We start from the raw sequence: 54523 nt of genomic DNA on the forward strand, positions 1-54523 counted from the left end.
CATCTCGGAGCGGCCCAGTTTCATCACTTCGCCCAGCCCGATCTCGGCGGCGACCTCCGCGCAGGCTTCCTTGCGCACCAGCGCGTTGAAGCGCGGCGCAAGCTGACCCTCGCGCGCCTCGGCGTCATGGGCCAGCAATGCCTCGGCCATGACCAGCCCCAGCACCCGATCGCCGAGGAATTCCAGCCGCTGGTTGTCGTTGCGCGCCGGCGACGACATCGACGGATGGGTCAGCGCGCTCAACAGCAACTCGGCCCGCGCGAAACGGTGCCCGATGCGGGCCTCGAAGGCCCTGATCTCTGCTGACAGCTTCACTCGATCCTCTCGAAAAAGCGGTCGCCGCGCCAGGTCCAGAAGGCCAGCATCGAGCGACCCGCGGACGAGAACATCACCCGGTCGGCGCGGCCGATAAGGTTTTCGTAGGGTACCATCCCGACGCCGCCGGCGGCTTGCGGCACGCGGCTGTCGGTGGAATTGTCGCGGTTGTCGCCCATGAAGAAATAGTGCCCCCGCGGCACCGTGTAGAGCGGCGTGTTATCCGACCCCTGCCGCCCGATGTTCAGGATCGAGTGTTCGATGCCGTTCGGCAACGTCTCGATCTGGCGTGACTTGAGACAGGTGCCGCCCTGGCCCACGGGGCCGTTTTCGCAGCGCGGGCGCAATCCCTGCGGCCCCTGCGGGCGTGCCACTTCGCGGAAAACCCCTGCATCGCGCACCGCGACCGCGTCGCCGTTGATGTGCAGCACGGCCTCGCGAACCTGCACGGTGTCGCCCGGCAGCCCGATCAGCCGCTTGATGTAGTCCTGGCCGTTGACGGGGTGGCGGAATACCACCACGTCGCCGCGTTCGGGCTGCCCGCCCAGGATGCGGCTGTTGTCGCCGTCGAGAAAGCCGCAGATGTCGCGCGCGTCGATGTCGATGCCGATGCTGCCCAGCCGGATCGACGGGCACGAGGCGTAGGAATAGCCGTAGGTCATCTTGTTGACGAACAGGAAATCGCCGATCAGCAGCGTATCCTTCATCGACCCGGATGGAATCCAGAACGGCTGAAAGAACAGGGTGCGGAAGATACCGGCGATCAGCAGCGCATAGACGATCGTCTTGATCGTCTCGACGATGGCATTGCCCTTTTTCTTTCCGGTGTCCGAGGCCATGTCCGAATTCTCCTGTGGGGGCGCTGCGCGCTTCATGGGCGCCGCGCCGCTGGGTGTCAAGGCAACGGCCGCGCCTCGATCACGACAAAGGCCTGTGCCCAGGGGTGGTCGTCGGTCAGGGTAACGTGCACGAGGGCCTCATGGCCCGCCGGCGTCATCTCGGCCAGCCGGTCGGCGGCCCAGCCCGTAAGGTGCATGCGCGGCTGGCCGGTGCCGAGGTTGGACACGCCCATGTCGCGCCACGCGATGCCCATGCGCAACCCCGTGCCCAGCGCCTTGGAACACGCCTCTTTCGCGGCCCACCGCTTGGCATAGGTGCCGGGCGTGTCGGCGCGCCGTTCGGCCTTGGCCTGCTCGATATCGGTGAACACGCGGGCGCGGAACCGGTCGCCGAAACGATCGAGCGTGCGCGCGATGCGCTCGATATTGGCCAGGTCGGTGCCGACGCCGAGGATCATCGGGCGGCTTTCGGCGCGGGATCACAGGTGAGAATACTGCACCCGAGTCCGGTCACTGTGCTCACGACCATTGCGTAGCTTTCCGAAAAGTCCGGCATTTCGGGAAGATGCTTCGTTGCTGCCGCCCACGCGGTCCCAGGACTATCGCGGATGGTGCGCCATACCGCAGCGCGGTCGGGCACTTCGATTCCGCAAACCTTGCCGGTGTCGATAGTAGTGTCGGTGTTGAAGGAACGATCAAGTTGATCGAGATCCTGCATGGTCTGGCAGGCTTCATTTATTTCCCAGGCGGTTCCGGCCACGATCACCCCGACTCCGACAACTGGCAGTGCCTCGCCGGCGATCGACGCCACGTTTCGGGCGGAGGTGACAGAAACTCTTTTCGCAATACGTTGGCTTGTGCGTGTGACCTGTTTACGGACAATTTTGCGCCGTGCCTTGGTGCGCGCGCGGACTGTCCCTTTCCAGCCAGCCGCTTCGACAGCCGATGACATGACATTGAAAACACCCGAGACCGTCACCGTAGCAATGTTCAGCGCGATCAAGGCGACCATAAACAGCAACAATATGCCGCGGGACAGGGACATCGCCCAGCGCACCGGCATGGAAATGTATTTGAATAAGCGTCCTATGGTCGTCCCCGTTGGTTTATCTGATCCTGTGGGCGGCTCCAGTTGTCATCTCCGCGCCTCATCCATAAGGCGGCGCATTTCGGCAATCGCGGGGCCCAGCCCGCGAAAGATCGCCTCGCCGATCAGGAAGTGGCCGATGTTGAGTTCCATGACCTGTGCCATGGCGGCGATGGGCGCGACCGTGTCATAGGTCAGGCCGTGGCCGGCGTGCACCTCAAGCCCCAGGTCGGCGGCCAGCGCGGCCATGTCTCGCAGGCGCTCAAGCTCGGCATCGCGCGCCTCAAAGCGCCCGTCGGCGTGGGCATCGCAATAGGCGCCGGTGTGCAGTTCGATCACCTGTGCGCCGATGCGGTGCGCCGCCTCGACCTGGGCGCGCTCAGCGGCGATGAAGATCGACACGCGGCAGCCCGCCTTGCGCAGGGGCGCGATGAAATGCGCCAGCCGGTTTTCCTCGCGCGCGACTTCCAGCCCGCCCTCGGTGGTGCGTTCCTCGCGCTTTTCGGGCACCAGGCACACGGCGTGGGGGCGATGGCGCAGGGCGATGGCCTGCATCTCGGCGGTGACGGCCATTTCCAGGTTGAGAGGTACCGAAAGCCCCTGCATCAGCCCGTCGATATCGGCGTCCGAGATATGGCGACGATCCTCGCGCAGGTGCGCGGTGATGCCGTCGGCGCCGGCCTCCTCGGCCAGCCTGGCGGCGCGCACCGGGTCGGGGTAGGCGCTGCCGCGCGCATTGCGCACGGTCGCCACGTGGTCGATGTTCACGCCAAGGCGCAGTTTTCCGTCGGGCTGCATCGTCGCCTCCTGTCACTCACCGCGCGCTGCCGGCCCGTTGCCCGGCCCTGTGTCCGGGACGCGGCGGGCGGTTTTCCTGCGCGCCTCGATCTTTGCCATGATCTTTTTCGCGCGCCGTTTCTGATAGGCGCGGATGATCGGCACCGCAACGTAGTACGATGCCACCGCGGCGGCTAGTCCGGGGATGATGCCGCCCACGAGGTAGGGAAAGAACACCTCGTTGTAGAACACCGACAGCCCGTGCCAATCGGCCGGTCGGCCCAGATAAAGCGCGCGGATATTGCCCACGAGGCTGGTGCCGGCGTCGACGAACTTGCCACCGAGAGAGCGATGCACGTCTTCTTCGACGCCACCGGTGCCGAACCCGAGCAGGAAATATCCGCTTTTCATCGCCACCGCGCCAATCGGCACATAGGTCAGGGGATTGCCTGCGAAAGTGCCCAACAGCGCCGCAAGGATGTTGCCCTGCATCAGCCGCGCCAGAAGCGCCGCGATGATGAAATGCAGCCCGTAGAACGGCGTGAAAGCGGTGAAAACGCCCGCGGCCATACCGCGCGCGATGCGTTCGGGCGAGCCGGGCAAACGGTTCAGCCGGTGCTTGACGTAATGAAAGGCGCGTGTCCAGCCGCCCTTGGGATAGACGAAATCCAGCGCGATCTTCCAGATAGGCCGCCTGTCTCGCCGCTTGAACACCAAGGGCCGCCCCCTTTCCCGCTATTGCCCGCCCGGGGCGCCGGCCCGGTTCGGGTCGCGATGGCGCCGTACGGCAGCGACATCGCTTTCTGCCTCGATCGCCGAGGTCACCGTGTGCAGGTGCTCGGCATCACGCAGGTCGACATCGACCAGCACGCGATAGAAATCGGGTTTGCGGTCGAGAAACTCAAGGTCTGAAATGTTGGCTCTCTGCTCGCCGATCAGTGTGCAGATACGGCCCAGCACCCCGGCGTCGTTGCGGATGGTGACATCCAGCGTCGCGGTGTGGATGGGTGGGTGCTTGCCCGACTGCCAGTGCAAATCCAGCCAGCGTTCGGGCTGATCCTCGAAGCGGGCCAGCGCCTCGCAGTCGATGGCGTGAACGACCACACCCTTGCCGCGATAAGTGATGCCGACGATCCGCTCACCCGGCAGCGGCCGGCAGCACCGGGCACGGTTGTAGGTCTGGTCGGGCGCCAGCCCGATCACCGCGCGGCGGGTATCGACGGTATCGCTGTCGTCGTCGCTGAGGTCCGGATAGACCGCGCGGACCACCTCGTTGGCCGTAAGCTCGGCACTGCCCAGCCGCGCCAGCACCTCGTCGCGACCCTCCAGCCGCAGGTGTCGGGCCGCTGTTTCCAGCACCTTGTCGGTGGCTTTCTTGCCGACATGCTCGAAGGCCGAGCGGGCCAGTTCCCGGCCCAGGCGGATGAAGCGGCCGCGGTCGACCTCGCGCAGGGCGCGGCGGATCGCCGACTTGGCCTTGCCGGTGGTGGCGATGTCCAGCCAGGTCGCCTGCGGCTGCTGGCCCTCGGCGGTGATGATCTCGACCGACTGGCCGTTCTTGAGCCGCGTCCACAGCGGCACGCGCATGCCGTCGACCTTGGCGCCGACGCAGGCATGGCCGATGCGCGTGTGGATGGCATAGCCGAAGTCGATCGGCGTCGCCCCGCGCGGCAGCTTCACCACGTCGCCCTTGGGGGTGAAGCAGAACACCTTGTCGGAATACATCTCCAGCTTGACCGCTTCGAGAAAATCCTCGTGATCCTCCTCGGCGCCCATCTGTTCGGTCAGCGACGACAGCCAGCGCGCCGGGTCAACGGCAAAGGGGTTCTCGCTGCGCACGCCATCCTTGTAGGACCAGTGCGCGGCGACCCCGGTTTCGGCCACGTCGTGCATCTTCTGGGTGCGGATCTGCACCTCGACGCGCTTGCCATCGCGCCCCGACACGGTGGTGTGGATGGAGCGATAGCCGTTCGACTTGGGCTGGCTGATGTAATCCTTGAAGCGCCCCGGCACCGCGCGCCAGCGCTGGTGGATCGCGCCCAGCGCGCGGTAGCAGTCGTTCTCGGTCTCGGTGATGACGCGAAAGCCGTAGATGTCCGACAGGCGGGAGAACCCCATCTCCTTTTCCTGCATCTTGCGCCAGATCGAATAGGGCTTCTTGGCACGGCCGAATACCTGCGCCTCGATTCCGGCCTTTTCCAGCTCGGCGCGCATGTCGCCGGTGATCCGGTGGATGACGTCGCCGGCCTCTTTCTGAAGCGTGATGAAGCGACGGATGATGCTGGCGCGGCCCTCGGGGTTGAGCACCTTGAAGGCCAGGTCCTCAAGTTCGTCACGCATCCACTGCATGCCCATGCGCCCGGCCAGCGGCGCGAAGATATCCATCGTTTCGCGCGCCTTCTGGACCTGCTTCTCGGGTCGCATCGAGCGGATCGTGCGCATGTTGTGCAGCCGGTCGGCGAGCTTCACCAGGATCACCCGCAGATCGCGCGACATGGCCATGAACAGCTTGCGGAAGTTCTCGGCCTGCTTGGTCTCGGAACTGGACAGTTGCAGGTTGGTCAGCTTGGTGACGCCGTCGACCAGGTCGGCGATCTCGGTGCCGAAACGCTCGGCCACCACCGGGTAGGATGCCTTGGTATCCTCGATCGTGTCGTGCAGCAGCGCGGTGATGATGGTGGCGTCGTCGAGCCGCTGCTCGGTCAGGATCGCCGCCACCGCCACCGGGTGGCTGAAATAGGGTTCGCCCGAATGGCGCGTCTGCCCCTCGTGCATGTGCGCACCGTAATCATAGGCAGCGCGAATCAGCGCCTCGTCGGTCTTGGGATTATACAGGCGCACCAGCGCGACCAGATCGTCGACCGCGATCATCCCACCTGCATCCTGCGCCGGCCGGTCAAGGGCTTCAGCCCTGCCCTTGCGCTTCCATCAGCGCGCGCAGCAGCTTTTCCTCCGACATGTCGTCCTCGGCCGGCTTGTCGGGTTCGCCGCCGCCCATCAGCAGCGACATCGAGTCGTCTTCGGGCTCGTCAACCTCGATCTGCTGCTGGTTTTCCTCGATCAGGCGCTCGCGCAGATCATCGGCCGATTGCGTCTCTTCGGCGATCTCACGCAGTGCCACGACCGGGTTCTTGTCGTTGTCGCGCTCCACCGTCAGCGGCGCACCGGCTGAAATCTCGCGCGCGCGATGGGCGGCCAGCAGTACCAGTTCGAACCGGTTCGGCACTTTGTCGACGCAATCTTCAACGGTAACGCGGGCCATCGGGCACTCCAATCAATCGGTCGTGGCGAATTCTCAGGGAAGCGGTGTCTTATAAGGGATCGCGGCGTGATTCAAGCGCCTATTCAAGCGCTACGACCGCGGCCAGATCGGCCATCGGCAATGCATCGCGCATCTGTGCGACGCTTTTGCCCAGAACCGGGTGAATCCAGCCTCCGGCCACCTCGGCCAGCGGCACCAGCACGAAGGCGCGGTCCTGCAGGCGCGGGTGCGGCAATATCAGCGCCTCGGGCGCGGTGCGGCGCTGCGCGTCGGCGTCCAGAGCGCGCCAGCGCTCATATGTGGCCAGGTCGGGCAACACCTGGTCATCCACCGCGATCAGGTCCAGGTCGAGGGTGCGCATGCCCCAGCGGTGCTGTCGCGCGCGCCCGAACGCGGCCTCGATTGCGTGCAGCCGCTCAAGCATCGCCCGCGGCCCCGGCCCGCCAGCCACGGCGATGGCGGCGTTCACGTAATCCGGCCCGGCGCCGGGCGGAAAGCATGGCGTGCGGTAGAAGCGGCTTGTCGCGCGGATATCGAGCCCACCGGCGCGCATTGCCTCCAGCGCCGCGCGCAGCGTTTGTTCGGGCGCGCCGGCGTCGGATGGCATGTTGCTGCCCAGCGCGATCAGCGAAAGTTGATCCATTTTGTATCCGCCCTATCCTTTTTACCGTATAGTGGTGGTTGAAGGTCTCGGCCGCGCGTCTTAATTTGCGCAGCAGGCCTCGCTCCGCCCCAACTTCCATACACTCACGGACCCCGGGGGCGAAGGTACAAACCGGAAAGGTATTTCATGTTTTACAAGGACGAACGGCTTGCGCTGTTCATTGATGGATCGAACATCTATGCCGCCGCGCGCGCGCTGGGGTTCGATATCGACTACAAGTTGCTGCGACAGGAATTCATGCGTCGCGGCAAACTCCTGCGGGCGTTCTATTACACCGCGCTGCTGGAGAACGATGAATACTCGCCGATCCGGCCGCTGGTGGACTGGCTGCACTACAACGGCTTTTCCATGGTCACCAAGCCGGCCAAGGAATACACCGACAGCCAGGGCCGCCGCAAGGTCAAGGGCAACATGGACATCGAGCTGACGATCGACGCCATGGAACTGGCGCCGCATGTCGAGCACATCGTGCTGTTCTCGGGCGACGGTGATTTCCGGCCGCTGGTCGAAAGCCTGCAGCGGCAGGGGGTGCGCGTGTCGGTCGTTTCGACCATCCGCAGCCAGCCACCGATGATCGCCGACGAGTTGCGCCGCCAGGCCGACAACTTCATCGAACTCGACGAGCTGCGCGAAGTAATTGGCCGTCCGCCGCGCGAGGCACCCGCCACGCGTCAGCGCGAAGAAGATGTCGCCGACTGATCGCGCCACGCTGCGCCACCATGACCGGGCAGGGCCGGGGCGTGCTGCCCCGGCCTTTGTCTTGCGCGCCGCTGCTTCGCGCAGCAACCGGTGACCGCCATGCTGGGCGACGTGGCGCAACTGGGCATGCTGTTCGCCGCAGCCTTCGGCGCCGCCACGGTCTTGCCGTTCCAATCCGAGGTGGTGTTCGTTGCCTTGCAGGTGGCGGGGAAGCTGTCGCCGGGGCTGCTGATCGCGGTGGCCAGCGTCGGCAACGTGCTGGGGGCGCTGGTCAACTACCTGATGGGGCTGTGGATCGAGCATTTCCGCTATCGCCGCTGGTTTCCCGTGAACGCCGCGCAACTGGCCCGCGCGCAACGTTGGTATGCCCGTTGGGGGGTGTGGACGCTGCTGCTGAGCTGGGCGCCGCTGGGCGACGGTTTCACCGTCATCGCGGGGGTGATGCGCACCCACTGGCTGGTGTTCCTGGTGCTGGTCACGATCGCCAAGACCGGCCGCTATGCGGTGCTGGCCTGGCTGACGGCACGCGCCGCCGGGGCCGGCTGAAACGACCAGGGCGGCGGGATTGATCCGCCCGTGGCAAGGCGCTAAAGCGGCGCGCATGACTCAGGACAAGCACCCCACAGGCGCGCCGTGGCGCAACTTCTACGGCCGGTTCAAGGGCAAGCCGCTCAAGCCCGCGCAGGCGGCGTGGTTGCGCGAGGATCTCGATGCGCTCTCCCCCGGCCCGGTGGGCTGGGATGTGAACCCCGACCGCACGCCGCTGGACCTGCCGGCGCTGTTCGCAGAGCGCGACGTATGGCTTGAAATCGGCTTCGGCGGCGGCGAGCACCTCGTGCACCAGGCGCAGGCCAACCCGCAGGCGGGGCTCATTGGCTGCGAGCCGTTCATCAATGGCGTGGCGATGCTGCTGGGCAAGATCCGCAAGTCGGGGGTGGACAACATCCGCGTGCACCCCGGCGACGTGCGCGACCTGTTCGACGTGTTGCCCGATGCCAGCATAGCGCGTGCCTTCGTGCTTTACCCCGATCCGTGGCCGAAGGCGCGCCATAACAGGCGCCGCTTCGTCACGCCGGAACACCTGGAGCCGCTGGCACGCGTGCTCAGGCCCGGCGCCGAGGTCCGGCTGGCCACTGACATCCCCGATTACGTGCGCCAGACGCTTGTCGAGATGCCGCGCCACGGGTTCGAGTGGCTGGCCGAGCGCCCCGAAGACTGGCGCCAGCCCTGGGGCGACTGGATATCCACCCGCTACGAGCAAAAGGCCCTGCGCGAGGGCCGCGTACCGCACTACCTGACCTTCCGGCGACATGGCTGAGCCGGTACGGCGGGCCCGCCGCGACCCCGGTACTGGCCTGTTCGCCGGGAATCGAGCGTTACAACGCCGAGGTGGATGCCTTCCGCGCGGCCGGTGTGGTGTTTCCGAAGATCGGGATATCCTTCCGCGCCTATGGTTTTGGCACGATCGAGGCGCAGGTGCTGTCTGCCATTCTTCGGCTGATGATTCCGCTCTGACCTGCGCGACGCGCGCTATCGGGTCGACAATCGGAAAAGCGGGCGCCCTGATATGGGCTGCCCGGTGTCAAGTTGCCACGGCTGCCCGTGATCAGTGCACCGCCACCGGCGCCAGGTCGTTCTGGCGTGCCAGAACGAAGGCCATGCGCCGGTCGCCAACCAGGGCCAGTTGCTTGCCCTGCGCGTCGTGCACGGCGTAAAGCGTTTCGATCCCGCCTTCCACCTGTTCGCGGACCTCTTCGGGCAGGTCCGCCACCTGTACTGACCGGACGTAAACGATGCGATCGTCCTCGGCCGTGCCGCAATCATATTGCGTATTCATCTGGGTCACCCTTTGCTGATCTGGATCGTTTGAACAACCGTGTCGGAACGCGCGCGTTCAAGATCGACATGCAACAGGCCGTTTTCCAGCCGCGCCTGCCCGACCTCGACGCCGTCGGCCAACACGAAAGACCGCTGAAACTGCCGCCCCGCGATACCGCGGTGCAGGAATACACGATCCTCGCCATCCTCGCCTTGCCGGCCGCGAATGACCAGTTGCCGGTCCTCGACGGTGATCGACAGATCCTCCCGCGCGAAGCCGGCCACCGCCAGTGTGATGCGGTAGGAATGGTCTGATGTCTGTTCGATGTTGAAGGGCGGATAGCCCTCGTTACCCGACTTGGCGCTGCGTTCCAGCATTCGCTCAAGCTGCTCGAAACCCAACAGGTAGGGGTGCGACCCCAGGGAAAGCTTGCTCATCGACACGTCCTTTTCCAAGCGACAGTCCATATGGCGAGCCCCGTTGCGGCGACCCGCGTCTGTATTGAATATGGGTCCGCGCCCCCAGTCGCGCAAGAGCTTTGCCAATCGGCGGCTTTGCAGTATCCTTGGGGCCCCGCACGAGAAATGGAATCATCCGTCATGAATGCCCAGACAGACATTTCCATGAAATCCGACGAGGTTCTGCGCGTCGAACTGGAAGTGTTCCGTCGCGAGCACCGCGACCTTGACGAGGCGATCCGTGCGCTGACGGAAAAGGCCACCGGCGACCAGCTGACGATCCAGCGCCTCAAGAAGAAGAAGCTGCAACTCAAGGACCTGATCGCGCGCATCGAGGACCGTTTGCTGCCCGACATCATTGCGTAGCCCCCCCGCTGGGGTATAGTGCGCGCGCAAAGGAAAAGGGGCGCGGGCACGGCATGGAACAGCAACAGCAGACAGCCCTGGTCGGCATCGTCATGGGCAGCCAGTCCGACTGGGCCACGATGAAAGAGGCCGCGGCGATCCTGGACACCCTGGGCGTGGTGCACGAGGCGCGCATCGTCTCGGCCCACCGCACGCCCGACCGGCTGTGGGAATATGGCCGCACGGCCCTGGATCGTGGCCTGCGCGTGATCATCGCGGGCGCCGGGGGCGCTGCGCACCTGCCGGGCATGATGGCATCGAAAACGCGACTTCCGGTGATCGGCGTGCCGGTGCAGAGCCGTGCGCTTTCAGGCGTCGACAGCCTCTATTCCATCGTCCAGATGCCGCGTGGTTTTCCCGTGGCCACGATGGCGATCGGCGCTGCCGGCGCGGCCAATGCCGGGCTGATGGCAGCGCAGATATTGGCGCTGGACGACGCCGGTCTCGCCGCGCGGCTGGAGGCATGGCGCGCCGAACTGTCGGCCTCGATCCCGCAGGAGCCGCAAGATGACTGATCCCCTGGCCCCCGGTGCAACCATCGGCATTCTGGGCGGCGGGCAACTGGGCCGCATGCTGTCTGTTGCCGCCGCACGCCTTGGCTTCAGAACCTGCGTGTTCGACCCCGGCGACGACTGCCCAGCCAGCCATGTCGCCCACACGCATTTCCGTGCCGGCTATGACGATTCCGATGCGCTGCGCCGCTTCGGCGAGGCCGTTGATGTCATCACCTACGAGTTCGAGAACATCCCCACCGCGGCGCTCGACCTGCTGGAGGGGCTGCGCCCCATCAGCCCGAGCCGCCGCGCGCTGGCGGTGAGCCAGGACCGGCTAACCGAGAAGGCGTTCCTGGGCGAACAGGGGGTGCAAACCGCCCCCTTCGCCGCCGTCGACGACGAAGAAGACCTTGCCGAGGCGCTGATGGAAATCGGCACGCCCGCGATCCTGAAAACCCGCCGCTTCGGCTATGACGGCAAGGGCCAGTCGCGGATCATGGAACTGACAGAGGCCGACCAGGCGCTGGCCGACATGGCCGGTGCGCCGGCGATCCTGGAGGGGCTGGTGGAGTTCAGCGCCGAGGTATCGGTGATCGCGGCTCGGGGCCTGGATGGAGCGGTCGCCTGTTTCGACCCCGGCGAGAACGTGCACGAGGACGGCATCCTGCGAAGCACCACCGTTCCCGCGCGCCTGAGCGCCGCACAGCGCAGCGACGCGGTGCTGCTGGCCGCCAACGTCATGAACGCGCTGAACTACGTGGGCGTGATGGGGGTGGAGCTGTTCGTCACGTCCGGCGGCCTGCTGGTCAACGAGATCGCGCCGCGGGTGCATAACTCCGGCCACTGGACGCAGCAGGGCTGCGCCGTGGACCAGTTCGAACAGCATATCCGCGCCATCGCGGGCTGGTCGCTGGGCGACGGCGAGCGCTATGCCGACGTGGTGATGGAAAACCTGATCGGTGACGACATCGCGCGCGTGCCGCAGATCGCGCGCGAGCCGGGCGCCGCGCTGCACCTTTACGGCAAGGCCGAGGCCCGGCCGGGCCGCAAGATGGGCCATGTCAACCGCGTGACCGCCGCCGGTTCCGGCGCGTCGCTCCCGCGCCGCGGTTGATGCGGGGGCGCGCGCCATGATCGTCAGCCCGTCGCTTGGTTTGCTCTACATCAAACCCCGCAAGGTGGCGGGGTCATCGGTGGAACTGGCACTGTCGCCGCTGTTGGCGCCGGGCGACATGGCCACGCCGGTGAACGGCCAGGAGGAAGCGGCGCGCGACGTCGCGCCGGGGGTGCGGATCGGGCGCATCTCGGGGCGCGGGCCGCTGAAGCTGCGCGATCATTCGCCGCTGCGCCGCGCGGTGGTGGTGCTGGGGTCTGGGATACTCGATTTCCACATCGTCACGACCGAGCGCAACCCCTGGGACAGGGCGGTATCGCAGTTCTTCTGGTCGACGCGCGGCACTGACATGAAAAACCGCCCGTTCGCGGCGCAGAAACGCGCGTTCGCCGACTACGTGCGCCGCTGGGGGCCGGTGACATGGCTGGACCGCGTCTATGGCCGCAAGCGCCAGCGCAGCCTCAGCAGCATCGACATGTACACGTTGCGCGGCAAGGTGATGGCCGACCGGGTGCTGTTCTACGAGACATTGTCGGACGACCTTGCCGCCCTGGGCCGGCACCTGGGGCGCCAGGCATCGTTGCCCGATCTGCGCGCCAAGTCGGGTATCCGGCCGGCAGGCGGCCCGGCCTGGCCCGAATTCTACACCCCCGAGCTGCGCGATTTCGTGGGCGAAATCTGCGCCCGCGAGATCGCAACCTTCGGCTATGCCTTCGATCCCGACACGCGCCCGCACTTCACGCCGCAACGGTGAATGCGCGCCAGGGCCGCTGCCGGGATTTCAAGTGCCGCCCCCCTGCGCCGCCTTGACGAAGGCGCGCATCAGATCGGCGTCTTTCTGCCCCGGTGCGGTCTCGACGCCCGAAGACACATCCACCTGCCGCGCGCCGGTACGCGCGATCGCCTCGGCCACGTTGCCCGGCGTCAGCCCCCCGGCCAGCATCCATGGCACCGGCCAGCGCCGCCCGGCGATCAGCCGCCAGTCGAAGGACAGCCCGTTGCCGCCCGGCAGCGCCGCCCCCGGCGCCGGCTTGGCGTCCACCAGCAGTTGGTCGGCAACCCTGGCGTAGGTGTCGAGCGCCGGCAGATCGTCGGCGCCGGCGACGCCCACGGCCTTCATCACCGGCAGGCCATGGCGGGCGCGGATCGCGGCGACGCGCGCGGGCGATTCGGCCCCGTGCAGTTGCAACATGTCCAGCGGCACCCGGGCGGTGATCTCGTCCAACTCGTCATCCGTGGCGTCAACGCACAGCGCAACCTTGGCCAGCCCCGGCGGGGTATCGAGCGCCAGCGCGCGCGCCGCTTCGGGCGTCAGGTGCCGTGGCGAGCGCGCATAGAACACGAAACCGCAGTATGCAGCCCCCGCGGCAACCGCGGCCGCAACGTGTTCGGGCCGCGTCAGCCCGCAGAACTTGACCGCAATCGGGGATGTCATTGCGAACCGTCCGTCATGCCTGGCGCTGGCCCCGGCGCCAGATCAGCCAACGTCGTCGAGCAGCGCGAGAACCTCGTCCTTGTTCTTGTCGCGCTGACCCTTCACATGCTTGAGTTCGCGCTGCATCGCGGTCACCTCGCGCGCTTTGCGCGCGGCCTCGGCGCGATGCTTGTGCTCGCGCAGCCATTCCCAGACGAAGCCGATCAGCAGCCCTGCCACGATGCCCGCGAAGATCACCACGTAAAGCGGCACGTCGATGGCCAGCGGCAGCCCCGCGAAACCGGCCAGCGTATCGGGCAGCAGCCTGAGCGTGACCACCCCGCGATTGGCCAGCGCCACGGTGATCAGCACCACCGCCAGCGCGGCGACAAGGGCATAACGGACATAACGCATCAAGCAGGCCTCACTTTTCGTTCAAACGCTCGCGCAGCAGCTTGCCGGTCTTGAAGAACGGCACATGCTTTTCCTCGACCTGCACCGCTTCGCCGGTGCGCGGGTTGCGGCCGATGCGCGCGTCCCGGTGTTTGACGGAAAAGGCGCCGAAACCGCGCAGTTCCACGCGATCGCCCCGCGCCATGGCGGCGGTTATTTCCTCAAAGATCGTGTTCACGATCCTTTCAACGTCCCGCTGGTACAGGTGCGGGTTTTCATCCGCGATTCGCTGGATCAGTTCCGATCTGATCATCGACCATCCCCCCGGGGTTGTTTTTGGCCGCGTTCATGGCCTTTTCGGTTCGGCGACAGGCGCGACAATAACCGCGATCGCGCATCAGGGCGAGGCCCCATATTGACGCTTGATCCATTTCTTGCCGATTCAGAGAGGCATTTCAAGGCGCGGCGCCGCACGCACGCCGGATGCCGCGCGTCTCGCCCGGGGTCCGCCGGGGCCGATTCGCCCCGGACGCAAGCGGCCCCGCCCCTTTCGGAGACGGGGCCGCAAGGCCATTCCATGAAGGGCAGGCCGGGTTTACTTGTCGTCCTCGCCCTTGAGCGCGGCACCCAGGATATCGCCCAGCGAGGCACCGGAATCGGAGTTTCCGTATTGTTGGACGGCTTCCTTTTCCTCGGCGATCTCGCGTGCCTTGATGCTCAGCCCGAGGCGGCGCGACTTGGCGTCGACGTTGGTGACGCGCACATCGACCTTGTCACCCACCGAGAACCGCTCGGGGCGCTGCTCGGCGCGGTCGCGGCTGAGGTCGGAGCGGCGAATGAAGCTTTTCATGCCCTCGTATTCCACCTCGACGCCGCCATCTTCGATTGCGGTGACCACAACGGTGATGACCGAGCCGCGCTTGACGCCGCCGATCGCCTCGGAGAACTTGTCGCCGCCCAGTGCCTTGATCGACAACGAGATGCGCTCCTTCTCGGTATCGGTGTCCAGCACCACGGCCTGCACCACGTCGCCCTTGTGGTAGTTCTGGATCGCCTCTTCGCCACGTTCGTCCCAGCTGATGTCGCTGAGGTGAACCATGCCGTCGATATCGCCTTCCAGGCCGATGAACAGGCCGAACTCGGTGATGTTCTTGACCTCGCCCTCGACCTCGGTGCCAGGCGGGTGCGACTCGGCAAAGACTTCCCACGGGTTGCGCTGCGTCTGCTTGAGCCCGAGGCTCACGCGGCGCTTGGCCGGGTCGATATCGAGCACCATGACCTCGACCTCCTGGCTGGTCGAGACGATCTTGCCGGGATGCACGTTCTTCTTGGTCCACGACATCTCGCTGACATGGACCAGCCCCTCGATCCCCGGTTCCAGCTCCACGAAGGCGCCGTAATCGGTGATGTTGGTGACGCGACCGGTATGCACGGTGCCCAGCGGGTACTTGATCGCGACCATGTCCCAGGGGTCTTCCTGGAGCTGCTTCATGCCAAGGCTGATGCGGTGCGTTTCCTTGTTGATCTTGATGACCTGCACGTTGATCGTCTCGCCGATCGAGACGATCTCCGAGGGGTGGTTGACCCGGCGCCAGGCCATGTCGGTGACGTGCAGCAGCCCGTCAACACCGCCCAGATCGACGAAGGCGCCGTAGTCGGTGATGTTCTTGACCACGCCTTCCACGGTTTGCCCTTCGGTCAGGTTGGCGATCACCTCGGCGCGCTGTTCGGCGCGGCTTTCTTCCAGGATGGCGCGGCGCGAGACCACGATGTTGCCGCGGCGGCGGTCCATTTTCAGGATCTGGAAGGGCTGCTTGAGACCCATCAACGGGCCGGCGTCGCGGACCGGGCGCACATCGACCTGGCTGCCGGGCAGGAAGGCCACGGCGCCGCCCAGATCGACGGTGAAGCCACCCTTCACGCGTCCGAAGATGGCGCCCTCGACGCGCTCCTCGTCGGCGTAGGCTTTCTCCAGACGGTCCCACGCGGCCTCGCGCCGGGCCATTTCGTGGCTGATGACGGCCTCGCCGCGCGCGTTCTCTGCGGCGCGCAGGTAAACCTCGACCTCGTCACCGACCGAAATGTCGGGCTCTTCGCCGGGGTTCGCGAATTCCTTGAGATCGACGCGGCCTTCCATCTTGTAGCCGACGTCGATGATGGCCTGGCCCGCCTCGACGGCGATGACCTTGCCCTTGACGACCGTGCCCTCCTGGGGCGTGTCCATTTCGAGGCTTTCGTTAAGGAGGGCCTCGAAGTCCTCCATGGATGCGTTCTGAGCCATGTGGTGTTACGGTTTCCTATTCATTACGTCTGTTTCCGGCCGCGCGGTTGTCTCCGCCGGTCTTGGGGTTTGGTCATTCGGCCGCCGCAAAACGAAAGAGGGCCGGTTGCGTCCGACCCTGCCTGTGCCCTTTGGTCTTGCGGCTTCTTGCGCCCGTCTCGACGCGGGGGCTTATACTGGGCGCACGCGCATCAATCAAGCCCAAGCTTTGCGGGCTCTTGCGCGCGGGCGTGGCGCAAGGCACCGGCGCTCAGCCAGCCCCCGGCGCGCCGGCCTTCTCGACCGCCGCGACGGCGTGTGCCACCGCCTCGTCGATGCTCAGATCCGAGGTGTCCAGCACCAGCGCATCGGCGGCAGGTTTCAGGGGTGCGTCGCTGCGCTCCGTGTCGCGGGCGTCGCGCTCGCGCACGTCGGCGAGCACCGCGTCGTAGCTGGCCGTGCTGCCCGCCTCGCGCAGCTCCAGCCAGCGGCGGTGTGCGCGCACCTCGGCGCTGGCGGTGACGAACAGCTTGGCCTCGGCATCGGGGCAGATCACCGTGCCGATGTCGCGCCCGTCCAGCACCGCGCCACCGGCGCGGCGGGCAAAGGCGCGCTGGAAATCGACCAGCGCCGCGCGCACCTCGGGGATGGCGGCGACGCGGCTGGCGGCCTGCCCTGCTTCGGCGGTGCGCAGCCCGTCGGCTTCGAGGTCCGCGGCGACGAGGCCCTGCGCCGCCGCCACCGGGTCGGCGCCGTCCAGAACCTTGCGCCCGACCGCGCGGTAAAGCAGCCCTGTATCCAGGTGCGCCAACCCGAACCGTGCCGCCACCGCGCGGCCGATGGTGCCCTTGCCGGCTGCCGCCGGCCCGTCGATCGCGATCGCGAAGCTCATTTCGTTCCTCCGTTCCAGCGCCGCCACAGCGCCACGGCGACCGCGCCCAGCACAAGCGTTATCGCCACCGCGTCGGCGGCCGATTTGGCGACCGTCCAGACCCCGGCGCGCGTCACCATCTCGGGGGTGATACCCTGGGCGCCGGCGCGCAACAGCGCCGCGACGGCCGCGTTTTCGAGGTAGTCGAACACCGCGCCGGCCACCGCCACCAGGCTGCCCGCCCGCGCCAGCAGCAGCCACCGCGGCGCCAGCAACAGGTGCAACGCCAGGATCAGTGACAGCGCCAGCAGCGCCGGAAACGTCGTGTCCAGCCAGTGCTGCACGATCAGGTAGGTCTCGCGCCCCTCGGCGTTGAGCACCGCAAGGTAGGCGCGTGCCTCGTGAAACCCATACCCGAACGGCCGCAGATCGAAAAGCGGCAGCCCGTCCGCGGCGGCCATCAGGCGCGGGGTCGTCCACAGCGCCATCGCCAGGTAATTGGCCAGCATCAGCGCCAGCACCGCAAGGAAAACCCGCCGCATGGCTTCAGCCCTCCGCGCGGCGGATGCAGGCGCCCAGCCCGGTCATCAGCGGTTCGAAAACCGGGAACGAGGTGGCGATCGGCGCGCCGTCGTCGACGCGCATCGGCGCCCGGCTGGCCAGCCCCAGCACCAGCAGCGACATGGCGATGCGGTGATCAAGGCGGCTGGCCGCCTGCGCGCCGCCCGGCACGCCGCCGGCGCCGCGCCCGTGCACCACCCACCAGTCGGGGCCGTCCTCGACCTCGACGCCGGCGGCGCGCAGCCCATCGGCCATGGCCGCGATGCGGTCGCTTTCCTTGACGCGCAATTCGCCGACCCCGCGCATGGCCGTCGGCCCTTCGGCAAAGGCCGCCACGACCGACAGGACAGGGTATTCGTCGATCATGCTGGCGGCGCGTTCGGGCGGCACCTCGACGCCTTTCAGGTCCGGCGAAAAGCGCGCGCGCAGGTCGGCGACCGGCTCGCCACCTTCGTCGCGCATGGTTTCAAAGGTCAAATCGGCGCCCATCTCGCGCAGCGTGTCGAACAGCCCCGCCCGCGTCGCGTTGAGCCCGATACCGGGCACCAGCACATCCGATCCGGGCACGATCAGCGCCGCGCAAACGGGAAAGGCCGCCGAGGAGGGGTCGCGCGGTACCGCGATGGTCTGCGGGCGCAGCTCGGGCCGGCCGGTCAGGGCGATCTCGTGCCCCTCGTCGGTGGGACGGGTGACGATCTCGGCGCCGAACCCCGCCAGCATGCGTTCGGTATGGTCGCGCGTCGCCTCGGCCTCGATCACCACGGTTTCGCCCGGCGCGTTCAGCCCCGCCAGCAGGATCGCCGATTTCACCTGCGCCGAGGGCACCGGCACCGCGTAGCGCACCGGCACCGGGTCGGCCGCGCCGATGATGGTCATCGGCAGGCGCCCCCCGGCGCGGCCCACCGCGCGCGCCCCGAACAGGGCCAGCGGGTCGGTCACCCGCGCCATCGGGCGGCTGTTGAGGCTGGCATCGCCGGTGAACGTGGCAGTGATGGGCGAAGTGGCCATCGCCCCCATGATCAGCCGCACGCCGGTGCCGGAATTGCCACAGTCGACAACCTGCGCCGGTTCGGCGAAGCCGCCAACGCCGACGCCGTGCACATGCCAGGTGCCGTCATCGTCGCGTACGACTTCGGCGCCGAAGGCGCGCATCGCCCGGCCGGTATCAAGCACGTCCTCGCCCTCCAGCAGGCCGGTGATGCGGGTGTGCCCCACCGCCAGCGCGCCCAGGATAAGCGCCCGGTGCGAGATCGACTTGTCGCCGGGCACATGTGCCGTGCCCCGTAGCGGCCCCCGCGCGGTCGAGATCATCGGGATGGGGGCGGAATGGCCGGACATGGGCGCACCTTTCGGGAATATCGTTGCGCCGCCTGATAGCAAGGCCGCGCGCCGGCGTCCATCGTCAGCGGCGCCGCCCGAAGGCCCGCGCCATCGGGAGGATCATCCGGGATCAGCCCGCCGGCAAAGGCCCGAGGGGCGGCGTTCTCCTACCGTTTGAGCGCCTCCACCTCGCGGCGCAGGGCACGCAACTCGGCAATGATCTCGTCGTGGTGGCCCTGGCTTTCCGCGATGACGTGCTCGGCCTCTTCGGTGTCCTCGGCCTCGTGCTGGCGCTGGATGGCATCCACCACGATACCGATGAACAGGTTGAGAACCGTGAACGAGGTCACCAGGATGAAGGGCACAAAATACGCCCAGGCAAGCGGGTAAACCTCCATCACCGGGCGCACGATGCCCATCGACCAGCTTTCCAGAGTCATGATCTGGAACAGGCTGTAGAGCGACGCGCCGATGGTGCCGAACCATTCGGGAAAGGCGGCGCCGAACATCTTGGTCGCGATCACCGCGAAGATGTAGAACACCAGCAGCAACAGCCCCAGAATCGACCCGATGCCGGGGATCGAGGTGACAAGCGCACCCACCACCCGGCGCATGGCCGGCACCGCCGAGATCAGCCGCAGCACCCGCAGGATGCGCAGCGCCCTGAGCGCCGACAGGCTGCCGGTGGCCGGGACCAGCGCGATGCCGACCACGACCGCGTCGAAGATGTTCCACGGGTCGCGGTGAAACCGGCCGCGGTAGACCACCAGCTTGGCCAGGATTTCCAGCGTGAACACGGTCAGGAACGCGGTATCCAGCGCCATCAGCAGCGGCCCGGCCACCGACATGACCGTGGGGCTGGTCTCCAGCCCCAGCGTGACCGCGTTGAGCGCGATCAGGACGATGATCGCGTTCTGGAAGTGCGCCGATTCCAGCACCGCCTGCACACGGCCCAGCAGGCCACCCTGTCGCGGCGGGATGCGGCGCAGGCCGGGTGTGTCGTCTTTGCTGTCGCGGGGGCGGGTCTGGCGGTCTTGTGGCATTGCGTCATTATCCGGTCACTTGGGGCGCGGCACGTAGATGGGGCGAAACGCGCCCCTGTGGAAGGGGCGCGACCGGCTTTTCCGGTCTCCCGCGGCTGAAATGCGCAAACGCCCCGCCGGTCGGGGCGGGGCGTTGGTACGCAACTGCCCTACGGATTGTACGCTCAGTAGGCGATGAGGCCCAGCTGTTCGAGCTTGAGCACGACCTGGTGGGCGCAGTTGTCGACCTCCAACCCTTCGGTGTCGACGACCAGCTCGGCGTTGTTGGGTTCTTCGTAAGGGTCTGAAATACCCGTGAATTCCTTGATCTTTCCCTCGCGCGCCAGCTTGTAGAGCCCCTTGCGGTCGCGGCGTTCGCATTCTTCCAGCGAGGTGGCGACATGCACCTCGACGAAGGCGCCGTATTGTTCAACCATCTCGCGCACCGCCCGCCGCGTCGCGGTATAGGGCGCGATCGGCGCGCAGATGGCGATGCCGCCGTTCTTGGTGATCTCGCTGGCGACATAGCCAATGCGCTTGATGTTAAGGTCGCGGTGTTCCTTGGAAAAGCCCAGCTCGGAACTGAGGTGCTTGCGTACCACGTCGCCGTCCAGCAGCGTGACGGGGCGACCACCCATTTCCATCAGCTTGACCATCAGCGCGTTGGCGATGGTCGATTTTCCCGACCCCGAAAGCCCGGTAAAGAACACGGTAAAGCCCTGTTTCGCCCGCGGCGGCGAGGTGCGGCGCAACTCCGTGACCACCTCGGGGAACGAGAACCATTCGGGAATTTCCAGCCCCTCGCGCAGGCGGCGCCGCAGCTCGGTGCCCGAGATGTTGAGGACGGTCACGCCGTCCTCGATCTCGTCGGCGGGCTCGTACTGGGCGCGTTCCTGCACATAGACCATGTGCTTGAAATCCACCATCTCGACGCCGATCTCGTCCTGGTATTTGCGAAACATTTCCTGTGCGTCGTAGGGGCCGTAGAAATCGTCGCCGGCCGAGTTCTTGCCCGGCCCGGCATGGTCGCGCCCGACGATGAAATGTGTGCAGCCATGGTTGGCGCGGATCAGGCCATGCCACACTGCCTCGCGCGGGCCGGCCATGCGCATGGCCAGGTTCAGCAGGCTCATTGACGTGGTCGAGCCGGGGTATTTGTCGATCACCGCCTCGTAGCAGCGCACGCGGGTGAAATGGTCGACGTCGCCGGGCTTGGTCATGCCCACGACCGGGTGGATCAGCAGGTTGGCCTGCGCTTCCTTGGCGGCGCGGAAGGTCAGTTCCTGGTGCGCGCGGTGCAGCGGGTTGCGCGTCTGGAAAGCGACGACGCGGCGCCAGCCCAGCTTGCGGAACATGGCGCGCAATTCGTTGGGCGTGTCGCGGCGGGCCTTGAAATCGTAATGCACGGGCTGCTGGATGCCGGTGACGGGGCCGCCCAGGTAGACCTTGCCGGCCTGGTGATGCAGATAGTTTACCGCCGGGTGCGCGACATCGTCGGCGCCGAATACCTGCGCCGCCTCGCGCGCCTTGTCGGGCGTCCAGCGGTCCGTCACTGTCATGGTGGCGAGGATCACGCCTTCCTGGTCGCGCAAGGCGATGTCCTGGCCCGGCTCGATGCTGGCGGCGAAATCCTCGGACACGTCCAGATTGATCGGCATCGGCCACAGCGTACCATCGGCCAGGCGCATGGTGTCGACGACGCTGTCGTAGTCGGCCTCGCCCAGGAACCCCTTGAGCGGGTTGAACCCGCCGTTCATCAGCAGTTCCAGATCGCAGGTCTGGCGCGGCGTCAGATCCCAACTGACCAGGTTGCCGGCCTCATGCTTGAGTTTCTGTGCGGAATCGTAGGAGACGTAGAGTTCGGTGATCGGTGTCAAATTGGACATGGGCATCTGCATATTCTCGTCTTGTTTCAATGCGGGACAGGGCCGTGGTGCGCGCCCGGAGTCGGGCGCGACCTAGACCGCTGCCAGTGCGAAATTCAAGCGGAGTTTCCTGTCGCGGTGCATTTCGGGCGGATGTGACGCCGTTTTGCCGCCAGGGCCAAAGCTTTCCCGCATGGGCGTCGCGATCGCGAACACCGGTCTTCGACACTGTCGCGCGCCGCCCGGCAGGCAGGGGTCAGTCGTCTTGCGTGGCCAGGAACCGCTCGGCATCCAGTGCCGCCATGCAGCCCATCCCGGCCGAGGTTACGGCCTGCCGGTACTTGTCGTCGGTCAGATCGCCAGCCGCGAAGACGCCGGGCACCGAGGTTTCGGTGCTGCCGGGGCGGACCTTGACATAGCCGCCTTCTTTCATTTCCAGCCGGTCCTTGACCAGTTCGTTGGCGGGCGCGTGGCCGATGGCGATGAACACGCCCTTGCAGGGAATCTCGTGTGTCTCGCCCGTCTCGACATGGCGCACGCGCACACCGGTCACGCCCTTGGGGTTGTCGTCGCCCAGCACCTCGTCAAGCTGGTGGAACCACAGCGGCTCGATCTTGGGGTTCTTTTTCAGCCGGTCCTGCAGGATCATCTCGGCGCGCAACTCGTCCCGGCGGTGGATCAGCGTCACCTTGCTTGCGAAATTCGTCAGGAACAGCGCCTCTTCCACGGCGGTGTTGCCGCCACCCACGACGACGATTTCCTCGCCGCGGTAGAAGAAGCCGTCGCAGGTGGCGCAGGCCGACACGCCGAAGCCCTTGAACGCCTCTTCCGACGGCAGGCCCAGCCATCTGGCCCGCGCGCCGGTGGCCAGGATCACCGCGTCGGCGGTGTAGGTGGTGCCGCTGTCGCTCTGGGCGGTGAAGGGGCGGTTGTCGATGTCGAGATCGGTGATGATGTCGGTGGCCACGTCGCACCCCATGGCCTTGGCGTGGGCCTCCATTCGCAGCATCAGGTCGGGGCCCTGCACCTCGACGTCGCCGGGCCAGTTCTCGACCTCGGTGGTGGTGGTAAGCTGGCCGCCCGGTTCAATCCCCTGCACCAGCACCGGTTCCAGCATGGCGCGGCTGGCATAGATGGCGGCGGTATACCCCGCCGGCCCCGAGCCGATGATCAGAGCCCTGGTGTGTCGTGTTTCGGTCATGGCGCGCCCTCCGGGAATGTGTGGCCGATCTGCGGCAAACGGGTTGCACCCGCCTGTGTCGCGGCGGATATAACCGCGGCGGCGGCACTCTGGAACCCCCAGCGGGCGCAGGGTGCGAATAAGCCGCGTCGTGATGGAATCGTGAAATGATCTTGCGTAGTTGCGAAAGAATATTGCGCGCGGCGGGCGCGGTGTTATAAGAATCACATTCCACCACAGGAGTCCCCGCGATGACCGTGTCCCGGCTCGACGAGATTGACCGCAAGATCCTGGCCGAGTTGCAGGCCGACGGGCGCATGACCAATGTCGAACTGGCGCGCCGGGTGGGGATCTCGGCGCCGCCGTGCCTGCGGCGGGTGCGGACGCTGGAAGAACAGGGCTATATCCGTGGATATCACGCGCAGGTCGATCCGCGTGCACTGGGCTTCGAGGTGCAGGTATTCGCCATGGTCGGCCTGCAAAGCCAGGCCGAGGCAGACCTGTCCGCGTTCGAGGCACGCTGCCGCGACTGGCCGCTTGTACGCGAGTGCCACATGCTCAACGGCGAGGTGGATTTCATCCTTAAATGCGTGGCGCCCGACCTGAGCACCTTCCAGAGTTTCCTGACCGAGGAACTGACCGCCGCCGATAACGTGGCCAGCGTCAAGACCTCGCTGGTCATCCGTGGCGCCAAGGACGAGCCCGGCGTACCGTTCGAGGTGCTGGAGGCGCGGTTGGGCCAGATGGCCTGAGCCCACCGGCCGGCGCCCCGAGAGATGCAGAAAAAAGGAAACCGCCCCGGCGCGGTTGCGCGCGGGGCGGTTTCCCGACGATTACCAAAGGTGGCACTGGTAATCTCTTGGCCGGGGCGGCAGCTTGCCCCGGCCCGGGGCGCTCAATGTGCTTCAGGCGCAGCGTGCGGCGGCTTGCGGCGCGCGGCGGCGCCCGATCATTTCGGCGCGGTGGCTGCCGCGTTGCCACGGCAGGGCGGCGGTTTCGGATTTCGCGACGGCGATCGCCGATTTCATCCAGCGGGGCTGTTTGCGCATTGGCTGCTCTCCTGCCTTGGTGCCCCTCGCAGAGGGGCGGTTTGCATAATCCCTGTTGTCCATACTGTCGCCGGGCAATGCGGCAACTTCGGGGCAGGATCAGGGTGATTTTGCACAGCGCCCTGCGCCGCGGTGGTCACAGCCGGATGGTCGAGATCAACCGCCCGTAATCGGCCTGCTTCTGGTGCGTGGCACGGCGGTAGGAATAAAACCGCTCGGCATCCGAGTAGGTGCAATGCCGCGTCCATTCGGCATGGCCGATTCCGGCATCGCGCAGGCGGTGCAGGCCGAAGGCGGGCAGATCGAACAGCAGCCGGTCGCCCGGCCCTTGCGCGAAAAAGCGGCTGTTGGCGGGGTCGTCGGCCATGAATTCGTCCATGAACTCCGGGCCCACCTCGTAGGCGCGCTGGCTGATGGTGGGGCCGATCACGGCGCTGGTTCGGGCGCGGTCGGCGCCGAGTGTCTCCATCGCCTCAAGCGTGGCTTCGAGCACCCCGTCGAGCGCCCCGCGCCAGCCCGCATGTGCCGCCCCGATCACGCCCGCTTCCTGGTCGGCCAGCAGTACCGGCTGGCAATCGGCGGTCAGCACCGCCAGCGCCAGCCCCGGCGTGGCGGTCGCCATGGCGTCGGCGCGTGGCGGCATGCCGTCCGGCGGCCCATCAACCGGCACGGCGGTGGCCGAATGCACCTGGTGCACACCGACAAGGTGCGTCTCGGGCACCTCCATGGCGCGGGCCACGCGGGCGCGGTTGATCGCCACGATCTCGGACTGGTCCGACGAGCCGACGCCGCAGTTGAGCCCGGCGAACACCCCCGACGAGGCACCGCCGCGCCGGGTGAAGAACCCGTGGCGCACCGGAGCGAGGGCATCGGCGGTCAGAATCTCAAGCGTCATCGGCTCAACCCCGGGGGTAGGGGGCTATGTTCGGGATGCAAGGCCATTACCTTGAAGACCGTCCCCATTTCATCGGGATGCGTCAAGCGGCGATGTGCGGCGACATGCGCGTCGAGCGCCGGGCCTTCCAGCTTGGCCGCCAGCGCCTGCGCGCGCGCGGTGATGCCCAGCCGTTCGAGGAACACGCCCTGCGGCACAAGCCGCGAGTGCGCGGCGGGCATGGCGGCTTGGGCCACTGATTCGAAATCCACATGCGCGGTAAGGTCGGCCTGGCCCGGCGCTGCCAGGGGGTCGGCCGGCGCGTGGCCGCGCAGCGCCTGGAACGTGTCGCCAAGGCTGCGCCAGTCGCCGTAATCCACGATCAGCGCCGCGCCGCCGCGTGCCGCGATGTGCGCGCCCAGAGTGGCGGCAACGGCCTGCCCCGGCGCGCAGATTTCGACAACATCGCCGTCGCGGGTGTCTGCAAGGCGGTGCGCCAGCACCGCCTGTGGCGTGGCTTCGGTGAGCCCGAAGACAAGCTGCCCGTCGCGCGCGCCGACGCGGCGTTCGCTCCAGCCGTCGCCGTCGCGGACGAACTGGCGAATCGGCAGCGCATCGAAGAATTCGTTTGCCAACAGGAACAGTGGCATGTCGGGGAGCGCAGCCGTGTCGTCGCACCACTGCGGTGCGTAGCCCTCCAGCGCGCGCGCCTGCGCGGCGCGCAGCGGCGGCGACGCTTCGACCAGGTGCAGGCGCATGGCATCGTGAAAGCCCGGCACCGCGCGGGTGGCGCGCAGCAGGTCGGCCATCAGCGTGCCGCGCCCCGGCCCCAGCTCGGCCAGCGCGAACGGTGTCGGGGCGCCCTGATCCATCCATGCCAGCGCCAGCGCCAGGCCCAGCAGTTCGCCGAACATCTGGCTGATCTCGGGCGCGGTGGTGAAATCGCCCGCCGCGCCCAGCGGGTCGCGGGTGGCGTAATAGCCCCATTCCGGGTGCAGCAGGCATTCGGCCATGTAGTCGGCGACGGAAAGCGGCCCGTCGGCTGCGATTCGGGCCAGCAGGTGTGCCTTGAGCCCGCTCAAGCCCGTGACCACCGGTTCGCCAACACGACCAGTGCCAGCCCCGCCAGCAGCATCGGCAGCGACAGAAGCTGCCCCATGCTCAGCCCCCAGTCGCCGAGGCGCAGCACATGACCCAGCGGGTTGTCTTGGGTGATGAACTGCGCATCGGCCTGCCGGAAATGCTCGATCACGAGGCGCGCGGCGCCGTAGCCGGCCAGGAACACCCCGGTGATGCGGCCCGGCACCCGCAGCGCACCGCGGCGAAAGCCCAGCCACAACAGCACCGCCAGAAGCACCGCGCCCTCAAGCGCCGCCTCGTAAAGCTGTGAAGGATGGCGCGCGCAGATTTCGCCCAAAGGTTGGCCGCAGGCCTGCGCGGCAGCGCCGGGAAAGGCCACGCCCCAGGGCAGGTCGGTCGGCCGGCCCCAAAGCTCGGCGTTGATGAAATTGGCGATCCGGCCCAGCACAAGCCCGGCCGGCACGCCCAGGACAATCGCGTCGGATGCCGAAAGCCGCGGCACGCGGTGGCGTGCCGTCCAGGCCAGTCCCGCGACCACCACGCCCAGGAAGCCGCCGTGAAACGACATGCCCCCCTGCCAGATGCGCAGGATTTCGACAGGGTTCTGCAGGTAATAGCCCGGTTGGTAGAACAGGACGAATCCCAACCGTCCGCCAAGGATGATGCCCACCACCACCCATGTCAGCAGGTCCTCGACCTGTGCGGGCGTCATCGGCGGGGTTTGCCCGGGCCAGAGTGCCGGGCGCCGCAGTGCCGCGACCGAGGTGCGCCAGGCGATGATAATGCCCACGATATAAGCCAGCGCGTACCAGCGCAGCGCCAGTTCGAGCCCGAAGAGGGGAATCGTGAATATCTCGGGCGAGATGTCGGGAAAGGGGATCATGGCCAGCATGTGGGGTCACCTGCCTTGCGTGTGGGACGATGTCGCGCTTGTGGCCGGGGCGGCCGCGCTCCATATAGGGGGTAAAGCCAAAGCCGGAGACCCGCAATGCAGACGCGCAACAAGTTTCTCGATGACATGTCGCAACTGATGACCAATGCCATGGGCGTGGCGCAGGGCGCGCGTACCGAGGCCGAAACGGCGATGAAATCCATGATCGACCGCTGGCTGGCCGAGCGCGATTTCGTCACCCGCGAGGAGTTCGACGCCGTTCGCGCCATGGCGCAGAAGGCGCGCGAGGAGAATGAGGCGCTCAAGGCGCGTCTTGATGCGCTGGAGACTGCGCAGGCCGAAAAGGGCGCCAGCAGCAAGAAACGCGCCGGCGGCACTGGCGCGAAGCGCTGACAGCCGCCGGGGTGAACCGGGGCGGCCGGCGACTCAGCGGCGTTTCGGATCGGCCGGGTAGACGCCCAGAACCTCGATATAAGAGGTGAAATAGGCCAGTTCGTCCATCGCCAGGCGCACGTTCTCGTCGTCGGGGTGGCCTTCGATATCGGCATAGAACTGTGTCGCGGTGAACGAGCCGTCGATCATGTAGCTTTCCAGCTTGGTCATGTTGACGCCATTGGTGGCGAACCCGCCCATGGCCTTGTAGAGCGCGGCGGGAATGTTGCGCACTTCGAAAACGAAACTGGTCATCATCCCCGCCTCGCCGCGGCGTGACCGGTCGGGCTCGCGCGCCATCAACAGGAACCGCGTGGTGTTGTTGTGATTGTCCTCGATATGGCGTGCCAGCAGATCCAGCCCGTAGATATCGCCGGCCAGGTCGCCGGCCAGTGCCGCCAGCGATGGGTCGCCCTTTTCGGCCACCAGCTTGGCCGACCCGGCGGTGTCGGCCCCGATAACGCGGTGGATGCCGTGGCGGCGCAGGAAGTCCTTGCACTGGCCCAGCAGCATGGTGTGGCTCATGGCATGGGTGATCTGGTCGAGCCGCGCGCCGGGCACCGCCAGCAGGTTGATATGCACGCGCACGAAGGCTTCGTCGATGATGTGCAGCCCTGATTGCGGCAACAGCGAATGGATGTCGGCCACGCGCCCGTAGGTCGAGTTTTCCACCGGCAGCATCGCCAGGTCGGCGCGGCCCTCGCGCACCGCTTCGATTGCATCTTCGAAGGTACGGCAGGGCAGTGCCTCCATGTCTGGGCGGGCGATGTGGCAGGCCTGGTGGGAATAGGCGCCCGGCTCGCCCTGGAACGCGATTCGGTTGGTCATTTAAGGTAATTTCCTTCGATCTGGCGAGGGCGCGGTCGTTTGGTCGCGCAAACTACACCTTGCGCAAGACAAGGTGAAGCGGATAGATAGCGCCGCAGACAGCTTCTAACGGACGGGCGAGACATGCTTGACACGATGACCCTTACCAAGACCGTCGGCGCATTCTGCGGGGCGCTTCTGGTATTCCTGCTCGGCAATTGGGCCGCTGAACTGATCTACCAGACGGAGGGCGGCCACGGCGGTGAGCATGCCCAAGGCTATGTGATCGAAACCGCCGACGCCGAAGCGCCCGCCGAGCCAGAGCAGGAGGCGCCCGACTTCGGCGAAGTTTTCGCATCCGCCGATCCCGGCAAGGGCGAGCGCGTGTTCAACAAGTGCCGCGCCTGTCACACGATCGAGGACGGCGCCAACGGCACCGGCCCGCACCTTTTCGGCGTGGTCGGCCGCGATGTGAGCAGCGTGGAAGGCTTCAGCTACTCGGGCGCCCTGAGCGAGGCGGCCGATGTGTGGACACCCGAGAACCTGAGCGCCTTCCTGGAAAACCCGTCCGGTTTCGCCCCGGGCACCAAGATGGGGTTTGCCGGGCTGGGCGATATCGAGGACCGCGCCAACGTGATTTCCTACCTTCAGAGCATTTCCGAATAACCCGCGATCCCCGCACCATGCCGGGGACGGAGCGATACCAGGGCCGCCATCCCGACCGGGGACGGCGGCCTTTCGCTTGTCCGGGGAATGACGCCGGCATTATCAAGACGATGTGAGGTGAAGCCGCTTGAACACATGGCGCCGGCACCGTTAGCGTGACCGTCGATGCCTCCGGCCCGCCGGAGGCCCGACCGACGAGAGGGAAGAGGACACATGCGCCAGACACGCAACAGCCCGACCTCGGTGCGCTGCGCGCGGTTTTCGGCCGCCGGGCTGTTGGGCTTGCTTGCGCTGCTTGTCGCGGGGTTTGGTGACGCGGCCTACGCGGCCGAGGAGCAGAAGATCATCAAGGCGCACGGTGTTTCGACCTTTGGCGAGCTGAAATACGAGCGCGGGTTCGAGCACTTCGATTATGTCAACCCCGACGCGCCCAAGGGCGGCACCTTCTCGACCTGGGCGTTCGGCACCTTCGACAGCCTGTCGCCCTATATCCTCAAGGGCAACGCGGCGGCGTTGTCGACGGTGTTCTTCGACACGCTGATGACCGGCGGGCTGGACGAGCCCGACGCGATGTACGGGCTGGTCGCGCACACGATCGAATACCCCGAAAGCCGCGAATGGGCGATCTTCCACATGCGTCCAGAGGCGCGGTTTTCCGATGGCAGCCAGGTCACCGCCGAGGACGTGGTGTTTTCCTACGAGGCGCTGCGCGACAAGGGGCAGCCCTCGTACCGGGTACTGTTTCGGGATTTCAAAACGGTCGAGGCGCTCGGCCCCCACAAGGTGAAGTTCACCTTCAACCCCAACGGTGCGCTGCGCGAACTGCTGCTGTCGGCGGCGGGCCTGCCGATCTTTTCCAAGGACTACTACGCTGACCGTGACTTCGGTGAATCGACGCTCGATCCGCCGCTGGGGTCGGGACCCTACATGCTGGAGGAGGTCGATGCCGGCAATTCCGTCACCTACAAGCGGCGTGACGACTACTGGGCCAAGGATCTGAACGTGAACGTGGGCCAGAACAATTTCGCGCGCCTCAAGGTGGAATACTTCGCCGATTACACCACCGCCTTCGAGGCGTTCAAGGGCGGTGCCTATGCCTATCGCGAGGAGTTCCAGTCGCTCATCTGGGCGACTGCCTACAACTTTCCGGCCGTGCAGGAGGGCCATGTCAAGGTCGAGACCCTGCCCGACGGGCGCCCGGCGGGCACGCAGGGCTGGTGGTTCAACCTGCGCCGCGACAAGTTCAGCGACGTGCGCGTGCGCAAGGCGATCTCCATGGCGTTCAATTTCGAGTGGTCCAACGAAAGCCTGTTTTACGGGTTGTACGAGCGCACCGACAGTCTCTGGGAGAACTCGAACCTGCAAGCTACCGGCATGCCCAGCGAGGCCGAACTGGCCCTGCTGGAGCCGTTGCGCGACCACCTGCCCGAAGCGGTGTTCACCGAACCGGCCTTCACTCCCATCGAATCCAAGCCCGGCGACGTCGCCGACCGCCGCGTGCTGCGCCGTGCCAGCCGTCTTCTGGACAAGGCGGGCTGGACGGTGGGCGAGCGCGGCATCCGCACCAACGACCGAGGCGAGCGCCTGAGCGTCGAGATCCTCAACGATAGTGCCTCGTTCGAGCGCATCATCAACCCCTATGTGCAGAACCTCGAGCGCCTCGGGGTCGATGTGCGCTATGTGCGCGTCGACAGCGCCCAGTTGCAGGAGCGCGAGAAGAAGTTCGACTTCGACATCACTACCCGGCGCTACGCGATGTCGATGACACCGGGGATAGAACTGCGCGGCATGTTCAGCTCGGACGCGGCCACGGCGCCGGGGTCGAACAACATCGCGGGTGTATCGAACCCGGCGGTGGACAGTTTGATCAAGACGATCGAAAGCGCGGAATCGCGCGACGACCTGAAGGTCGCGGTCTCGGCGCTCGACCGGGTGCTCAGGGCGATGCACATCTGGGTGCCGCAATGGTACAAGCCCAGCCACAACATCGCCTGGTTCGACATGTATGAACGCCCCTACGATGACAGCCCGCCGATGATGGGGTTGGGCGAGATGTCGATCTGGTGGTTCAACGCGAAAAAGCACCAGGCGTTGATCGACGCCGGCGTGTTGCGCCGCTGAGGGGGCGGAAATGGGCGCCTATATCCTGCGCAGGGTGCTGCTGATCATTCCGACGCTGATCGGCATCATGGTCATCAACTTCGTGCTGGTGCAGTTCGTACCCGGCGGGCCGATCGAGCAGATCGTCGCGCAGGTAAAAGGGCAGGGCGACGTGTTCCAGGGCTTTGCCGGCTCGGGCGACGCCGGCAATGCCGCCGCGGTGGCTGGCGACAGCGACTACGCCGGCGCCCGCGGCCTGCCGCCCGAGTTCATCGAGGAACTGGAACGCGAATTCGGCTTCGACAAACCACCGCTGGAGCGGTTCTTTTCGATGATGTGGAACTACATGCGCCTCGATTTCGGCGACAGCTATTTCCGCTCGATCAGCGTGATCGACCTGGTGCTGGAAAAGATGCCGGTGTCGATCACGCTGGGGCTGTGGTCGACGCTGATCGCCTATGTCATCTCGATCCCGATGGGGATCGGCAAGGCGGTGCGCGATGGCACCCGGTTCGACACCTGGACCAGCGCGCTGGTGATCGTGGCCTATGCCATCCCCGGCTTCTTGTTTGGCATCCTGCTTCTGGTGTTGTTCGCGGGCGGCTCCTACTGGCAGATATTCCCGCTCAGGGGGCTGACCTCGGACAATTGGGAGAGCCTGAGCCTGATGGGCAAGGTGGTCGACTACCTGTGGCACATCGCGCTGCCGGTGACGGCCTCGACCATATCGGCCTTTGCCACGCTGACCCTGCTGACCAAGAACAGCTTTCTCGACGAGATCAAGAAACACTATGTCATGACCGCCCGCGCCAAGGGGCTGAGCGAGGCCCGCGTGCTTTACGGCCATGTGTTTCGCAACGCGATGCTGATCGTGATCGCCGGGTTTCCGGCGGTGTTCATCGGCGTGTTCTTCGGCGGCTCGCTGATCATCGAGACGATCTTTTCGCTCGATGGCCTGGGCCGGCTGGGTTTCGAGGCGGCGGTGGCGCGCGACTACCCGGTGATCTTCGGCACGTTGTTCATCTTCGGGCTGATCGGGCTGGTCGTCGGCATCCTGTCGGACCTGATGTATGTCTTCGTCGATCCGCGCATCGACTTCGAGAAGCGGGAGGGGTAGCGGATGCGCGTGGCGGCAGCGGCGAAATGGGGGCGCTGCCCCCTCGCCCTTCGGGCTCACCCCCGGGATAGTTGTGGCCAGAAGAAGCGCCGTGAGGGCGCGCGATGAGGATGTCGCCGCTCAACCGGCGCCGCTGGCGCAATTTTCGCCGCAACGGGCGCGCGTTCTGGTCGTTGATCATATTCTCGGTGTTGTTCGGGCTGTCGCTGTTCGCCGAGTTCATCGCGAACGACAAGCCGATCCTGGTGCAATACCGCGGCGAGTTTTTCACCCCGATCTTCAGCTTCTACCCCGAAACCGCGTTCGGCGGCGATTTCCAGACCGAGGCGATCTATCGCGATCCCGAGGTGCAGTGCCTGATAGCCACCGGCGGGATGGACGCCTGTTTCGACCGACCGTCGGAATTGATCGAGCAGTCCGAGACAGGGATGGTCGACGGCAAGGCCATCGCGGCGGGTTGGGCGCTGTGGCCGCCGATCCCCTATTCCTACCAGACCACTGTCGACCGGCCCGGCGCGGCGCCCTTGCCGCCCAATTCACAGAACCTGCTGGGCACCGACGACACCAAGCGCGATGTGCTGGCGCGGGTGATCTACGGCTTTCGGCTGTCGGTGCTGTTCACGTTGCTGGTCACCACGCTGGCCAGCCTGATCGGCATCACGGCGGGAGCGGTACAGGGGTTTTTCGGCGGCTGGCTGGACCTGATATTCCAGCGCATCATCGAGATATGGGGCGCCACGCCGGCGCTTTATGTGATCATCATCCTGTTCGCGATCCTGGGGCGCGGGTTCTGGCTGCTGGTGTTCATCATGGTGCTGTTCGGGTGGACGGCGCTGGTAGGCGTGGTACGGGCCGAGTTCCTGCGGGCGCGCAACCTGGAGTACGTGCGCGCGGCCAAGGCCCTGGGCGTCAGCAACATGGTGATCATGTTCCGCCACATGCTGCCCAACGCGATGGTGGCGACGCTGACCATGCTGCCTTTCATCGTCACCGGTACCATCGCGACGCTGGCCAGCCTCGATTTCCTGGGCTTCGGGCTGCCGTCGTCGGCGCCCAGCCTGGGCGAGTTGACGTTGCAGGCAAAGCAGAACCTTCAAGCGCCGTGGTTGGCGTTCACCGCGTTTTTCACCTTTGCCATCATGTTGTCGCTGCTGGTGTTCATCTTCGAGGGCGTGCGCGATGCCTTCGACCCGAGAAAGACGTTCCAATGAGCCTTCTGGAGGTCGAGAACCTGACGGTAACCTTCCGCCAGGACGGGCAGGAAAACCGTGCCGTGCGCGGCGTCAGCTTCGCGCTGGAGCGCGGCGAGACGCTGGCGCTGGTCGGCGAAAGCGGATCGGGCAAGTCGGTCACGGCGCTCAGCACCGTGTCGCTGCTGGGCGATGCGGCACAGGTGGGCGGGTCGGTCACCTATGACGGGCAGCAAATGATCGGCGCCAGTGATGCGCTGCTGCGCAAGGTGCGGGGCAACGACATCAGCTTCATCTTTCAGGAACCGATGACGTCGCTAAACCCGCTGCACCGGCTGGAAAAACAGCTTAGCGAAAGCCTGGCCCTGCACCAGGGTCTGGTGGGCGCGCCGGCGCGCGCGCGCATCATCGAGCTGCTCAACCGCGTCGGTATCCGTGACCCCGAAAGCCGTCTGGATGCCTATCCGCACCAGTTGTCGGGCGGCCAGCGTCAGCGCGTTATGATCGCCATGGCACTGGCCAACAAGCCAGACGTGCTGGTCGCGGACGAACCCACCACCGCGCTGGACGTGACCATCCAGGCGCAGATCCTTGAATTGTTGGCCGAGTTGAAGGCGTCCGAGAACATGGGCCTGCTGTTCATCACCCACGACCTGGGGACCGTTCGGCGCATCGCCGACCGGGTCTGCGTGATGAAAGACGGCGAAATCGTCGAGAGCGGCTCGACGAGCCGCATTTTCGACGCGCCCGAACACCCCTATACGCGCAAGCTGCTGGCGGCCCGTGCCGTGGGGGCCCCGGCGCCGGTGGCCCCGGACGCGCCCGAGCTGTTGCACACCGAAGGGTTGCGGGTGTGGTTCCCGATCCAGAAAGGGTTGCTCAAGCGCACGGTGGGTCATGTCCACGCCGTCAACGACGCCACCATCACCCTGCGTGTGGGCGAAACGCTGGGCATCGTCGGCGAGAGCGGGTCGGGCAAGACCACGCTGGCGCTGGCGATCATGCGGCTGATCGCGTCGCGGGGCGGATTGGTGTTCGAAGGCGAGGACGTGCATGGCTGGTCGACGCGCAAGCTGCGCCGGCTGCGCCGCGACATGCAGATCGTGTTCCAGGATCCGTTCGGTAGCCTCAGCCCGCGCATGACCTGCGAACAGGTCATCGCCGAAGGGCTGGGCGTGCACGGCGTCGCGCCGGGGCGCAGCAAGCACGAGATGGTCACCGAGGTGATGGAGGAGGTCGGCCTCGACCCCGCCATGATGCACCGCTACCCGCACGAGTTTTCCGGCGGCCAGCGCCAGCGCATCGCCATCGCGCGGGCGATGGTCCTGCGGCCCAAGCTGCTGGTGCTGGACGAGCCGACCTCGGCGCTGGACATGACGGTACAGGTGCAGATCGTGGATCTCTTGCGCGATCTGCAGGTGAAACACGGGCTGGCCTACCTGTTCATCAGCCACGACCTGAACGTGGTGCGCGCCATGAGCCACCGCATCGCGGTGATGAAGGAAGGCGACATCCTCGAATACGGCGAGGCGGCGCAGGTGTTCGAGGCGCCGCGGACCGAATATGCACGGACCCTTCTGGCGGCGGCGCTGGACCTGGCGGGCTGAGGGCACGGTGCGAACTGAATGAACATGATTGAACGCACCGCGCCGGCCATCCTCATTGCCCGGCAACACCGCCGCGGGGCAGATCCGACAGGTCGATCGCCACGGCGGCATGGTCGCTGGCATGGGGGCGGTGGCGGCCCACGCCCGGCAGGCGCGGGCCGGAGGCGCGCGCGACCTCGGCGCCCATGCCGGCGCGGATGATGCGTGGTACCGCGTCGGCAAAGCGGTCTGCCAGCACCGGGCTGGCCAGCATCGCGTCGGGGCGGCCGTAGAGTCGCTCGTGCGGCTCGTACCATGACCAGCGGTCTTGCGCGGGCAGGCGGGCCATCAGGTCAACGCTGAACGGCGGCAGGATCGGTGCGATGGCGCGATTGCGGTGGTTTTCCCGCGCCGGTTCGTTAAGGTCGCCGAGGATCAGCCAGGGCACCCGCGCGGGCGCCCCGACGTGGCGAGCCACCAATGCGCGCAGCGCCTGCGCCTCGGCGCGGCGCACCGGCCAGACGGCGCACGGATCGGGGTACGGGGCCTTCAGGTGCACGATGAACAGCCACAGCGCGCCCACCTGCACCACCAGGCAGTCGCGCCGAAACACGCGCTGGTCGGGGTCGATGCCGTCGGGCGGCTCGACACCAAGGCCGCGCGGTGTGGCGTCAGCATGCGAGATGACCGTGTCCAGGGGGCGGCGGCTCATCACCGCCACGTCCAGCCCGCGCCCGTCATTGCCGGGCAGGCAGTGGCGCACGGGGTAGGGTGCGGCGCCCGCCGGGACCAGGTAGCGGTCGTGGAAATGGTCCAGCGTGTCCTGATCGAAAACCTCTTGCAAGGCGACGATATCCGCGTCGGCGCGGGCCAGCACCGTGGCCGTGAGGCGCCGGTCCGCGGGGTCGAGCGCGACGGCCCCTTCGGCGGCGTCCTCGGGCACGTCGGCATCGCGCGCCCCGTCAAGCGTGGCGTGCCCGCGCCCGTCGCGGCGCAGGCGCATGTTCTGGACGTTGAACGTGACGATACGCATTTCATGGCCCCCGCGGCAGCGTGCCAGCGTGCCAGCAGGCGGCGGCGGCAAGGGGCGGCCAGCCTCAGATGGCTGAACTGTGACCGGCCTTGCTAAGCTCGTAGGCGTCGAAGCTACGCGCGACCATCCGCGTCAGCGCCCGCGCCTCGGGTGGAATGAACAGGCGCTCGGGCGTCACGTCCAGCACGTCGGGGAAGGCGCGGGCGGTTTCCTCGAACATCTCCGCCACCTGCGCTTGCGGTACTGCGAACCGCTCGGCGATCTCGGCCGCGTCGATGCGGAAATCGCACATCAGCGCCTCGATCATGCGGCCGCGCATGTGATCCTCGGCGGTGAAGGAATGACCCTTGGTCGTGGCGAACAGCCCCTCACGGATACGCCCGGTATAGGCGCCGGTGGCCGGGGCGTTCTGGGCATAGCCCTGCGGAAACCGCGAGATCGACGAGGCGCCCAGCCCGATTAGCACCTCGGCCGGATCATCGGTGTAGCCCTGGAAGTTGCGGCGCAACTGCCCGGCCTTCTGCGCCACGGTCAGCCCGTCGGATGGGGTGGCGAAATGGTCGATCCCGATCTCGGCGTAATTGTCCCACAGGAACAGCTTGCGTGCGGTCTCGAACAATTCCAGCCGCTCCTGCGGGGTGGGCAGGGCATCCGACGGGATCAGTTGCTGCCGCTTGGCCATCCACGGCACATGCGCGTAGCCGTAAAGCGCGACGCGGTCGGGGTTGAGTGACAGCAGCTTTTGCACGCTTTCGGTGATGCGCGCGCCCGACTGATGCGGCAGCCCGTATAGGATGTCGGCGTTCAAGCTGTGCACGCCGTGGGCGCGGATCGCCTCGATCGTGTCGCGGGTGACTTCGTAGCTTTGCAGCCGCCCGATGGAGTGCTGAATTTCCTCGTTGAAATCCTGCACCCCGACCGAGGCGCGGTTCATCCCCGCCGCCGCCAGCGCGGCGAGCCGGTCCTCTTCGACCTCGTTGGGGTCGATCTCGACCGAGAACTCGTAGTGGTCGGAAAACGGGGCGATCTCGGCCACGGCGCCGGCGAGATCGCGAATCATGCCGGCGGACAAAAGGGTGGGCGTGCCCCCGCCCCAGTGCAGGCGGGAGAGGCGCACGCCGTCGGGGAGGGAACGCCCCAGCATCGCCAGTTCGGTCTTGAGAGTTTCCAGATAAGCGGCCACCGGCGCCTGCGATTGCGTGCCTTGCGTGCGGCAGGCGCAGAACCAGCACAACCGCCGGCAGAACGGTATATGCAGGTAGAGCGAGATATCGGCGCCGGCCGGGATCGCCCCGACCCAGTCGGAGAAATGGGCCGCCCCCACGTCGTGCGAGAAATGCGGCGCAGTCGGGTAGCTGGTGTAGCGCGGCACCTTCGCGTCAAACAGCCCCAGCTTTGCGAGTTGTGTTTTGGTCTCCATGTGCATACGCTTAGCCAAGGGCTTGGGGACATTCCTTGACCCAGATCAAGCGCGCGAAGAGAATGATGATCACCGAACAAATTGCTACGGCCTCGCAAGATTGTGAAGACTGCCCCATCCGCCACCGCGCCGTATGCGCCCGCTGCGAGACCGACGAGTTGGCGCGGATGGAAGAAATCAAGTATTATCGCAGCTTCGAGGCCGGCCAGACAGTGATCTGGGCCGGCGACCGCATGGATTTCGTCGGTTCGGTGGTGTCGGGGATCGCGACGCTGACGCAGACGATGGAAGACGGACGTACCCAGATGGTGGGCCTGCTGCTGCCCAGTGATTTCGTCGGCCGCCCCGGCCGCGACGGGGCCGCATATGACGTGGTTGCGACCACCGACCTGACGATGTGCTGTTTCCGCAAGAAGCCGTTCGAGGCGATGATGGTCTCGACCCCGCATATCGCGCAGCGATTGCTGGAAATGACGCTTGATGAGCTGGACGCGGCGCGCGAGTGGATGCTGGTTCTGGGCCGCAAGACGGCACGCGAGAAGATCGCCAGCCTGCTGTCGATCATCGCCCGGCGCGACGCCTCGCTGAACCTGCGCGGCAGCGACGGGCCGATGGTGTTCGACCTGCCGCTGACGCGCGAGGCGATGTCCGACTACCTTGGCCTGACGCTGGAGACCGTCAGCCGGCAGATATCGGCGCTCAAGCGCGATGGCGTGATCGAACTGAGCGGCAAGCGCCACGTGACGGTGCCGGATTTCGACCGCCTGATGAACGAGGCGGGTGACGATTGCGACGGCGGCATGCTGGCCTGAGGCGGCCGAATCGGCGCCAAGCCCATGGTTAACAAGCAAAATCCCTGTATGTATCGCGGCGGTAAACCGTCGGTATCGCGTCGGTATTCTTGTCGATTCCGCGCAGGTTAACAGGCCGGACGGTCGACCGCGGGGCAGGTTACAGCCCGTGACGTGCGCCGCGCGGAGCCGGAGGGCCGCAAGGGGACCCCGTGCGATCGGAGATCCTCGGGTCGCGCCCGAGGATGACGCCCTTGTTGCGGGTGGAGATCCTCGGGTCGGGCTCGAGGATGACGTTGGTGTCGGGGGATGCTGATGGACGTTGAGCGCATGGCGCCCGGCCGGCGCCGCGCGCCCGCCCGCCTGACAACATGGTTGCCCCAGGCGGGCGGGCGCCCGGCTATTGACACGGTTCAGATGCGGTCAACCGAGCGCAATGCGTCCTGGTCACCCGAATCCATAATGCGCAACATTGATCATCACGGCCCCGGATCGCTTGCGAACCTGCGGTCACACCGAAACCTGATGAAGTGGACGTCGAATCCACCTTGCTAGTGCGCCATGAACACCGGCAGCGTCGCCTGTTCGAGCATGTTGCGCGTGGCGCCGCCCAGGATCGCCTCGCGGAAGCGCGAATGCCCGTAGGCGCCCATCACGACCAGGTCCGATTCGGTGTCGGTGGCGTGGCGCATCAGCACGTCCGAGACGCGCGGCATGGTCTTCGACAGCACGTCGATTTCCGGGCGCACGCCGTGGCGGGCGAGGTATTGCGACAACTGCCCGCCCGGATCGGAGCGGTTGGGCCCGTGTGCGGGCGGGTCGATGACCACCACGCGCACCGTTTCCGCCGCCTGCAGGAAGGGCATGGCAGCGCGGGCCGCCGACAGTGCCTCGGCGCTTTCGTTCCAACCCAGTACGATCTGCCGCGGGCGGACCAGCGGCTTGGCATCGTCGGGCACGACCAGGACCGGCGCCTGGCCCTCGAACATGGCCGATTCGACGATCGGCTCCAGCTCGGCGCCGCGGCCCTCGCCATAGGGTTGCGGCAGGATCACCAGATCCGAAAACCGCGCCCGCGCGGCCACGTGGCGGCCCATGTCGGCGATCTGTGCGACGCCGCTGTCGGCGCTCCACCAGACACCGGAGGCGCCGAGGCGCTTCTTCACCGCCTCTTCTATCTCGCGCGCTTCTTCCTGTGCGCGGGTGATGGTTTCCTGAAGGACCATGGCGTTGGCGCCGGCGTAGTAATAGCCCGTCTGGCTGCGGTCGACGCCCATGCACATCACGTCGAAATGCGCCTGGTTGGCCTCGGCCAGGGCCACGCCCTGGTCAAGCACGCCGTCGGCGAGGGCCATGTCGGTGAGTACTGTCAGTAGTGATTTGAATTCCATTTCGTTCTCCTTCGGGTCTGCCCGCTGGGGGTGGGGATGACCGCACGTTAGCGGCATCCTGTCGCGGTGACTTTGACACGAGTCAAGAAACCCGTGCAGCAGTTTTGATGCAGATCAAAGCGACAATTCGTCAGTGTGTTCATTACGTGCCATGATCTAAACTGTGAAACGCGAATTATTCCGACTCGCGCAAGGATCAGACGAAGGGACGCAAAAAAATGGGTAACTACATCAAGCTGATTGCGCTTGGCTTGGTCACGCTTCTAGCGTTGATCGCCGCCAATTACGCGCGCGATCTGGCCTACCTGGTGAACGCGCTGACGGTGGCGCTGGTCGCCGGTGGCCTCTTTCTTTGGACGCTTCGCCACACCGACGAGCCGTCAGCCGAGGTGGACTTGTCCGGGCAATACATGGATGGCGTGGTGCGCGCGGGCGTCATCGCCACGGCAATGTGGGCCATCGTCGGGTTCCTGGTCGGGGTGACGATCGCATTCCAGTTGGCCTTTCCGCAGCTCAACTTCGAGTGGGCGCAAGGCTATGCGAATTTCGGCCGTCTGCGGCCGCTGCACACCTCGGCGGTGATTTTCGCGTTTGGCGGCAACGCGCTGATCGCGACCTCGTTCTACGTGGTGCAACGCACTTCGGCGGCGCGGCTGTGGGGCGGCAACCTTGCGTGGTTCGTGTTCTGGGGCTACCAACTGGTGATCGTGCTGGCGGCTACGGGTTACCTGCTGGGCGCCACGCAATCCAGGGAATACGCCGAGCCGGAATGGCTGACCGACTGGTGGCTGACCATCGTCTGGGTGGCTTACCTGGCGGTGTTCCTGGGCACCATCGTGAAGCGGAGAGAGCCGCATATCTACGTCGCCAACTGGTTCTACCTGTCTTTCATCATCACGGTGGCGATGCTGCATGTCGTCAACAACCTGAGCATTCCGGTGTCGATTTTCGGGTCGAAGTCGGTCTCGCTGTTCTCGGGTGTGCAGGACGCGATGACGCAATGGTGGTACGGCCACAACGCGGTGGGTTTCTTCCTGACTGCCGGGTTCCTGGGCATGATGTATTACTTCGTGCCGAAACAGGCCGAGCGGCCGATCTACAGCTACAAGCTCAGCATCATCCACTTCTGGGCGCTGATCTTCATCTATATCTGGGCCGGTCCGCACCACCTGCACTACACGGCGCTGCCCGACTGGGCCTCGACGCTGGGCATGGTGTTCTCGATCGTGCTGTGGATGCCGTCCTGGGGCGGGATGATCAACGGTCTGATGACGCTGTCGGGGGCATGGGACAAGCTGCGCACCGACCCGGTGATCCGGATGATGGTGATCGCCGTGGGTTTCTACGGCATGTCCACTTTCGAAGGGCCGATGATGTCGATCCGCGCGGTGAACTCTCTGAGCCACTACACCGACTGGACGATCGGGCACGTGCATTCCGGCGCGCTTGGCTGGAACGGCATGATCACCTTCGGCGCGCTCTACTTCCTGGTGCCGCGCCTGTGGAACCGCGAGGCGCTCTACAGCCTGCGGCTGGTCAGCTGGCACTTCTGGCTCGCCACCATCGGCATCATTCTCTACGCGGCATCCATGTGGGTGACCGGCATCATGGAGGGTCTGATGTGGCGCGAAGTGGACGCCAACGGCTTCCTCGTGAACGCCTTTGCCGACACCGTCGCCGCCAAGTTCCCGATGTACGTGGTGCGCGGTCTGGGCGGGGTGCTCTACCTCGGCGGTGCCATCATCATGTGTTACAATCTGGTCATGACTGTGAAGCGTTCGCCGGCCGTCGAGGCCACGAACAGCACAGTTCCGGCTGAATAAGGAGGGCCGGAGAGATGGCAATTCTGGAAAAACACAAGATTCTCGAGAAGAACATCACACTTCTCGCGATCTTCGCCTTCCTCGTCGTGACGGTCGGGGGGATCGTACAGATCGCCCCGCTGTTCTGGCTGGAAAACACGATCGAGGATGTCGAGGGCATGCGCCCCTATTCCCCGCTGGAGCTGACCGGGCGCGACATCTATATCCGCGAGGGCTGCTACGTCTGCCACAGCCAGATGATCCGGCCGATGCGCGACGAGGTGGAACGCTACGGCCATTACAGCCTGGCGGCGGAGTCGCAGTACGACCACCCGTTCCAGTGGGGGTCGAAGCGCACCGGGCCCGACCTGGCCCGTGTCGGCGGGCGCTACTCGGACACCTGGCACGTCGATCACCTGACGGACCCGCAGGCCGTGGTGCCCGAATCCGTGATGCCGAAATACGGCTTCCTCAAGAACCGGCTGATCGAGCCCGAGTACATCGAGGATCGCCTGCGAACCGACCGGATGGTTGGCGTGCCTTACACCGACGCGATGATCGAGAACGCCAGGGCCGATTTCGAGGCGCAGATCGATCCCTATGCGGATGGTGTCGACGGGCTGATGGAGCGCTATCCCAAGGCGCAGGTGCGCAACTTTGATGGCGAGCCGGGCATTTCCGAGATGGATGCGCTGATCGCTTATCTGCAAATGCTGGGTACGTTGGTCGATTTCTCGACCTTCACGCCTGACGCAAGCCGCTGAGGAAAGGGGAACGCAATGGAAACCTATTCCGCACTCAGACAGTTTGCCGACAGTTGGGGCCTGCTTGGCATGTTCGTGTTCTTCATCGGCGTCGTGATCTGGGTTTTCCGGCCCGGCGCGTCGGCAACTTACGAGCACTACGCGAGCACGCCGCTTCGCAATGAAGACAAGCCTGCGCCGGATCGCGCGGACGACGCCAAGGAGGCGTGAGGACAATGGCAAAACAACCGCAGAAGAAGAAAGAAGAGTACGAGACGACCGGCCACGAGTGGGACGGCATCAAGGAACTCAACACGCCGCTGCCGCGGTGGTGGCTGTGGACCTTCTACATCACCATCGTCTGGGCCATCCTCTACACCATCGCCTACCCGGCATGGCCCGGCATCAAGTCGGCCACGCCCGGCCTGCTGGGCTGGTCGACGCGGGCCAATGTCGCCGCCGAGATCGCGCAGGCCGAACAGGCCAACGCCGCGATCAACGAGCGGCTGGCCTCGGTGGAACTGACCGCGATCACCGACGATCCGGAGTTGAGCAGCTACGCCGCCGATGCCGGCGCGGCGGTGTTCAAGACCTGGTGCGCGCAATGCCACGGGTCGGGCGCCGCAGGCGTGCAGGCGGGTGGTTATCCCAACCTGCTGGACGACGCCTGGCTCTGGGGTGGCACGATCGAGGACATCCATACGACCATCGCGCACGGCATCCGCAACGAGGAAGACCCCGACGCGCGCTGGTCCCAGATGCCCGCCTTCGGGGAAATCCTGCCGCCCGAAGAGGTGGAACAGGTCGTCAACTACGTGATGAGCCTTTCGCCCAGTTACGAGCCGAAGGATCCGTCGCTGGTCGAGGCGAGCGCCGAGGTCTACGAGATCAACTGCGTCGCCTGTCACCTTGAGGACGGCACCGGCGACCAGTTCCAGGGCGCGCCGAACCTGACCGACGCGATCTGGCTCTATGGTGGCGATTATCAAACGGTCAAGGAAACGGTGGTGAATGCACGCTTCGGTATCATGCCGCCCATGGGCGGGGCCGACTTGTCCGAGGCCGAGATTCGCGCCGTGGCCACCTACGTGCACCAGTTGGGCGGGGGCGAGTAACACCGCCCGCGACACGAGATACCCATGGGGGCACGCCCCCATGGGTGCAGCACCGGCTCTCCGTCCTGTTCGCGCGTTTCCTGGAGAGCCGGTGCGCCTTTCCTCACCTTTGCGAAATCGCAGGTAGCGTCAAGCCTGTCGAAAACGGCCGCAGCCCTGCGTCGGCCTGCCGCGTTTGAAGGGCGTGGCACTGGTATTAGATGAATAACAGATGCATTTTTGATTCAGGTCAAAGCCTCTTGGGCCCATTCCTGTGACAAGACGCGTGATCCCGAGAACTCACCCCGGAGCGAATCTGTGGCCAACACCGAACCCGAAACCGCGCCGAGCCTCTACCAGGCGCGCGAGCCGATCTTCCCCCGCCGTGTCTCGGGCAAGTTTCGCAACCTGAAATGGGCGATCATGATCGTCACGCTGGGGATCTACTATGTGACGCCCTGGATTCGCTGGGACCGCGGCCCGGAACTGCCGGACCAGGCGGTGCTGATCGACCTGGCGAGCCGGCGGTTCTTCTTCTTCTGGATCGAGATATGGCCACACGAGTTCTATTTCATTGCCGGGCTGCTGGTGATGGCGGGGCTGGGGCTGTTCCTGTTCACCTCGGCCATGGGGCGCGTGTGGTGCGGCTATACCTGCCCGCAGACGGTCTGGACCGACCTGTTCATGCTGGTCGAACGCTGGATCGAGGGCGACCGCAACGCGCAACTTCGGCTGCACCGGCAGGAAAAGCTGGATTTCCGCAAGGCGCGGCTGCGGCTGACGAAATGGGCGCTCTGGCTTTTGATCGGGTTGGGCACAGGCGGCGCCTGGGTGTTCTATTTTGCCGACGCGCCGACCCTGGCGCGCGACCTGGTGACGCTACAGGCGCACCCGGTGGCCTACATCACCATGCTGATCCTGACTGCGACGACCTTTGTGTTCGGCGGGTTCGCGCGCGAACAGATCTGTATCTATGCCTGCCCGTGGCCGCGCATCCAGGCGGCGATGCTGGACGAGGACAGCCTCGTCGTGGGCTACCGCGAATGGCGCGGCGAGCCGCGCGGCAAGCACCGCAAGGCCGAAGGCGCCGAGGAACTGGGCGATTGCATAGACTGCATGGCCTGCGTCAATGTCTGCCCGATGGGGATCGACATTCGCGACGGCCAGCAAATGGAGTGCATTACCTGCGCGCTGTGCATCGACGCCTGCGACGAGGTGATGGAACGCATAGGCAAGCCGCGTGGCCTGATCGACTACATGGCCCTGACCGACGAAGAACGCGAACGCGCGGGCAAGCCGCCCAAGCCGGTGTGGAAGCACATCTTTCGCCCGCGCACCGTTCTTTATACCACGCTCTGGGCGCTGGTCGGCATCGGCCTGGTCGTGGCGCTGTTCGTGCGCTCGGATATCGGGCTGACGGTGGCGCCGGTGCGCAACCCTATCTATGTCACCATGTCCGACGGCGCGATCCGCAACACCTACGACGTGCGGCTGCGCAACAAGCACGGCGAGGCGCGGCAGATCAAGCTTGCCGTGGCGGGCGAGCCCGAGTTGTTCGTTCAGCTTGAAGGCACGCCCTACAGCTCGGTTTCGGTGCCCGCCGACAGCACCTCGCAACAGCGGGTCTATGTCACCGCGCCCGCCGGCTCGGACGCGGCGCGTGCCGACAGCATCGACATCCGCCTGTGGATAGAGGATACCGCCAACGGCGATCGCGCCTACAAGGACACCGTTTTTAACGGAAGGGGTAACTGATGGCGCAAAGGGAAATCACCGGACGCCACGTCTTCATCGGTTTCACGGTCGCCTTCGGGGTGATCGTCACGGTGAACCTGGTCATGGCATATTCGGCGCTCGCGACCTTCCCGGGGCTTGAGGCGAACAATGGCTACATCGCCAGCCAGACCTTCGACGAACGCCGCGAGGCGCAGGAGGCGCTCGGCTGGAGCGTGCGCGCCGACCACGCCGACGGCATGATGGTCATGCGCATCACCGATGCCGAAGGCGTGCCGGTCGAGGCCCGCGACGTGGAAGTGTTGGTGGGGCGGTCCACCACGGTGGCGCATGACCAGTCGCCGGATTTGCAATTCAACGGTGGCGCCTATGTCGCACGGCTGGACCTGGCGGGCGGGAAATGGGTGGTACACCTGAGCGCCACGGCGCCGGACGGCACGCCGTTTCGGCAGCGGTTCAATCTGCATGTGAAAAGGTAAGCCATGGCAGACGTCGCGCGCGCGCCCGTTTCGGCCTGCCCCGCCTGTTCGGCGGCGCCCGCCGCCGAGGCGCTGGCCGAACGGCGCGCCGCCGTGCGCGACGCCCGCATTACCCTGTCGCTGCCCACCATCCATTGTTCGGCCTGCATCTCGAAGGTCGAGCGCGCGCTCAACGCGCATCCGGGGGTGCGCGACGCGCGGGTGAACCTGACGCTGAAGCGCGCGCAGGTCGATGCCGAGCCGCACGTCACGGCACAGGAGCTGATCGCGACGCTCGACGCCATCGGCTACGAGGCGCACGAGCTTGACCCCGGCACCATCGCCGCCACGCAGACCGACAAGGCCGGGCGCGATTTGCTGATGCGTCTGGCCGTGGCCGGTTTCGCGGCGATGAACGTGATGCTGCTGTCGATCTCGGTCTGGTCGGGGGCCGAGGGGCCGACGCGCGATATGTTCCACTGGATTTCGGCGGCGATCACCCTGCCGACGATCGCCTTTTCCGGGCAGCCATTCTATCGCAGCGCCTGGGCGGCGCTGCGCCACGGGCAGCTCAACATGGATGTGCCGATCACGCTGGCGATCGTGCTGGCGGTGGTCACCTCGCTGTGGGAAACATCGCTGTCGGGGGAACACGCCTATTTCGACGCGGCGCTGGCGCTGACATTCTTCCTGCTGGCGGGGCGCTACCTGGATCACCGCACGCGCGCCATCGCGCGTTCGGCGGCCGAGGAGCTGGCGGCGCTGGAGGTGCCGCGCGCCTTCGTCATCCGCGACGGGGACGAGGTGCAGGTGCCGGTCGCCGAACTGGCCGTGGGCGACATCGTGGCCGTCCGCCCCGGCGGCCGGATGCCGGTGGATGGCGAGATCGTCGAGGGCACGTCGGAACTCGACCGCTCGCTGCTGACCGGCGAAACCGTCCCGGTATTCGCCGGGCCGGGGCAGGCCATCAGCGCCGGCGAGGTCAACCTTACCGGCCCGTTGCGGGTGCGCGCCACCGCCGTGGGATCTGACACCTCGCTGCACCGCATGGCCGATCTGGTCGCGGTCGCGGAATCGGGGCGCTCGCGCTACACGTCGCTGGCCGACCGGGCGGCCAAGCTCTATGCGCCGGGGGTGCATATCCTTTCGGCGCTCAGCTTCGTGGGCTGGTTTCTCTATACGTGGGACGTTCGTACCGCGCTCAACATCGCGGCGGCGGTGCTGATCATCACCTGCCCCTGCGCGCTGGGCCTGGCCGTGCCGGCGGTGACCACGGCCGCGTCGGGGCGGTTGTTCAAGCGCGGCATGCTGATCAAGCATTCCACCGCGCTGGAGCGCCTTGCCGCCGTGGATACGGTGGTGCTCGACAAGACCGGCACCCTGACCGAGGGCACGCCCGAGCTGACCAACCTGGGCGACCATGCGCGCACAGACCTGGAGGTGGCGCTGGCGCTGGCGGAGGCATCGTCGCACCCGCTGGCACGCGCCTTGACACAGGCGGTGCGCGAGGCCGGGATCGCTCCGGCGGAGGTGACCGGGGTGACCGAGATGCCCGGCTACGGCACCAGCGGGCGCTGGCAGGGGCGCGAGGTACGGCTGGGGCGCGCCTCGTGGGTGGGGGCGGCGCAGGGCGCGACGCAAACCGCGGCGTGGCTGTCGGTGGCTGGCGAGGCGCCGCGCGCCTTCACCTTCACCGACCGCCTGCGCCCCGGCGCCGAGGAGGCCGTGCAAGCCCTGACCGAGGCGGGCAAGCGGGTGATCCTGATTTCGGGCGACTCGAGCGCCGCAGTCGAGGCGCTGGCGCGCCGCCTGGGGATCGACCACTGGCTGGCCGAGGCGCTGCCGGAAGACAAGCTCGCCAGGGTCGAACAACTGGCGCAGGAAGGGCGGTACGTTCTGATGGTGGGCGACGGGCTCAACGATACGGCGGCGCTGGCGGCGGCGCATGTGTCGATCTCGCCCGCCTCGGCGCTGGATGCGGCGCGGGTGGCCTCGGATATTGTGCTGCTGGGGGGCGATCTGTCGCCGGTGGCGCAGGCGCTGGACACCGCGCGTTCGGCCATCCGGCGCATCCGCGAGAATTTCCGCATCGCGACGGTTTACAACATTGTCGCGGTGCCGCTGGCGGTGGCCGGGTTGGCGACGCCGCTGATCGCGGCCTTGGCCATGTCGGCGTCTTCGATTACGGTGTCGTTGAACGCCCTGCGTCTGAGGTAAGCACCGATGAACATCCTGGTCTACCTGATTCCGATATCCCTGCTGCTTGGGGGCGTGGGGCTTTTGGGGTTCATCTACACGATCAGGTCCAACCAGTACGACGACCCCGAGGGCGACAGTCGGCGCATTCTGAGCGACGAGTGGGACGACCACCCCAAGCCGTGACGCCGCGCCACGCGAACCGGGGCTTGACTGCGGTTGTCATCCTCGGGCCAGACCCGAGGATCCCCGTGCACGGGAGATCCCCGGTCAGGCCCGGGGATGACGGATCACCGCTCAGGTGGTGCGCATTTCTTGCGAGCCCGGGGTCCGCGTGCGTACAGGATGTTGCGTTCTATCACGTTCACCCGCCCCGCCCACATGTGGCCCGCGCGTGCGCCTGCACGCCCAACAGGCGGGCGCATGCCCTATGGTCGCAGTCTGGTGACTCCTCTATCCGGCGCAATGCCCTGTGGGGTGCGTTGCGCCAGTCGTTGCAAAGCGCCCTATCCCGGTGCCATCATGAAACAGGTGACCTTGCGGGCCTGAAGGCGGCGACAGGCCAGATCGGCCGAGTCGCGATCGAGCCCCATGAACATGGCGTCGAAGCCGCCGCCGCGTGGCACCACCTTGCGCAACGTGCCTTCCAGCGTCGATATCTCGCGCAGCGCGGTTTTCAGCAGCACTTTCTGGGCTGTGTGGCGGGTGTCGAAGCGCCCCAGGTTGATGCCCCAGTCGCGCCCGTCCGAAGTGCTGATCCGCGTGACTACCTCGCGCGCATCGGCATCGCTGTCTCCCTCGGAGGCCGACCCCTGCGCGCGCTCCGGCGTGGGTGGATCGGTGCGCACCGAGGCCACGGCAATGGCGTCGCCCGTATCGGGCGCCAACTCGTCGGGGCGCGGTCGGGGCGTGACCATGTCTGCCGGCGCCTGGGCGACGGCCACCTCGCTCAGCACGTCCTCTACGCCGTTCTTCACCGCGGCCACGACCGTGGCGGGGGGGCTGGCGATGGGACGCGCACGCGGCCTGAGGCTGCGCTGAATCGTGGTGACGAGGCGGATCGTCTTGCCGGCGCGGCGGCTGTCGGCGGTGTAGGGCGGTCTTCCGGGTTTGCGCAGCGCCACGCGCGTCGGCGCGCGGGAAAACCCCATGTCGAGCAGATCCGCCACGCGCGCGTTGCGCGTCGCGGTCGAACGCCCGCCGAACACCGTGGCGATGACCCGCTTGCCGCCGCGCTGGGCCGAGGCGACCAAGTTGAAGCCGGCGGCGCGGGTGTAGCCGGTCTTGATGCCGTCGGCGCCCCGGTAGCTGGACAACATCTGCCGGTTGGTATGGCGCACGCGGCGGATGCCGGCATCGGCCGTGATGCGCGAGAACAAGTTATAGTAATCGGGGTAGTCGTAGAGGATGTGGCGGCCCATGATCGTCATGTCGCGCGCGGTGGAAAGGTGGCCACTCTCGGTCAGCCCGTGCATGTTCTTGAACGTCGTGCGCGTCATCCCGAGCGCCTTGGCGGTGCGGTTCATGCGGCGGGCGAAGGCGGCCTCGGTACCCTCGATCGCCTCGCCAAGCGCGGTGGCGGCGTCGTTGGCCGATTTCACCGCCGCCGCCCGGATCAGATAGCGCAGCTTGATCCGCTGGTTGGTGCGAAGGCCCAGCTTGCTAGGGGGTTCCGAGGCGGCATTGCGCGAGATGCGCACCATGTCGTCAAGGCCGATCTCGCCGTGTTCGACCGCTTCGAACACGATGTAGAGCGTCATCATCTTGGTCAGTGAGGCCGGGTGCAACCGCGTGTCGGCATTGCGCGAATGCAGCACCTCGCCGGTGCGCGCATCCATCACCATGGCCGCGTAAGGGGCACCCAAGGCGGCGCCGACGTTCACCAGCAGCAGCCATGCCGCGATGAGAATCATCAGCCCGTTGGAGGCCGGCTGCCTGCGCCGATCCGTCACGATCTCTGCCTCTTCATGCCCTGCGGTGGCCGGTTTTCCGGTCTCGCCCGCTCTTGCCTGTTCGTATAAGGATAGCATATCAAGAGCGCGGCACAATGCACTCTTTTTATGAAGAAAATCGGCACTTCCGGGGGGCTTTGTCAACATCTTGGGGTGCGGGGAGTTGCGGCCCCAAGTTGCACGCCGCCGGTGCGGTGGCGCCGGGCCGCCCCTCTTTTCTCTGCCCCGTCACAGGTTATATAGAGGCGCAGAGGCGCTCAGACAAAAATGCATCGGGACACGCAGCCATGACACTACGCTATGACAGGATGTCCGGCGGCGAGGGCGGCGGTGCCGGCAACGGCGACAGCGAGGTGGTACTGGAGACGCGCAGCAAGACCAAGCGCCCGCCGCTTTACAAGGTGCTGCTTCTCAATGACGACTACACCCCGATGGAATTCGTCGTGCATGTGTTGGAGCGGTTCTTCGGAATGAACCATGCACAGGCCTTCGAGGTGATGCTGACGGTGCACAAGAAGGGGCTCGCCGTGGTCGGTGTGTTCAGCCACGAGATTGCCGAAACCAAGGTCACCCAGGTGATGGATTTCGCGCGCCGCCACCAGCATCCGCTGCAATGCACGATGGAGCGGGAAGAATAGTGAGCCGCTCGCGCCTGTCGCTGGCCTTGTCCGATGGCGGGCTGGCTTTGCCGGCCGGGGCGCCGGTTGCCGTCTTCGCGCCGCGCGCAGGGATGGACCTGACGGCCCTGCCGCGCGCGCATTGCGACCTGATTACCGGGTTTCGCCCCGACGCCGACGCGCTGGAAGCCGCCGGTTGGACGACACGGCTGACGCCGCGCGCGGGGGTCGATTACGGCGCGGCGGTGGCGGTGTTGCCGCGCGCCAAGGCGCGTGCGCGGGCGCTCATCGCTCAGGCCGCCCGGGTTGTCCGGGGGGGTCTGCTGGTCATCGACGGGCAGAAAACCGACGGAATCGATTCGATCCTGCGCGAGGTGCGCAAGCGGGGTCCGATCCTGGGCAGCTTTTCCAAGGCACATGGCAAGACGATCTGGCTGACCGCCGATGCCGACGTCTTTGCAGATTGGGCCAGCGCAGGCCCGGAACCGGTCGAGGGCGGCCATGTCACCGCACCGGGGGTTTTCTCTGCCGATGGGGTGGACCCGGCCTCGGCCCTGCTGGCGGATGCGCTGCCCGAACGGCTTGGCGCCCATGTGGTCGATGCCGGGGCGGGCTGGGGCTATCTTGCGCGAAGGATGCTGGTGCAGTGCAGCGGTGTCGAACGGCTGGATCTGGTCGAGGCCGATCACGACGCGCTGGAATGCGCGCGCCTCAACGTGCAAGACCCGCGCGCGGCCTTTCACTGGGCTGACGCCACCCGCTGGCGCCCCGATACCGCTTGCGACGCGGTTGTGATGAACCCACCCTTTCATACCGGCCGCGCCGCCGATGCCGACCTGGGGCGCGCCTTTATCGCGGCCGCGGCAATGATGCTGGCCCCGCACGGGCAGCTGTGGATGGTGGCCAACCGGCATCTGCCTTACGAGGCGGCGCTGTCGGCCCGTTTCGCGCGCACGGCCGAATTGTCGGGCGACGCGCGCTTCAAGGTGCTTTGGGCGGCGCGCCCGTATCGCAAAGCGCGGTGAACTGGCCTATGCTGCGCGCTCGGGAATCAACGGAGCCTCACGCATGTCCCTGACTATCTCCGGCAAGACCGCCATCGTCACCGGCGCCGCCAACGGCATCGGCCTGGCGATCGGGCGCCATTTCGTGGACAAGGGCGCCAACGTCGTGTTTGCCGACATGGACGAGACACGCCTCAAGGCGGAACTGGGCCCCAACGACGACAACCGCAATTTCCGCTGGTTTGCCGGCGATTTGCGGCAGAAGCTGACCATTGCCAACCTGTTGTCGGCAACGATCGACGCCTTCGACAGCGTCGACGTGCTGGTCAACGCTTCGCGCCAGATGGTGGCGGGCGATCCGCTGAACCCGGAAAAGGACGCGGTCGAGATGCTTTTGCAGCAGAACCTGATGACCGCGCTGCGTTTGTCGCAGGCGGTGGCCAAGCGCATGATCAAGCAGGGCAAGGGCCGCGATGGCGGCCCGACGGGCACCATCGTGAACCTGTCCTCGATCGCCGCGCGGCGGTCCAACCCCGAGTTGCTGGGCTATTCGGTGTCGACCGCGGCGCTGGAACAGATGACGCGCTCGCTGGCGGTGGCGCTGGCCGAGTACCGGATTCGGGTCAATGCGGTCGCGTTCGGGTCGGTAATGTCGGCCAGCCTCAAGGACGCGCTCAAGGACAATGCCGGGTTCCGCGGCGATATCGAGGAACACACGCCGCTGGGGCGCATCGCCTCGCCGCGCGAGTTGGCCGATACGGTGCAATTCCTGGCCAGTGACGGGTCGCGCTTCATGACCGGGCAGGTCTTGACGCTGGATGGCGGGCGCACCCTGCTGGACCCGGTCGGCGCGCCGGCGCACTGAGGCGCGCGCACGCCTTGGCGGCGCGTACCCGGGGGGCGTTGCGCAGTGGATATTTCTTGCCAGAAGAAGCAGCGGAGGTGTGCCGGCATGAGCAGGGCTTGTCTACTGGCCGGGCGGCGCGCGGGTTGCTACAAGGAGCCGCCAGAAAGGCCACGAGGGAGACGAGAGTGACCGACGACACCAGCATGCTGAGCGAGAAGCAGGCCGCCGCCGCGTGGTTTCGCACCTTGCGCGACGAGATCATCGCCGCTTTCGAGGCGCTGGAGGACAGCCAGCGGAGCGGGCCCACCGCCGATAGGCCCGCAGGGCGCTTCGAGGTCAGCGAGACGCGCCGCGCCTCGGAGGATGGCAGCGACGCGGGCGGCGGGTTGATGAGCGTGATGCGCGGCGGCCGCGTGTTCGAGAAGGTCGGCGTCAACGTGTCCGAGGTCTACGGCCGCCTGGGCGAAAAGGCGCAAGCGGCAATGGCCGCGCGCGGGGTGCCGGGCATGGCCGACGACCCGCGCTTCTGGGCCAGCGGCATCAGCCTGGTGGCGCACATGCAAAACCCCCATTGCCCGGCGGTGCACATGAACACGCGCATGTTCTGGACCCCCGGCGCGTGGTGGTTCGGCGGCGGGTCGGACCTGAACCCGTGCATCGAGTACGCGGACGACACCGCGCATTTCCATGCCGTCCAGAAACAGCATTGCGACCGCCACGACCCGGAATTCTACCCCCGGTTCAAGGCCTGGGCAGACGATTATTTCTACATCCCGCACCGTCACCGCGCGCGCGGGGTGGGGGGGATTTTCCTGGACGATCACACCAGCGGTGACTGGCAGGCGGATTTCGCCTTCATCCAGGACGTGGGGCGCGCGTTCCTGCCCGCGTTCCTGCCCATCACCGAGGCGCGGCGCGACACGCCGTGGACCGATGCCGACCGCGACGCGCAACTGGTGCATCGCGGGCTCTATGCCGAATACAACCTCGTCTACGACCGGGGCACCAAGTTCGGGTTGGAGACCGGCCACGACGCCAACGCGGTGCTGATGAGCCTGCCACCGCTGGCCAAGTGGGTTTAGGGCGCACCGGGCCGCCCGCGAGATGAACGTCCCGGGCTGCGAAACCGACGTTGCGGGCGCTTCGCGCCTTGCGTCTCAGGTGCGGATCGCGTCGATCATGCGTTGCACGTTGTCGGGGTCGGCATCCGGGGTGATGCCATGGCCAAGGTTGAAGATGTGCGGCCCGCCGCGCAGCGTCTCGACGATGTGGCGGGTCTCGGCGATCATTGCATCGCCCCCGGTCACCATGTGCGAGGACTTGAGGTTGCCCTGCACGCAGCCATCGGGTTGCAGGTGCTGCGCCACCCATTCGGGGCTGACGGTTTCATCGACGCCGACGCAGTCGGCGCCGGTGGCGCGGGCGTAGCCGATGTATTTCTCGCCTGCCTGGCGCGGAAAGGCGATCACCGGGATGCCCGGATGGCGGCGTTTGAGTTCGGTGATGATGCGCGCGGCGGGGTCGCGGGCATATTTGTCGAAATCCTCGCCTTTCAGCGAGCCCGCCCAACTGTCGAACAGCTTGACCACTTCGGCGCCCGCCGTGATCTGGGCCGAGAGGTATTCGATGGTGGCCTCGGTGATGCGCTCCAGCAGGGCCTCGAACAGCGCCCTGTTTTCATGCTTGAGCGCGTGCGCCGGCCCCTGGTCGGGGGTGCCGCGCCCGGCGATCATGTAGGTGGCCACCGTCCACGGCGCGCCGGCGAACCCGATCAGCGCCACGTCGCCCGGCAACGCCTGCGTCAGGTTGCGCACCGTCTGGTAGATCGGGGCAAGCGTTTCGTGGATGTCGGCGGCGGGCTTGAGCCGGTCGAGTTCGGCCGGCGTGGTGATCGTCGACAGCCGCGGCCCTTCGCCGGTGACGAACCACAGATCGGCACCAAGTGCCTGCGGTACCAGCAGGATATCGGCGAACAGGATCGCCGCGTCGAAGCCGTAGCGCCGGATCGGTTGCAGCGAAACCTCGGTCGCCAGATCGCTGTTATAGCACAGCGACAGGAAATCGCCGGCCTGCGCGCGTGTGGCGCGGTATTCGGGCAGGTAACGCCCGGCCTGCCGCATCATCCAGATCGGCGGCACCTTGTGTGCCTCGCCCGCAAGCGCCCGCAAGATTTTCTTGTCTGCCATGATGTGTTCCTTTGCCTGGGCGTTTGGTCACCTCGCGGCGACAAGATGTCAAGCCCGGGGTGCTTGTCAGGGCAACCTGGCGCGACTACAGCTTCGGGCATGAAAAGCAACCTGCCCACCCCCGCCCAACCGCTCAGGATCGGCACGCGCGGCTCGCCGCTGGCGCTGGCCCAGGCCCATGAAACCCGCGACAGGCTGTCGGCGGCCTTCGATCTGCCGCCGGACGCCTTTGAAGTCGTCGTCATCAAGACGACCGGCGACAAGGTGCAGGACCGCCCCCTCAAGGAAATCGGCGGCAAGGGGCTGTTCACCAAGGAGATCGAGGAGGCGATGATGTCGGGCGCGATCGACATCGCCGTGCATTCGATGAAGGACATGCCGTCGGCGCAACCGCCCGGCCTGACGCTGGACACCTACCTGCCGCGCGAGGATGCGCGCGACGCTTTCGTCTCGCTTTCCCATGACAGCCTGGCCGAGTTGCCCGAGGGCGCCCGCGTGGGAAGTTCCAGCCTGCGCCGGCGCGCGCAACTGCTGCACCGTTTCCCGCACCTGGAGGTGGTCGAGTTCCGCGGCAACGTGCAGACCCGCCTGCGCAAGCTGCGCGAGGAGGTGGCCAGCGCCACTTTCCTGGCCATGGCGGGGC

At 66.4% G+C, this 54523-nt stretch carries 60 protein-coding genes (1 of these 60 cut by a window edge); 29 read left to right on the forward strand and 31 right to left on the reverse strand.

The features are described from left to right. From Q0L89_RS06785 to folK, 9 genes are all read right to left on the reverse strand, one after another. On the reverse strand, positions 1-315 hold a 315-nt coding region (locus tag Q0L89_RS06785; RefSeq protein ID WP_296763397.1), incomplete at its 3' end, for a ribonuclease III domain-containing protein. Beyond that, a complete protein-coding gene (gene lepB / locus Q0L89_RS06790; protein ID WP_296763398.1) occupies positions 312-1154 on the reverse strand; it encodes a signal peptidase I in 843 nt (280 codons plus the stop codon). The genes Q0L89_RS06785 and lepB, both read right to left, overlap by 4 nt. 56 nt (positions 1155-1210) lie before the next feature. Then, positions 1211-1612, reverse strand: coding sequence for a holo-ACP synthase (acpS, locus tag Q0L89_RS06795; protein WP_296763399.1), 402 nt, complete (start codon positions 1610-1612; stop codon positions 1211-1213). Beyond that, entirely contained in the window at positions 1609-2217 is a 609-nt protein-coding gene (locus tag Q0L89_RS06800; RefSeq protein ID WP_296763400.1) for a hypothetical protein, read from the reverse strand. The genes acpS and Q0L89_RS06800 overlap by 4 nt, the downstream gene beginning before the upstream one ends. A gap of 72 nt (positions 2218-2289) precedes the next feature. Further along, positions 2290-3039 carry a pyridoxine 5'-phosphate synthase gene (locus Q0L89_RS06805; protein WP_296763401.1) on the reverse strand — a complete coding sequence of 250 codons (750 nt, stop codon included), beginning with the start codon at positions 3037-3039 and terminating at the stop codon, positions 2290-2292. A gap of 12 nt (positions 3040-3051) precedes the next feature. Next, positions 3052-3735, reverse strand: coding sequence for a DUF2062 domain-containing protein (locus Q0L89_RS06810; protein WP_296763402.1), 684 nt, complete (start codon positions 3733-3735; stop codon positions 3052-3054). A gap of 18 nt (positions 3736-3753) precedes the next feature. Next, entirely contained in the window at positions 3754-5889 is a 2136-nt protein-coding gene (locus Q0L89_RS06815; protein ID WP_296763403.1) for a bifunctional (p)ppGpp synthetase/guanosine-3',5'-bis(diphosphate) 3'-pyrophosphohydrolase, read from the reverse strand. A gap of 34 nt (positions 5890-5923) precedes the next feature. Further along, complete coding sequence (gene rpoZ, locus Q0L89_RS06820; protein ID WP_296763404.1) at positions 5924-6280, reverse strand: DNA-directed RNA polymerase subunit omega; 357 nt, start codon at positions 6278-6280, stop codon at positions 5924-5926. A 79-nt stretch (positions 6281-6359) separates the two neighbouring features. Continuing rightward, entirely contained in the window at positions 6360-6923 is a 564-nt protein-coding gene (gene folK, locus Q0L89_RS06825) for a 2-amino-4-hydroxy-6-hydroxymethyldihydropteridine diphosphokinase (RefSeq protein ID WP_296763405.1), read from the reverse strand. A 147-nt stretch (positions 6924-7070) separates the two neighbouring features. Between folK and Q0L89_RS06830 the strand changes: the two genes are divergently transcribed. The 4 genes from Q0L89_RS06830 (at position 7071) to Q0L89_RS06845 (ending at position 9158) form a co-directional block, all read left to right on the forward strand. Further along, complete coding sequence (locus Q0L89_RS06830) at positions 7071-7643, forward strand: NYN domain-containing protein (protein ID WP_296763406.1); 573 nt, start codon at positions 7071-7073, stop codon at positions 7641-7643. A 99-nt stretch (positions 7644-7742) separates the two neighbouring features. Then, positions 7743-8189 carry a YqaA family protein gene (locus Q0L89_RS06835; protein ID WP_296763455.1) on the forward strand — a complete coding sequence of 149 codons (447 nt, stop codon included), beginning with the start codon at positions 7743-7745 and terminating at the stop codon, positions 8187-8189. A gap of 55 nt (positions 8190-8244) precedes the next feature. Continuing rightward, positions 8245-8961 carry a tRNA (guanosine(46)-N7)-methyltransferase TrmB gene (gene trmB / locus Q0L89_RS06840; protein WP_296763407.1) on the forward strand — a complete coding sequence of 239 codons (717 nt, stop codon included), beginning with the start codon at positions 8245-8247 and terminating at the stop codon, positions 8959-8961. 71 nt (positions 8962-9032) lie between these two features. Then, positions 9033-9158, forward strand: a complete 126-nt coding sequence (locus tag Q0L89_RS06845) for a hypothetical protein (protein WP_296763408.1) — start codon at positions 9033-9035, stop codon at positions 9156-9158. A gap of 91 nt (positions 9159-9249) precedes the next feature. On the opposite strand, the gene Q0L89_RS06850 is transcribed toward Q0L89_RS06845, so the two are convergent. Beyond that, complete coding sequence (locus Q0L89_RS06850; protein ID WP_296763409.1) at positions 9250-9480, reverse strand: DUF1150 family protein; 231 nt, start codon at positions 9478-9480, stop codon at positions 9250-9252. 5 nt (positions 9481-9485) lie between these two features. Then, positions 9486-9899, reverse strand: a complete 414-nt coding sequence (locus Q0L89_RS06855) for an Hsp20 family protein (RefSeq protein WP_296763410.1) — start codon at positions 9897-9899, stop codon at positions 9486-9488. Positions 9900-10061: 162 nt separating this feature from the next. On the opposite strand from Q0L89_RS06855, the gene Q0L89_RS06860 reads away from it, so the two are divergent. Genes Q0L89_RS06860 through Q0L89_RS06875 form a run of 4 tightly spaced genes read left to right on the forward strand, consistent with a single transcriptional unit; the run spans position 10062 to position 12687 of the window. Next, positions 10062-10286 carry a DUF465 domain-containing protein gene (locus Q0L89_RS06860; protein WP_296763411.1) on the forward strand — a complete coding sequence of 75 codons (225 nt, stop codon included), beginning with the start codon at positions 10062-10064 and terminating at the stop codon, positions 10284-10286. Between the two features lie 53 nt (positions 10287-10339). Continuing rightward, a complete protein-coding gene (gene purE, locus Q0L89_RS06865) occupies positions 10340-10840 on the forward strand; it encodes a 5-(carboxyamino)imidazole ribonucleotide mutase (protein WP_296763412.1) in 501 nt (166 codons plus the stop codon). Then, positions 10833-11933 (forward strand): 5-(carboxyamino)imidazole ribonucleotide synthase, encoded by a 1101-nt coding sequence (locus Q0L89_RS06870; RefSeq protein WP_296763413.1) that lies wholly within the window; start codon positions 10833-10835, stop codon positions 11931-11933. Before purE ends, Q0L89_RS06870 begins: the two co-directional genes overlap by 8 nt. 16 nt (positions 11934-11949) lie before the next feature. Next, positions 11950-12687 carry a hypothetical protein gene (locus Q0L89_RS06875; RefSeq protein WP_296763414.1) on the forward strand — a complete coding sequence of 246 codons (738 nt, stop codon included), beginning with the start codon at positions 11950-11952 and terminating at the stop codon, positions 12685-12687. A 27-nt stretch (positions 12688-12714) separates the two neighbouring features. Here Q0L89_RS06875 and Q0L89_RS06880 read toward each other — a convergent pair whose 3' ends face one another. The 10 genes from Q0L89_RS06880 to trxB form a co-directional block, all read right to left on the reverse strand. After that, positions 12715-13368, reverse strand: a complete 654-nt coding sequence (locus Q0L89_RS06880) for a phosphoribosylanthranilate isomerase (RefSeq protein WP_296763415.1) — start codon at positions 13366-13368, stop codon at positions 12715-12717. Positions 13369-13410: 42 nt separating this feature from the next. Then, positions 13411-13761 (reverse strand): LapA family protein, encoded by a 351-nt coding sequence (locus Q0L89_RS06885; protein WP_296763416.1) that lies wholly within the window; start codon positions 13759-13761, stop codon positions 13411-13413. 10 nt (positions 13762-13771) lie between these two features. Beyond that, the gene (ihfB, locus tag Q0L89_RS06890) at positions 13772-14053 is read right to left on the reverse strand and encodes an integration host factor subunit beta (RefSeq protein ID WP_296763417.1); all 282 of its coding nucleotides are present in this window, start codon (positions 14051-14053) and stop codon (positions 13772-13774) included. A gap of 282 nt (positions 14054-14335) precedes the next feature. Further along, positions 14336-16021: a 30S ribosomal protein S1 gene (gene rpsA, locus Q0L89_RS06895; RefSeq protein WP_296763418.1), complete on the reverse strand. Its 1686-nt coding sequence runs from the start codon at positions 16019-16021 to the stop codon at positions 14336-14338. A 250-nt stretch (positions 16022-16271) separates the two neighbouring features. Beyond that, positions 16272-16892 carry a d(CMP) kinase gene (locus Q0L89_RS06900; protein WP_296763419.1) on the reverse strand — a complete coding sequence of 207 codons (621 nt, stop codon included), beginning with the start codon at positions 16890-16892 and terminating at the stop codon, positions 16272-16274. Further along, positions 16889-17413 carry a hypothetical protein gene (locus Q0L89_RS06905; RefSeq protein ID WP_296763420.1) on the reverse strand — a complete coding sequence of 175 codons (525 nt, stop codon included), beginning with the start codon at positions 17411-17413 and terminating at the stop codon, positions 16889-16891. The genes Q0L89_RS06900 and Q0L89_RS06905 overlap by 4 nt, the downstream gene beginning before the upstream one ends. A gap of 4 nt (positions 17414-17417) precedes the next feature. After that, a complete protein-coding gene (gene aroA / locus Q0L89_RS06910; RefSeq protein ID WP_296763421.1) occupies positions 17418-18770 on the reverse strand; it encodes a 3-phosphoshikimate 1-carboxyvinyltransferase in 1353 nt (450 codons plus the stop codon). 149 nt (positions 18771-18919) lie between these two features. Beyond that, on the reverse strand, positions 18920-19795 hold the full coding sequence (locus Q0L89_RS06915) for an ion transporter (RefSeq protein WP_296763422.1): 876 nt from the start codon (positions 19793-19795) through the stop codon (positions 18920-18922). Between the two features lie 164 nt (positions 19796-19959). Further along, entirely contained in the window at positions 19960-21672 is a 1713-nt protein-coding gene (locus Q0L89_RS06920; RefSeq protein WP_296763423.1) for a bifunctional sulfate adenylyltransferase/adenylylsulfate kinase, read from the reverse strand. Positions 21673-21895: 223 nt separating this feature from the next. Next, entirely contained in the window at positions 21896-22840 is a 945-nt protein-coding gene (trxB, locus tag Q0L89_RS06925) for a thioredoxin-disulfide reductase (RefSeq protein ID WP_296763424.1), read from the reverse strand. 230 nt (positions 22841-23070) lie between these two features. On the opposite strand from trxB, the gene Q0L89_RS06930 reads away from it, so the two are divergent. Then, the gene (locus tag Q0L89_RS06930; RefSeq protein ID WP_296763425.1) at positions 23071-23571 is read left to right on the forward strand and encodes an Lrp/AsnC family transcriptional regulator; all 501 of its coding nucleotides are present in this window, start codon (positions 23071-23073) and stop codon (positions 23569-23571) included. Between the two features lie 153 nt (positions 23572-23724). Here the strand turns inward: Q0L89_RS06930 and Q0L89_RS06935 are convergent, their stop codons facing one another. From Q0L89_RS06935 to lgt, 4 genes are all read right to left on the reverse strand, one after another. Continuing rightward, positions 23725-23868, reverse strand: a complete 144-nt coding sequence (locus Q0L89_RS06935; protein ID WP_296763426.1) for a hypothetical protein — start codon at positions 23866-23868, stop codon at positions 23725-23727. Between the two features lie 136 nt (positions 23869-24004). Then, positions 24005-24763, reverse strand: a complete 759-nt coding sequence (gene pgeF / locus Q0L89_RS06940; RefSeq protein WP_296763427.1) for a peptidoglycan editing factor PgeF — start codon at positions 24761-24763, stop codon at positions 24005-24007. Continuing rightward, positions 24760-25824 carry an SAM-dependent methyltransferase gene (locus tag Q0L89_RS06945; RefSeq protein WP_296763428.1) on the reverse strand — a complete coding sequence of 355 codons (1065 nt, stop codon included), beginning with the start codon at positions 25822-25824 and terminating at the stop codon, positions 24760-24762. Before Q0L89_RS06945 ends, pgeF begins: the two co-directional genes overlap by 4 nt. Further along, positions 25821-26714: a prolipoprotein diacylglyceryl transferase gene (gene lgt, locus Q0L89_RS06950; protein ID WP_296763429.1), complete on the reverse strand. Its 894-nt coding sequence runs from the start codon at positions 26712-26714 to the stop codon at positions 25821-25823. Before lgt ends, Q0L89_RS06945 begins: the two co-directional genes overlap by 4 nt. Before the next feature lie 96 nt (positions 26715-26810). Between lgt and Q0L89_RS06955 the strand changes: the two genes are divergently transcribed. Next, complete coding sequence (locus tag Q0L89_RS06955; RefSeq protein ID WP_296763430.1) at positions 26811-27107, forward strand: accessory factor UbiK family protein; 297 nt, start codon at positions 26811-26813, stop codon at positions 27105-27107. A gap of 33 nt (positions 27108-27140) precedes the next feature. On the opposite strand, the gene Q0L89_RS06960 is transcribed toward Q0L89_RS06955, so the two are convergent. Then, entirely contained in the window at positions 27141-27974 is an 834-nt protein-coding gene (locus Q0L89_RS06960) for a prephenate dehydratase (RefSeq protein WP_296763431.1), read from the reverse strand. A gap of 135 nt (positions 27975-28109) precedes the next feature. On the opposite strand from Q0L89_RS06960, the gene Q0L89_RS06965 reads away from it, so the two are divergent. From Q0L89_RS06965 to Q0L89_RS06985, 5 genes are all read left to right on the forward strand, one after another. Next, a complete protein-coding gene (locus tag Q0L89_RS06965; RefSeq protein WP_366937902.1) occupies positions 28110-28619 on the forward strand; it encodes a cytochrome c family protein in 510 nt (169 codons plus the stop codon). A gap of 213 nt (positions 28620-28832) precedes the next feature. Beyond that, positions 28833-30740, forward strand: coding sequence for an extracellular solute-binding protein (locus tag Q0L89_RS06970; RefSeq protein ID WP_296763433.1), 1908 nt, complete (start codon positions 28833-28835; stop codon positions 30738-30740). A gap of 10 nt (positions 30741-30750) precedes the next feature. Then, positions 30751-31836, forward strand: a complete 1086-nt coding sequence (locus Q0L89_RS06975; RefSeq protein ID WP_296763434.1) for a microcin C ABC transporter permease YejB — start codon at positions 30751-30753, stop codon at positions 31834-31836. 104 nt (positions 31837-31940) lie between these two features. Beyond that, positions 31941-33047 carry an ABC transporter permease gene (locus Q0L89_RS06980; protein ID WP_296763435.1) on the forward strand — a complete coding sequence of 369 codons (1107 nt, stop codon included), beginning with the start codon at positions 31941-31943 and terminating at the stop codon, positions 33045-33047. Further along, entirely contained in the window at positions 33044-34633 is a 1590-nt protein-coding gene (locus Q0L89_RS06985; RefSeq protein WP_296763436.1) for an ABC transporter ATP-binding protein, read from the forward strand. The genes Q0L89_RS06980 and Q0L89_RS06985 overlap by 4 nt, the downstream gene beginning before the upstream one ends. Positions 34634-34685: 52 nt before the next feature. Here the strand turns inward: Q0L89_RS06985 and Q0L89_RS06990 are convergent, their stop codons facing one another. Beyond that, positions 34686-35645, reverse strand: a complete 960-nt coding sequence (locus Q0L89_RS06990) for an endonuclease/exonuclease/phosphatase family protein (RefSeq protein WP_296763437.1) — start codon at positions 35643-35645, stop codon at positions 34686-34688. Positions 35646-35709: 64 nt separating this feature from the next. Further along, complete coding sequence (gene hemN, locus Q0L89_RS06995; protein ID WP_296763438.1) at positions 35710-37065, reverse strand: oxygen-independent coproporphyrinogen III oxidase; 1356 nt, start codon at positions 37063-37065, stop codon at positions 35710-35712. 65 nt (positions 37066-37130) lie between these two features. Between hemN and fnrL the strand changes: the two genes are divergently transcribed. Next, a complete protein-coding gene (gene fnrL, locus Q0L89_RS07000) occupies positions 37131-37877 on the forward strand; it encodes a transcriptional regulator FnrL (protein WP_296763439.1) in 747 nt (248 codons plus the stop codon). A gap of 530 nt (positions 37878-38407) precedes the next feature. Here the strand turns inward: fnrL and Q0L89_RS07005 are convergent. After that, the gene (locus Q0L89_RS07005) at positions 38408-39247 is read right to left on the reverse strand and encodes a universal stress protein (RefSeq protein ID WP_296763440.1); all 840 of its coding nucleotides are present in this window, start codon (positions 39245-39247) and stop codon (positions 38408-38410) included. Positions 39248-39465: 218 nt separating this feature from the next. On the opposite strand from Q0L89_RS07005, the gene ccoN reads away from it, so the two are divergent. The 8 genes from ccoN (at position 39466) to ccoS (ending at position 47460) form a co-directional block, all read left to right on the forward strand. Further along, positions 39466-41070, forward strand: coding sequence for a cytochrome-c oxidase, cbb3-type subunit I (ccoN, locus tag Q0L89_RS07010; protein WP_296763441.1), 1605 nt, complete (start codon positions 39466-39468; stop codon positions 41068-41070). 14 nt (positions 41071-41084) lie between these two features. Further along, positions 41085-41813, forward strand: coding sequence for a cytochrome-c oxidase, cbb3-type subunit II (gene ccoO / locus Q0L89_RS07015; protein ID WP_296763442.1), 729 nt, complete (start codon positions 41085-41087; stop codon positions 41811-41813). A gap of 15 nt (positions 41814-41828) precedes the next feature. Continuing rightward, positions 41829-42023 carry a cbb3-type cytochrome c oxidase subunit 3 gene (locus Q0L89_RS07020; protein WP_296763443.1) on the forward strand — a complete coding sequence of 65 codons (195 nt, stop codon included), beginning with the start codon at positions 41829-41831 and terminating at the stop codon, positions 42021-42023. A 5-nt stretch (positions 42024-42028) separates the two neighbouring features. Then, positions 42029-42907: a cytochrome-c oxidase, cbb3-type subunit III gene (gene ccoP / locus Q0L89_RS07025; protein ID WP_296763444.1), complete on the forward strand. Its 879-nt coding sequence runs from the start codon at positions 42029-42031 to the stop codon at positions 42905-42907. Positions 42908-43204: 297 nt separating this feature from the next. After that, positions 43205-44641: a cytochrome c oxidase accessory protein CcoG gene (ccoG, locus tag Q0L89_RS07030; protein WP_296763445.1), complete on the forward strand. Its 1437-nt coding sequence runs from the start codon at positions 43205-43207 to the stop codon at positions 44639-44641. Further along, positions 44641-45099 carry a FixH family protein gene (locus tag Q0L89_RS07035; RefSeq protein WP_296763446.1) on the forward strand — a complete coding sequence of 153 codons (459 nt, stop codon included), beginning with the start codon at positions 44641-44643 and terminating at the stop codon, positions 45097-45099. Before ccoG ends, Q0L89_RS07035 begins: the two co-directional genes overlap by 1 nt. Positions 45100-45102: 3 nt before the next feature. Continuing rightward, on the forward strand, positions 45103-47295 hold the full coding sequence (locus tag Q0L89_RS07040) for a cation-translocating P-type ATPase (RefSeq protein WP_296763447.1): 2193 nt from the start codon (positions 45103-45105) through the stop codon (positions 47293-47295). Positions 47296-47301: 6 nt separating this feature from the next. Further along, the gene (ccoS, locus tag Q0L89_RS07045) at positions 47302-47460 is read left to right on the forward strand and encodes a cbb3-type cytochrome oxidase assembly protein CcoS (protein ID WP_296763448.1); all 159 of its coding nucleotides are present in this window, start codon (positions 47302-47304) and stop codon (positions 47458-47460) included. Positions 47461-47780: 320 nt separating this feature from the next. Here the strand turns inward: ccoS and Q0L89_RS07050 are convergent, their stop codons facing one another. Then, a complete protein-coding gene (locus Q0L89_RS07050) occupies positions 47781-49187 on the reverse strand; it encodes a D-alanyl-D-alanine carboxypeptidase family protein (RefSeq protein ID WP_296763456.1) in 1407 nt (468 codons plus the stop codon). A gap of 326 nt (positions 49188-49513) precedes the next feature. Between Q0L89_RS07050 and clpS the strand changes: the two genes are divergently transcribed. The 4 genes from clpS to hemF all read left to right on the forward strand — a co-directional run bounded on the left by clpS (position 49514) and on the right by hemF (position 52776). Then, positions 49514-49864 carry an ATP-dependent Clp protease adapter ClpS gene (gene clpS, locus Q0L89_RS07055; RefSeq protein ID WP_296763449.1) on the forward strand — a complete coding sequence of 117 codons (351 nt, stop codon included), beginning with the start codon at positions 49514-49516 and terminating at the stop codon, positions 49862-49864. Next, positions 49864-50868, forward strand: a complete 1005-nt coding sequence (locus Q0L89_RS07060; protein ID WP_296763450.1) for a methyltransferase — start codon at positions 49864-49866, stop codon at positions 50866-50868. The genes clpS and Q0L89_RS07060 overlap by 1 nt, the downstream gene beginning before the upstream one ends. Positions 50869-50911: 43 nt before the next feature. Further along, positions 50912-51712, forward strand: coding sequence for an SDR family oxidoreductase (locus Q0L89_RS07065; protein ID WP_296763451.1), 801 nt, complete (start codon positions 50912-50914; stop codon positions 51710-51712). A 185-nt stretch (positions 51713-51897) separates the two neighbouring features. Continuing rightward, positions 51898-52776 carry an oxygen-dependent coproporphyrinogen oxidase gene (hemF, locus tag Q0L89_RS07070; protein WP_296763457.1) on the forward strand — a complete coding sequence of 293 codons (879 nt, stop codon included), beginning with the start codon at positions 51898-51900 and terminating at the stop codon, positions 52774-52776. Positions 52777-52851: 75 nt separating this feature from the next. On the opposite strand, the gene hemE is transcribed toward hemF, so the two are convergent. Further along, entirely contained in the window at positions 52852-53880 is a 1029-nt protein-coding gene (gene hemE / locus Q0L89_RS07075) for a uroporphyrinogen decarboxylase (protein WP_296763452.1), read from the reverse strand. 99 nt (positions 53881-53979) lie between these two features. Here hemE and hemC point away from each other — a divergent pair, with 99 nt between their 5' ends. Further along, a protein-coding gene (hemC, locus tag Q0L89_RS07080; RefSeq protein WP_296763453.1) for a hydroxymethylbilane synthase crosses the window boundary here: on the forward strand, positions 53980-54523 show its 5' portion. 401 nt of this gene lie beyond the right edge of the window; 544 of the gene's 945 nt are visible here — the first part of the coding sequence; the start codon lies at positions 53980-53982; the stop codon falls past the right edge of the window.

It is taken from the genome of Sediminimonas sp. (genome assembly GCF_024637375.1).
Lineage (GTDB): Bacteria > Pseudomonadota > Alphaproteobacteria > Rhodobacterales > Rhodobacteraceae > Sediminimonas.

Bases quoted from the DNA above. Each gene is read 5' to 3' on its own strand.
- Q0L89_RS07050 (WP_296763456.1), bottom strand. From the start codon at position 49,187: ATGATTCTCATCGCGGCATGGCTGCTGCTGGTGAACGTCGGCGCCGCC.
- Q0L89_RS07020 (WP_296763443.1), top strand. From the start codon at position 41,829: ATGGAAACCTATTCCGCACTCAGACAGTTTGCCGACAGTTGGGGCCTG.
- trxB (WP_296763424.1), bottom strand. From the start codon at position 22,840: ATGACCGAAACACGACACACCAGGGCTCTGATCATCGGCTCGGGGCCG.
- rpoZ (WP_296763404.1), bottom strand. From the start codon at position 6,280: ATGGCCCGCGTTACCGTTGAAGATTGCGTCGACAAAGTGCCGAACCGG.
- ccoP (WP_296763444.1), top strand. From the start codon at position 42,029: ATGGCAAAACAACCGCAGAAGAAGAAAGAAGAGTACGAGACGACCGGC.
- Q0L89_RS06905 (WP_296763420.1), bottom strand. From the start codon at position 17,413: ATGCGGCGGGTTTTCCTTGCGGTGCTGGCGCTGATGCTGGCCAATTAC.
- purE (WP_296763412.1), top strand. From the start codon at position 10,340: ATGGAACAGCAACAGCAGACAGCCCTGGTCGGCATCGTCATGGGCAGC.
- lepB (WP_296763398.1), bottom strand. From the start codon at position 1,154: ATGGCCTCGGACACCGGAAAGAAAAAGGGCAATGCCATCGTCGAGACG.
- Q0L89_RS06985 (WP_296763436.1), top strand. From the start codon at position 33,044: ATGAGCCTTCTGGAGGTCGAGAACCTGACGGTAACCTTCCGCCAGGAC.
- ccoN (WP_296763441.1), top strand. From the start codon at position 39,466: ATGGGTAACTACATCAAGCTGATTGCGCTTGGCTTGGTCACGCTTCTA.
- Q0L89_RS07005 (WP_296763440.1), bottom strand. From the start codon at position 39,247: ATGGAATTCAAATCACTACTGACAGTACTCACCGACATGGCCCTCGCC.
- Q0L89_RS06990 (WP_296763437.1), bottom strand. From the start codon at position 35,645: ATGCGTATCGTCACGTTCAACGTCCAGAACATGCGCCTGCGCCGCGAC.
- Q0L89_RS06920 (WP_296763423.1), bottom strand. From the start codon at position 21,672: ATGCAGATGCCCATGTCCAATTTGACACCGATCACCGAACTCTACGTC.
- Q0L89_RS06875 (WP_296763414.1), top strand. From the start codon at position 11,950: ATGATCGTCAGCCCGTCGCTTGGTTTGCTCTACATCAAACCCCGCAAG.
- hemE (WP_296763452.1), bottom strand. From the start codon at position 53,880: ATGGCAGACAAGAAAATCTTGCGGGCGCTTGCGGGCGAGGCACACAAG.
- aroA (WP_296763421.1), bottom strand. From the start codon at position 18,770: ATGTCCGGCCATTCCGCCCCCATCCCGATGATCTCGACCGCGCGGGGG.
- ccoS (WP_296763448.1), top strand. From the start codon at position 47,302: ATGAACATCCTGGTCTACCTGATTCCGATATCCCTGCTGCTTGGGGGC.
- acpS (WP_296763399.1), bottom strand. From the start codon at position 1,612: ATGATCCTCGGCGTCGGCACCGACCTGGCCAATATCGAGCGCATCGCG.
- Q0L89_RS06855 (WP_296763410.1), bottom strand. From the start codon at position 9,899: ATGAGCAAGCTTTCCCTGGGGTCGCACCCCTACCTGTTGGGTTTCGAG.
- Q0L89_RS06960 (WP_296763431.1), bottom strand. From the start codon at position 27,974: ATGACCAACCGAATCGCGTTCCAGGGCGAGCCGGGCGCCTATTCCCAC.
- Q0L89_RS06935 (WP_296763426.1), bottom strand. From the start codon at position 23,868: ATGCGCAAACAGCCCCGCTGGATGAAATCGGCGATCGCCGTCGCGAAA.
- Q0L89_RS06870 (WP_296763413.1), top strand. From the start codon at position 10,833: ATGACTGATCCCCTGGCCCCCGGTGCAACCATCGGCATTCTGGGCGGC.
- Q0L89_RS06980 (WP_296763435.1), top strand. From the start codon at position 31,941: ATGAGGATGTCGCCGCTCAACCGGCGCCGCTGGCGCAATTTTCGCCGC.
- Q0L89_RS06860 (WP_296763411.1), top strand. From the start codon at position 10,062: ATGAATGCCCAGACAGACATTTCCATGAAATCCGACGAGGTTCTGCGC.
- Q0L89_RS06800 (WP_296763400.1), bottom strand. From the start codon at position 2,217: ATGCCGGTGCGCTGGGCGATGTCCCTGTCCCGCGGCATATTGTTGCTG.
- Q0L89_RS06915 (WP_296763422.1), bottom strand. From the start codon at position 19,795: ATGCCACAAGACCGCCAGACCCGCCCCCGCGACAGCAAAGACGACACA.
- hemF (WP_296763457.1), top strand. From the start codon at position 51,898: ATGCTGAGCGAGAAGCAGGCCGCCGCCGCGTGGTTTCGCACCTTGCGC.
- fnrL (WP_296763439.1), top strand. From the start codon at position 37,131: ATGATCACCGAACAAATTGCTACGGCCTCGCAAGATTGTGAAGACTGC.
- rpsA (WP_296763418.1), bottom strand. From the start codon at position 16,021: ATGGCTCAGAACGCATCCATGGAGGACTTCGAGGCCCTCCTTAACGAA.
- Q0L89_RS06955 (WP_296763430.1), top strand. From the start codon at position 26,811: ATGCAGACGCGCAACAAGTTTCTCGATGACATGTCGCAACTGATGACC.
- folK (WP_296763405.1), bottom strand. From the start codon at position 6,923: ATGGATCAACTTTCGCTGATCGCGCTGGGCAGCAACATGCCATCCGAC.
- pgeF (WP_296763427.1), bottom strand. From the start codon at position 24,763: ATGACGCTTGAGATTCTGACCGCCGATGCCCTCGCTCCGGTGCGCCAC.
- Q0L89_RS07040 (WP_296763447.1), top strand. From the start codon at position 45,103: ATGGCAGACGTCGCGCGCGCGCCCGTTTCGGCCTGCCCCGCCTGTTCG.
- ccoO (WP_296763442.1), top strand. From the start codon at position 41,085: ATGGCAATTCTGGAAAAACACAAGATTCTCGAGAAGAACATCACACTT.
- ihfB (WP_296763417.1), bottom strand. From the start codon at position 14,053: ATGATCAGATCGGAACTGATCCAGCGAATCGCGGATGAAAACCCGCAC.
- Q0L89_RS07065 (WP_296763451.1), top strand. From the start codon at position 50,912: ATGTCCCTGACTATCTCCGGCAAGACCGCCATCGTCACCGGCGCCGCC.
- hemN (WP_296763438.1), bottom strand. From the start codon at position 37,065: ATGGAGACCAAAACACAACTCGCAAAGCTGGGGCTGTTTGACGCGAAG.
- Q0L89_RS07035 (WP_296763446.1), top strand. From the start codon at position 44,641: ATGGCGCAAAGGGAAATCACCGGACGCCACGTCTTCATCGGTTTCACG.
- Q0L89_RS06970 (WP_296763433.1), top strand. From the start codon at position 28,833: ATGCGCCAGACACGCAACAGCCCGACCTCGGTGCGCTGCGCGCGGTTT.
- Q0L89_RS06900 (WP_296763419.1), bottom strand. From the start codon at position 16,892: ATGAGCTTCGCGATCGCGATCGACGGGCCGGCGGCAGCCGGCAAGGGC.
- Q0L89_RS06815 (WP_296763403.1), bottom strand. From the start codon at position 5,889: ATGATCGCGGTCGACGATCTGGTCGCGCTGGTGCGCCTGTATAATCCC.
- Q0L89_RS06975 (WP_296763434.1), top strand. From the start codon at position 30,751: ATGGGCGCCTATATCCTGCGCAGGGTGCTGCTGATCATTCCGACGCTG.
- Q0L89_RS06880 (WP_296763415.1), bottom strand. From the start codon at position 13,368: ATGACATCCCCGATTGCGGTCAAGTTCTGCGGGCTGACGCGGCCCGAA.
- trmB (WP_296763407.1), top strand. From the start codon at position 8,245: ATGACTCAGGACAAGCACCCCACAGGCGCGCCGTGGCGCAACTTCTAC.
- lgt (WP_296763429.1), bottom strand. From the start codon at position 26,714: ATGCTGGCCATGATCCCCTTTCCCGACATCTCGCCCGAGATATTCACG.
- Q0L89_RS06805 (WP_296763401.1), bottom strand. From the start codon at position 3,039: ATGCAGCCCGACGGAAAACTGCGCCTTGGCGTGAACATCGACCACGTG.
- Q0L89_RS06930 (WP_296763425.1), top strand. From the start codon at position 23,071: ATGACCGTGTCCCGGCTCGACGAGATTGACCGCAAGATCCTGGCCGAG.
- Q0L89_RS06965 (WP_366937902.1), top strand. From the start codon at position 28,110: ATGACCCTTACCAAGACCGTCGGCGCATTCTGCGGGGCGCTTCTGGTA.
- Q0L89_RS06830 (WP_296763406.1), top strand. From the start codon at position 7,071: ATGTTTTACAAGGACGAACGGCTTGCGCTGTTCATTGATGGATCGAAC.
- Q0L89_RS06850 (WP_296763409.1), bottom strand. From the start codon at position 9,480: ATGAATACGCAATATGATTGCGGCACGGCCGAGGACGATCGCATCGTT.
- clpS (WP_296763449.1), top strand. From the start codon at position 49,514: ATGACACTACGCTATGACAGGATGTCCGGCGGCGAGGGCGGCGGTGCC.
- Q0L89_RS06835 (WP_296763455.1), top strand. From the start codon at position 7,743: ATGCTGGGCGACGTGGCGCAACTGGGCATGCTGTTCGCCGCAGCCTTC.
- Q0L89_RS06885 (WP_296763416.1), bottom strand. From the start codon at position 13,761: ATGCGTTATGTCCGTTATGCCCTTGTCGCCGCGCTGGCGGTGGTGCTG.